The 56,541-nt window shown below is 64.4% G+C and carries 54 protein-coding genes and 2 tRNA genes (2 of these 56 cut by a window edge); 34 read left to right on the forward strand and 22 right to left on the reverse strand.

Features of this window, described 5'->3' with window-relative positions; translation table 11 throughout:
• Both A1D30_RS05710 and A1D30_RS05715 read left to right on the forward strand, forming a co-directional pair.
• A protein-coding gene (locus A1D30_RS05710) for a ClpXP protease specificity-enhancing factor (RefSeq protein ID WP_063459830.1) crosses the window boundary here: on the forward strand, positions 1-12 show its final stretch. Its footprint begins 516 nt before the window's first position; 12 of the gene's 528 nt are visible here — the last part of the coding sequence; its start codon lies beyond the left edge, outside the window; its stop codon occupies positions 10-12.
• 49 nt (positions 13-61) lie between these two features.
• A tRNA-Thr gene (locus A1D30_RS05715) sits at positions 62-137 on the forward strand.
• Between the two features lie 44 nt (positions 138-181).
• Here A1D30_RS05715 and A1D30_RS05720 read toward each other — a convergent pair.
• Positions 182-481: a hypothetical protein gene (locus tag A1D30_RS05720; protein ID WP_063459831.1), complete on the reverse strand. Its 300-nt coding sequence runs from the start codon at positions 479-481 to the stop codon at positions 182-184.
• A 32-nt stretch (positions 482-513) separates the two neighbouring features.
• On the opposite strand from A1D30_RS05720, the gene A1D30_RS05725 reads away from it, so the two are divergent.
• From A1D30_RS05725 to A1D30_RS05745, 5 genes are all read left to right on the forward strand, one after another.
• Positions 514-1,476: a M23 family metallopeptidase gene (locus A1D30_RS05725; protein ID WP_063459832.1), complete on the forward strand. Its 963-nt coding sequence runs from the start codon at positions 514-516 to the stop codon at positions 1,474-1,476.
• 126 nt (positions 1,477-1,602) lie between these two features.
• Positions 1,603-4,359, forward strand: a complete 2,757-nt coding sequence (gene secA, locus A1D30_RS05730; RefSeq protein WP_063459833.1) for a preprotein translocase subunit SecA — start codon at positions 1,603-1,605, stop codon at positions 4,357-4,359.
• Positions 4,360-4,511: 152 nt separating this feature from the next.
• On the forward strand, positions 4,512-5,750 hold the full coding sequence (gene argJ / locus A1D30_RS05735) for a bifunctional glutamate N-acetyltransferase/amino-acid acetyltransferase ArgJ (RefSeq protein ID WP_063459834.1): 1,239 nt from the start codon (positions 4,512-4,514) through the stop codon (positions 5,748-5,750).
• A 63-nt stretch (positions 5,751-5,813) separates the two neighbouring features.
• Positions 5,814-6,686 carry an ATP-binding protein gene (locus tag A1D30_RS05740; RefSeq protein WP_063459835.1) on the forward strand — a complete coding sequence of 291 codons (873 nt, stop codon included), beginning with the start codon at positions 5,814-5,816 and terminating at the stop codon, positions 6,684-6,686.
• The gene (locus A1D30_RS05745; protein ID WP_347336232.1) at positions 6,679-7,104 is read left to right on the forward strand and encodes an NUDIX domain-containing protein; all 426 of its coding nucleotides are present in this window, start codon (positions 6,679-6,681) and stop codon (positions 7,102-7,104) included. The genes A1D30_RS05740 and A1D30_RS05745 overlap by 8 nt, the downstream gene beginning before the upstream one ends.
• Positions 7,105-7,229: 125 nt before the next feature.
• Here the strand turns inward: A1D30_RS05745 and A1D30_RS05750 are convergent, their stop codons facing one another.
• The 8 genes from A1D30_RS05750 to A1D30_RS05785 all read right to left on the reverse strand — a co-directional run bounded on the left by A1D30_RS05750 (position 7,230) and on the right by A1D30_RS05785 (position 14,027).
• Positions 7,230-7,448 carry a DNA gyrase inhibitor YacG gene (locus A1D30_RS05750; protein WP_063459837.1) on the reverse strand — a complete coding sequence of 73 codons (219 nt, stop codon included), beginning with the start codon at positions 7,446-7,448 and terminating at the stop codon, positions 7,230-7,232.
• Positions 7,449-7,512: 64 nt separating this feature from the next.
• On the reverse strand, positions 7,513-8,268 hold the full coding sequence (gene zapD / locus A1D30_RS05755; RefSeq protein WP_063459838.1) for a cell division protein ZapD: 756 nt from the start codon (positions 8,266-8,268) through the stop codon (positions 7,513-7,515).
• Between the two features lie 30 nt (positions 8,269-8,298).
• The gene (gene coaE / locus A1D30_RS05760; RefSeq protein ID WP_063459839.1) at positions 8,299-8,919 is read right to left on the reverse strand and encodes a dephospho-CoA kinase; all 621 of its coding nucleotides are present in this window, start codon (positions 8,917-8,919) and stop codon (positions 8,299-8,301) included.
• Positions 8,920-8,932: 13 nt separating this feature from the next.
• On the reverse strand, positions 8,933-9,805 hold the full coding sequence (locus A1D30_RS05765; protein WP_063459840.1) for an A24 family peptidase: 873 nt from the start codon (positions 9,803-9,805) through the stop codon (positions 8,933-8,935).
• Complete coding sequence (locus A1D30_RS05770; RefSeq protein WP_063459841.1) at positions 9,805-11,025, reverse strand: type II secretion system F family protein; 1,221 nt, start codon at positions 11,023-11,025, stop codon at positions 9,805-9,807. Before A1D30_RS05770 ends, A1D30_RS05765 begins: the two co-directional genes overlap by 1 nt.
• Before the next feature lie 20 nt (positions 11,026-11,045).
• Positions 11,046-12,785, reverse strand: coding sequence for a type IV-A pilus assembly ATPase PilB (gene pilB, locus A1D30_RS05775; protein ID WP_063459842.1), 1,740 nt, complete (start codon positions 12,783-12,785; stop codon positions 11,046-11,048).
• A 130-nt stretch (positions 12,786-12,915) separates the two neighbouring features.
• A tRNA-Pro gene (locus A1D30_RS05780) sits at positions 12,916-12,992 on the reverse strand.
• Positions 12,993-13,031: 39 nt separating this feature from the next.
• Complete coding sequence (locus tag A1D30_RS05785; RefSeq protein WP_242421801.1) at positions 13,032-14,027, reverse strand: polyprenyl synthetase family protein; 996 nt, start codon at positions 14,025-14,027, stop codon at positions 13,032-13,034.
• 160 nt (positions 14,028-14,187) lie between these two features.
• Between A1D30_RS05785 and rplU the strand changes: the two genes are divergently transcribed.
• The 4 genes from rplU (at position 14,188) to proB (ending at position 17,261) form a co-directional block, all read left to right on the forward strand.
• Positions 14,188-14,499: a 50S ribosomal protein L21 gene (gene rplU, locus A1D30_RS05790; RefSeq protein WP_005794184.1), complete on the forward strand. Its 312-nt coding sequence runs from the start codon at positions 14,188-14,190 to the stop codon at positions 14,497-14,499.
• A gap of 16 nt (positions 14,500-14,515) precedes the next feature.
• Positions 14,516-14,773, forward strand: a complete 258-nt coding sequence (gene rpmA / locus A1D30_RS05795) for a 50S ribosomal protein L27 (protein ID WP_005794180.1) — start codon at positions 14,516-14,518, stop codon at positions 14,771-14,773.
• A gap of 177 nt (positions 14,774-14,950) precedes the next feature.
• Entirely contained in the window at positions 14,951-16,021 is a 1,071-nt protein-coding gene (gene cgtA / locus A1D30_RS05800; protein ID WP_063459843.1) for an Obg family GTPase CgtA, read from the forward strand.
• Between the two features lie 97 nt (positions 16,022-16,118).
• On the forward strand, positions 16,119-17,261 hold the full coding sequence (proB, locus tag A1D30_RS05805) for a glutamate 5-kinase (protein ID WP_063459844.1): 1,143 nt from the start codon (positions 16,119-16,121) through the stop codon (positions 17,259-17,261).
• 90 nt (positions 17,262-17,351) lie between these two features.
• Here proB and A1D30_RS05810 read toward each other — a convergent pair whose 3' ends face one another.
• Positions 17,352-18,029 carry an RNA pyrophosphohydrolase gene (locus tag A1D30_RS05810; RefSeq protein ID WP_063459845.1) on the reverse strand — a complete coding sequence of 226 codons (678 nt, stop codon included), beginning with the start codon at positions 18,027-18,029 and terminating at the stop codon, positions 17,352-17,354.
• Positions 18,030-18,121: 92 nt separating this feature from the next.
• Here A1D30_RS05810 and A1D30_RS05815 point away from each other — a divergent pair, with 92 nt between their 5' ends.
• Together A1D30_RS05815 and A1D30_RS05820 are read left to right on the forward strand one after the other, a co-directional pair.
• Positions 18,122-19,864: a proline--tRNA ligase gene (locus A1D30_RS05815; protein ID WP_063459846.1), complete on the forward strand. Its 1,743-nt coding sequence runs from the start codon at positions 18,122-18,124 to the stop codon at positions 19,862-19,864.
• Positions 19,865-19,866: 2 nt separating this feature from the next.
• Entirely contained in the window at positions 19,867-20,574 is a 708-nt protein-coding gene (locus A1D30_RS05820; RefSeq protein WP_063459847.1) for a lytic transglycosylase domain-containing protein, read from the forward strand.
• Positions 20,575-20,579: 5 nt separating this feature from the next.
• Here A1D30_RS05820 and A1D30_RS05825 read toward each other — a convergent pair whose 3' ends face one another.
• From A1D30_RS05825 to hemA, 6 genes are all read right to left on the reverse strand, one after another.
• Positions 20,580-21,908: a hemolysin family protein gene (locus tag A1D30_RS05825; protein ID WP_063459848.1), complete on the reverse strand. Its 1,329-nt coding sequence runs from the start codon at positions 21,906-21,908 to the stop codon at positions 20,580-20,582.
• Between the two features lie 164 nt (positions 21,909-22,072).
• Complete coding sequence (locus tag A1D30_RS05830; RefSeq protein WP_063459849.1) at positions 22,073-23,080, reverse strand: AAA family ATPase; 1,008 nt, start codon at positions 23,078-23,080, stop codon at positions 22,073-22,075.
• A gap of 160 nt (positions 23,081-23,240) precedes the next feature.
• On the reverse strand, positions 23,241-23,564 hold the full coding sequence (gene grxD / locus A1D30_RS05835; RefSeq protein WP_063459850.1) for a Grx4 family monothiol glutaredoxin: 324 nt from the start codon (positions 23,562-23,564) through the stop codon (positions 23,241-23,243).
• 63 nt (positions 23,565-23,627) lie between these two features.
• Complete coding sequence (prmC, locus tag A1D30_RS05840) at positions 23,628-24,479, reverse strand: peptide chain release factor N(5)-glutamine methyltransferase (RefSeq protein ID WP_063459851.1); 852 nt, start codon at positions 24,477-24,479, stop codon at positions 23,628-23,630.
• Between the two features lie 73 nt (positions 24,480-24,552).
• Positions 24,553-25,641: a peptide chain release factor 1 gene (gene prfA / locus A1D30_RS05845; RefSeq protein WP_063459852.1), complete on the reverse strand. Its 1,089-nt coding sequence runs from the start codon at positions 25,639-25,641 to the stop codon at positions 24,553-24,555.
• 115 nt (positions 25,642-25,756) lie between these two features.
• Positions 25,757-27,088, reverse strand: a complete 1,332-nt coding sequence (gene hemA, locus A1D30_RS05850) for a glutamyl-tRNA reductase (protein ID WP_063459853.1) — start codon at positions 27,086-27,088, stop codon at positions 25,757-25,759.
• Positions 27,089-27,159: 71 nt separating this feature from the next.
• Here hemA and A1D30_RS05855 point away from each other — a divergent pair, with 71 nt between their 5' ends.
• Together A1D30_RS05855 and A1D30_RS05860 are read left to right on the forward strand one after the other, a co-directional pair.
• A complete protein-coding gene (locus A1D30_RS05855; protein WP_063459854.1) occupies positions 27,160-27,435 on the forward strand; it encodes a hypothetical protein in 276 nt (91 codons plus the stop codon).
• Between the two features lie 167 nt (positions 27,436-27,602).
• Positions 27,603-28,589: a tripartite tricarboxylate transporter substrate binding protein gene (locus A1D30_RS05860; RefSeq protein ID WP_063459855.1), complete on the forward strand. Its 987-nt coding sequence runs from the start codon at positions 27,603-27,605 to the stop codon at positions 28,587-28,589.
• Between the two features lie 111 nt (positions 28,590-28,700).
• On the opposite strand, the gene ugpQ is transcribed toward A1D30_RS05860, so the two are convergent.
• The 5 genes from ugpQ to ugpB form a co-directional block, all read right to left on the reverse strand.
• Positions 28,701-29,444, reverse strand: coding sequence for a glycerophosphodiester phosphodiesterase (gene ugpQ, locus A1D30_RS05865; protein ID WP_063459856.1), 744 nt, complete (start codon positions 29,442-29,444; stop codon positions 28,701-28,703).
• A 159-nt stretch (positions 29,445-29,603) separates the two neighbouring features.
• Entirely contained in the window at positions 29,604-30,608 is a 1,005-nt protein-coding gene (locus A1D30_RS05870; RefSeq protein WP_063459857.1) for a sn-glycerol-3-phosphate import ATP-binding protein UgpC, read from the reverse strand.
• Between the two features lie 71 nt (positions 30,609-30,679).
• Complete coding sequence (gene ugpE / locus A1D30_RS05875) at positions 30,680-31,531, reverse strand: sn-glycerol-3-phosphate ABC transporter permease UgpE (protein ID WP_063459858.1); 852 nt, start codon at positions 31,529-31,531, stop codon at positions 30,680-30,682.
• Position 31,532: 1 nt separating this feature from the next.
• Positions 31,533-32,414, reverse strand: coding sequence for a sn-glycerol-3-phosphate ABC transporter permease UgpA (gene ugpA / locus A1D30_RS05880; protein WP_063459859.1), 882 nt, complete (start codon positions 32,412-32,414; stop codon positions 31,533-31,535).
• Between the two features lie 119 nt (positions 32,415-32,533).
• Positions 32,534-33,850: a sn-glycerol-3-phosphate ABC transporter substrate-binding protein UgpB gene (ugpB, locus tag A1D30_RS05885; protein WP_063459860.1), complete on the reverse strand. Its 1,317-nt coding sequence runs from the start codon at positions 33,848-33,850 to the stop codon at positions 32,534-32,536.
• Positions 33,851-34,159: 309 nt separating this feature from the next.
• On the opposite strand from ugpB, the gene serA reads away from it, so the two are divergent.
• From serA to nudB, 14 genes are all read left to right on the forward strand, one after another.
• Positions 34,160-35,389 carry a phosphoglycerate dehydrogenase gene (gene serA, locus A1D30_RS05890; RefSeq protein WP_063459861.1) on the forward strand — a complete coding sequence of 410 codons (1,230 nt, stop codon included), beginning with the start codon at positions 34,160-34,162 and terminating at the stop codon, positions 35,387-35,389.
• Between the two features lie 109 nt (positions 35,390-35,498).
• Positions 35,499-39,416 carry an FAD/FMN-binding oxidoreductase gene (locus tag A1D30_RS05895; protein WP_063459862.1) on the forward strand — a complete coding sequence of 1,306 codons (3,918 nt, stop codon included), beginning with the start codon at positions 35,499-35,501 and terminating at the stop codon, positions 39,414-39,416.
• A complete protein-coding gene (locus A1D30_RS05900; protein WP_199865930.1) occupies positions 39,416-39,856 on the forward strand; it encodes an HIT family protein in 441 nt (146 codons plus the stop codon). The genes A1D30_RS05895 and A1D30_RS05900 overlap by 1 nt, the downstream gene beginning before the upstream one ends.
• 98 nt (positions 39,857-39,954) lie before the next feature.
• Positions 39,955-40,377: a DUF971 domain-containing protein gene (locus A1D30_RS05905; RefSeq protein ID WP_063459864.1), complete on the forward strand. Its 423-nt coding sequence runs from the start codon at positions 39,955-39,957 to the stop codon at positions 40,375-40,377.
• A gap of 181 nt (positions 40,378-40,558) precedes the next feature.
• Positions 40,559-41,290, forward strand: coding sequence for a bifunctional demethylmenaquinone methyltransferase/2-methoxy-6-polyprenyl-1,4-benzoquinol methylase UbiE (ubiE, locus tag A1D30_RS05910; RefSeq protein WP_063459865.1), 732 nt, complete (start codon positions 40,559-40,561; stop codon positions 41,288-41,290).
• Positions 41,291-41,326: 36 nt separating this feature from the next.
• Complete coding sequence (locus A1D30_RS05915) at positions 41,327-42,364, forward strand: TIM44-like domain-containing protein (protein ID WP_063459866.1); 1,038 nt, start codon at positions 41,327-41,329, stop codon at positions 42,362-42,364.
• 53 nt (positions 42,365-42,417) lie between these two features.
• Positions 42,418-43,020, forward strand: a complete 603-nt coding sequence (locus A1D30_RS05920) for a hypothetical protein (protein ID WP_063459867.1) — start codon at positions 42,418-42,420, stop codon at positions 43,018-43,020.
• Positions 43,017-44,582: a ubiquinone biosynthesis regulatory protein kinase UbiB gene (gene ubiB / locus A1D30_RS05925; RefSeq protein WP_063459868.1), complete on the forward strand. Its 1,566-nt coding sequence runs from the start codon at positions 43,017-43,019 to the stop codon at positions 44,580-44,582. Before A1D30_RS05920 ends, ubiB begins: the two co-directional genes overlap by 4 nt.
• A gap of 432 nt (positions 44,583-45,014) precedes the next feature.
• Positions 45,015-46,466 (forward strand): sodium:solute symporter family protein, encoded by a 1,452-nt coding sequence (locus tag A1D30_RS05930; RefSeq protein ID WP_063459869.1) that lies wholly within the window; start codon positions 45,015-45,017, stop codon positions 46,464-46,466.
• Positions 46,467-46,557: 91 nt separating this feature from the next.
• Entirely contained in the window at positions 46,558-46,896 is a 339-nt protein-coding gene (locus A1D30_RS05935; RefSeq protein WP_063459870.1) for an FmdB family zinc ribbon protein, read from the forward strand.
• Between the two features lie 8 nt (positions 46,897-46,904).
• On the forward strand, positions 46,905-47,528 hold the full coding sequence (locus A1D30_RS05940) for a DUF502 domain-containing protein (RefSeq protein ID WP_063459871.1): 624 nt from the start codon (positions 46,905-46,907) through the stop codon (positions 47,526-47,528).
• A gap of 41 nt (positions 47,529-47,569) precedes the next feature.
• Entirely contained in the window at positions 47,570-49,372 is a 1,803-nt protein-coding gene (aspS, locus tag A1D30_RS05945) for an aspartate--tRNA ligase (protein WP_063459872.1), read from the forward strand.
• Positions 49,373-49,506: 134 nt separating this feature from the next.
• A complete protein-coding gene (locus tag A1D30_RS05950; protein ID WP_063459873.1) occupies positions 49,507-50,316 on the forward strand; it encodes a CsgG/HfaB family protein in 810 nt (269 codons plus the stop codon).
• A gap of 15 nt (positions 50,317-50,331) precedes the next feature.
• Positions 50,332-50,790, forward strand: coding sequence for a dihydroneopterin triphosphate diphosphatase (gene nudB, locus A1D30_RS05955; protein ID WP_063459874.1), 459 nt, complete (start codon positions 50,332-50,334; stop codon positions 50,788-50,790).
• Positions 50,791-50,827: 37 nt separating this feature from the next.
• Here the strand turns inward: nudB and A1D30_RS05960 are convergent, their stop codons facing one another.
• Positions 50,828-51,733: a LysR family transcriptional regulator gene (locus A1D30_RS05960; protein ID WP_063459905.1), complete on the reverse strand. Its 906-nt coding sequence runs from the start codon at positions 51,731-51,733 to the stop codon at positions 50,828-50,830.
• Between the two features lie 148 nt (positions 51,734-51,881).
• Between A1D30_RS05960 and A1D30_RS05965 the strand changes: the two genes are divergently transcribed.
• The 5 genes in view from A1D30_RS05965 to hpaH are tightly spaced (at most 27 nt apart) and all read left to right on the forward strand, a layout consistent with a single transcriptional unit that may run on beyond the window.
• Positions 51,882-53,357: an aldehyde dehydrogenase family protein gene (locus A1D30_RS05965; RefSeq protein ID WP_063459875.1), complete on the forward strand. Its 1,476-nt coding sequence runs from the start codon at positions 51,882-51,884 to the stop codon at positions 53,355-53,357.
• A 22-nt stretch (positions 53,358-53,379) separates the two neighbouring features.
• Positions 53,380-54,279: an extradiol ring-cleavage dioxygenase gene (locus tag A1D30_RS05970; RefSeq protein WP_063459876.1), complete on the forward strand. Its 900-nt coding sequence runs from the start codon at positions 53,380-53,382 to the stop codon at positions 54,277-54,279.
• Positions 54,276-55,220, forward strand: a complete 945-nt coding sequence (locus A1D30_RS05975; RefSeq protein WP_063459877.1) for a fumarylacetoacetate hydrolase family protein — start codon at positions 54,276-54,278, stop codon at positions 55,218-55,220. The genes A1D30_RS05970 and A1D30_RS05975 overlap by 4 nt, the downstream gene beginning before the upstream one ends.
• Positions 55,221-55,247: 27 nt before the next feature.
• Entirely contained in the window at positions 55,248-56,246 is a 999-nt protein-coding gene (locus A1D30_RS05980; RefSeq protein ID WP_063459878.1) for a Bug family tripartite tricarboxylate transporter substrate binding protein, read from the forward strand.
• A gap of 10 nt (positions 56,247-56,256) precedes the next feature.
• On the forward strand, positions 56,257-56,541 hold the 5' end (the start) of the coding sequence (gene hpaH, locus A1D30_RS05985) for a 2-oxo-hept-4-ene-1,7-dioate hydratase (RefSeq protein WP_063459879.1). 531 nt of this gene lie beyond the right edge of the window; the window shows 285 of its 816 coding nt (coding positions 1-285); it begins with the start codon at positions 56,257-56,259; its stop codon lies beyond the right edge, outside the window.

Below are 56,541 nucleotides of genomic sequence, written 5' to 3' on the forward strand. Positions count from 1 at the left end.
CGCGTCAAATAGCGCTGTTTCCGATTTTTGGGCTGCATTTACGGGATAAAATGCTGCCTTCGCCGGTTTAGCTCAGTTGGTAGAGCACCCGCCTTGTAAGCGGTAGGTCGTCAGTTCGATTCCGACAACCGGCACCATTTTTCTTGCTTTCTTCTGCATTCCCTGGTTCTGGCGGCCACCGTCAGGTTTGAACTTTCAGGCGAATCGCGTTAACCTCCCACCCCCGGCTGCGCAAATGCGCCTGCAACGCAGGCAGCAGTTGGCGTATTTTTGCCGCTGCAGCATTGCTCTTGACCAGCAGGCACCAGCTGTCCCCATCGATGGGGCCGGCCTGGATGGCTGGACGCAAGGTTGCGGGTATTAGCAATTCAATGGCCTTGAGCCGATCACTGGAGTCGCGTGTCAGTGCTGTCAGCCTGGCCAGCGTGGGGGATTCCGCGCTGGCTTGCTGCACGGTGACAGCGTGATGGCGGCGATTCATGGTGTGGCGTCTTCGGGCGTGGGGAATTCTTAGTGCATTTGATTATCACGGACGCCAGGTTGGCGCGCAGCCGGGCCATTCATCTGTCTGGTACCCGCCTGTTTTTGGCTGGCTTGGCGGTGTCGCTGTGCCTCATGCTGGTCGCGGCCACCCTGTACCACTGGGTCTTTCTGAAGGGCGCGCGCGAAGGCTGGCCGATTGTTGGATCCCTGGTGCGGCTGGTCGTCAAGGACGAGTTTGCAGAACGCGACCGCTTCATGCGTGCCAACCTGGATGCCATGGCGCGCCGCGTGGGTGAGATGCAGGCGCGCATGGTGCAACTGGAGTCGCTGGGGGAGCGGGTGCTGGGCCTGGCGGGCATGGCACCGGGAGATATTCAAAAGGCTGACGCACGCGGCGGAGCGCTGGTGAGTGCCCACAACCTCTCCATGGAAGAGCTGCAAACCACCCTGGACGAGCTGGAGCGACTGACCAACCAGCGGGTGGATTTGATGACGGTGCTCGAATCCCGTTTGTTTGACCAGCACATCCGCAAGAAGATGGTGCCGACCCATGCACCGGTGACGGGGCGGTCTGCGGGCTCGGGCTTTGGCTGGCGCCTGGATCCGATCACCGGCCAGTCGGCCTTGCACACCGGTCTGGATTTTCAGGCCGACACGGGCACGCCCATCCTGGCAGCGGCAGGGGGCGTCGTCGTCACGCAGGAGTACCACCCGGCCTACGGCAACATGATCGAGGTGGACCATGGCAACCAGCTGGTGACGCGTTACGCCCATGCTTCGCGTACCCTTGTGAAGCAGGGGGACATCGTGCGCCGGGGCCAGAAGATCGCAGAAATCGGTACGACGGGGCGCTCGACGGGGCCCCATCTGCATTTCGAAGTGCTGGTGCAAGGGGTTTTTCAAGACCCCCAGAAGTTCCTGAGCGCGGGGGGCACGGCCACCAATGCGCAGGTGGCGGCCGCGCAAGGGGCCGCACCCACACAGGGCAGGTAAAATCGCGGGTCCGGCGTTCATTGCCTGGGTTGCAAACCCGGCCAAAGGACCCACCTGAACTCAATTCATCTTAGGGATTTCGGTCGCTTGGCGCGCTGATTGCAGCGGGCAGGCGGTCCTGTTCGCATGGCCACCAACTTCCTCACCAAAATATTCGGCAGCCGCAATGACCGGCTCCTCAAGCAGTACCGCAAGACGGTGTCCCGCATCAATGCGATGGAGCCCGAGTACGAAAAGCTGTCGGACGAGCAGCTCAAGGCCAAGACGCAGGAGTTCAAGGAGCGCGTAGCCAAGGGCGCGTCGCTGGACGACATCCTCCCCGAAGCCTTTGCGGTGGTTCGCGAAGGGTCCAAGCGCATCATGAAGATGCGCCACTTCGATGTGCAGATGCTGGGCGGCATGGCGCTGCACTACGGAAAGATTTCCGAAATGCGCACGGGCGAAGGCAAGACGCTCACGGCCACGCTGCCGGTGTACCTCAATGCCCTGTCGGGCAAGGGTGTGCATGTGGTGACGGTGAACGACTACCTTGCCAACCGCGACGCGCAGTGGATGGGGCGCCTGTACAACTTCCTGGGCCTCACGGTGGGTATCAACCTGCCCAACATGCCCCGCGAGCAAAAGCAGGAAGCCTACCGCGCCGACATCACCTACGGCACCAACAACGAGTACGGCTTCGACTACCTGCGCGACAACATGGTCTATGAGGCGCAGGACCGCGTGCAGCAAGGCCTGAACTTCGCCATCGTGGACGAGGTGGACTCCATCCTGATCGACGAGGCGCGCACGCCCCTGATCATCAGCGGCCAGGCCGAGGACCACACGGCGACCTACGTTGCCATGAACAAGGTGGTGCCCCTGCTGGTGCGCCAGGAAGGCGAAGCCGACCCCCGCACGGGCGAGGGTGTGACCAAGCCGGGCGACTTCACCGTGGACGAAAAGAGCCACCAGGTGTTCCTGACCGAACAAGGCCACGAGACCGCCGAGCGCGTGCTCGCCAGCCATGGCTTGATCGCCGAAGGCGCCTCGGTGTACGACCCGGCCAACATCACGCTGATGCACCATCTGTACGCCGCGCTGCGTGCCAACCATCTCTACCACCGTGACCAGCACTACGTCGTGCAGAACGGCGAGATCGTGATCGTGGACGAGTTCACCGGCCGCCTGATGTCGGGCCGCCGCTGGAGCGAAGGCCTGCACCAGGCCGTGGAAGCCAAGGAAGGCCTGAAGATCCAGGCCGAGAACCAGACGCTGGCCTCCATCACCTTCCAGAACTATTTCCGCCTGTACAACAAGCTCGCGGGCATGACCGGCACGGCCGACACCGAGGCCTATGAGTTCCAGGAAATCTACGGCCTTGAAACCGTGGTCATCCCGCCCAACCGCCCGAGCAAGCGCGATGACCAGCTCGACCGCGTTTACAAGACCACGCGCGAGAAGTACGAAGCCGCCATCAAGGACATCCGCGAATGCCACGAGCGTGGCCAGCCGGTGCTGGTGGGCACCACGTCGATCGAGAACTCGGAAATCATCGACCAGCTGCTGAACAAGGAAAACCTGCCGCACCAGGTGCTGAACGCCAAGCAGCACGCCCGCGAGGCCGACATCGTGGCCCAGGCGGGCCGTGCCGGCATGATCACCATCGCCACCAACATGGCAGGCCGCGGCACCGACATCGTGCTGGGCGGCAACATCGAGAAGGATGTTGCGGCTGTCGAGGCCGACGAGTCCCTGTCCGAATCCGACCGCGCCGCCCAGGTGGCCGCGCTGCGCGAGCAGTGGAAGGTGGACCACGAGAAGGTCAAGGCCCTGGGGGGCCTGCGCATCATCGCCACCGAGCGCCACGAATCCCGCCGCATCGACAACCAGCTGCGGGGCCGCTCCGGCCGCCAGGGCGATCCCGGTTCCTCGCGCTTCTACCTGAGCCTCGATGATTCGCTGATGCGCATCTTCGCGGGCGACCGCGTCAAATCCATCATGGACCGCCTGAAGATGCCCGATGGTGAAGCCATCGAAGCGGGTATCGTGACCCGCAGCATCGAGTCGGCCCAGCGCAAGGTGGAAGCCCGCAACTTCGACATCCGCAAGCAATTGCTGGAGTACGACGATGTGTCCAACGACCAGCGCAAGGTCATCTACCAGCAGCGCAACGACATCCTCGACGCTTCCGATCTGTCGGACGTGATCGCCGCGATGCGCGAAGACTGCATGACCGATCTCGTGCGCCAGTACGTGCCCGTTGAATCGGTGGAAGAGCAGTGGGACCTGCCCGCGCTGGAAAAGGTGCTGGCCGAAGAATGGCAGGTGTCGATTGCGCTGCAGCAGGAAGTGCAGGGCGCAAGCAGCGTCACCGACGACGAAATTCTGGAAAAGGTGCTGCAGGCCGCCAACGCTGCGTTCGACAATAAGGTGGAGCAGGTAGGCCGCGACAACTTCACGCAGTTCGAGCGTGTGGTGCTGCTGCAGAACTTTGACTCCAACTGGCGCGACCACCTCTCTGCGCTGGACTACCTGCGCCAGGGCATCCACCTGCGCGGCTATGCGCAAAAGCAGCCCAAGCAGGAGTACAAGCGCGAAGCCTTTGAGCTGTTCCGCCAGTTGATCGACCAGGTCAAGAACGAGGTCACCAAGATCCTCATGACCGTGCAGATCCAGTCGCAGGCCCAGCTGGACCAGGCCGCACAGGACATGGAAAGCCGCGCCGAGAGCATCGCCAACGTGACCTACACCGCCCCCACCGAAACGGGCGAGGTGGAAACCACGGTCGTCGATGCCCAGACGGTGGGAGAGGCCCTGCCAGAGGGCCTCCGCGTGGGCCGCAACGACCCTTGCCCCTGCGGCAGCGGCAAGAAGTACAAGCAGTGCCACGGCAAGCTCGCTTGATTTCCTGATCCACACAACACGGGCTTCGGCCCGTGTTTTCATTGGCGCGCCACGGTTTTCCGGATAATCGGCCGCAATCTTCATTGACGGATGCAGAGGCTGTGTAGCCGCCATGCATCTGACCCCTCCCTCCGATAGAAAGGCCCCGTCCCATGCCTGTGAATCTTGTTGCCCCCGTTGCTGCCGATCTGTACCCGATTGCTGGCGTTCGTATCGGCGTTGCCGAAGCCGGTGTCCGCAAGGCCAACCGCAAGGACCTGACCGTGTTCCTGCTGGACGAAGGCGCCAGCGTGGCGGGTGTGTTCACCCAGAACCGCTTCTGCGCCGCCCCGGTGCAGATCAGCCGCGAACACCTGAGCCAACAACAAGCAGGCCAGCCGATCCGAGCCATGGTCATCAACACCGGCAACGCCAACGCGGGCACGGGTGCGGACGGCCTGGCGCGTGCGCGCTCTACCTGCGTTGCACTGGCCCGCCAGTTGAGCGTGGCGCCCGAGCAGATCCTGCCGTTCTCCACCGGCGTGATCATGGAACCCCTGCCCAACGACCGCATCGAGGCGGGCCTGCCCGCTGCGATTGCCGATGCGCAGCCCGGCCACTGGGCGCGCGCGGCCGAAGGCATCATGACCACGGACACGCTGCCCAAGGCGTTCTCGGCGCAGGCGCAGATTGGCGGCGCCACGGTGTCCATTACCGGCATCAGCAAAGGCGCAGGCATGATCCGCCCCAACATGGCCACCATGCTGGGCTTTCTGGCCACGGACGCCTGTGTGGCACCTGCCGTGATGCAGCAGCTGGCGCGCGAGCTGGCCGATGGCTCGTTCAACCGCGTGACCATCGACGGCGACACCTCGACCAACGACTCTTTCGTTGTGGTGGCCACCAACAAGGCCGCGCACGCGCCCATCACTTCGCTCGACAGTGCCGAGGGCCAGGCCCTCAAGGCCGCGATGCTGGCGGTGTCGCAGAAACTGGCCCAGGCCATCGTGCGCGACGGCGAAGGCGCCACCAAGTTCATCACCGTGCGGGTGGAAGGCGGCAAGACCGGCGACGAATGCCGCAAGGTGGCCTATGCAATTGCCCATTCGCCCCTGGTCAAGACAGCCTTCTTTGCCAGCGACCCGAATCTGGGCCGCATCCTGGCCGCTGTGGGCTATGCGGGCATCGACGACCTGGACCAGACCGGCATTGATCTGTACCTGGACGACGTGCATGTGGCCGTGCAGGGCGGCCGCAACCCCGCGTACCGCGAGGAAGACGGCCAGCGCGTGATGAAGCAGGCCGAAATCACCGTGCGTGTGCTGCTGGGCCGTGGCAATGCCGCAGACACGGTGTGGACCTGCGATTTCAGCCATGAATATGTGACGATCAACGCAGACTACCGCTCCTGATTCACTGCAATACTCCTGATTTGATAGCTGCTAGCGCATGATGGACGCGCGGTAGACACCAAAATGAACCAGAAATTTGAACATCTGATCGAGCGTGCCGAGCAGCTCATCGCCCGCATCGAATCCGTGCTGCCCCAGCCGCTCTCTGCGCCCGACTGGTCTGCGGCCATTGCCTGGCGCTACCGCAAGCGCAGCAGCGGCCACGGCACCCTGGAGCCGGTGCGCCATGTGGCCGCGATGGCGCTGGCAGACCTCAAGGAAATCGATCCCCAGAAGGAAAAGATCGAGCGCAACACGCAGCAGTTTGTGCGAGGCTTGCCCGCCAACAACGTGCTGCTGACCGGCGCACGCGGCACGGGCAAGTCCTCGCTCATCAAGGCCTGCCTGAACGCCTATGCGGCGCAGGGCCTGCGCCTGATCGAGGTGGACAAGGCGGACCTGACCGATCTGCCCGACATCGTGGACGTGGTGTCCGCACGGCCCGAGAAATTCATTGTCTTCTGCGACGACCTGAGCTTTGAAGACGGCGAACCTGGCTACAAGGCACTCAAGTCCATCCTCGACGGCTCGGTGGCGGCCGCGACACCCAATGTGCTGATTTACGCCACGAGCAACCGGCGCCATCTGTTGCCGGAGTACATGAAGGAAAACCTCACCTACACCCACACCGAGGATGGCGAGGTGCATCCTGGTGAAGTGGTGGAAGAGAAGATCTCCCTGTCAGAGCGTTTTGGGCTGTGGGTGAGCTTCTACCCCTTCAGCCAGGAGGAGTACCTGACCATCACGGCGCAATGGCTGTCGTCGCTGGGGGTTTCTGCCGCCGCCATCGCGGCTGCGCGGCCCGAGGCCCTGGTCTGGGCGCTGGAGCGGGGCTCGCGCAGCGGCCGCGTGGCCTACCAGTTTGCGCGCGACTATGCGGGGAAGCACAGTGGCTGAAACAACACGCAAGCACACCGAGGTGGCGGTGGGCATCCTGCTGCGCGCGGATGGTGCCATGCTGCTGTCCACCCGCCCGCCGGGCAAGCCGTACGCGGGCTATTGGGAGTTTCCGGGCGGCAAGCTGGAGGCGGGCGAGACGGTGGAAGAGGCGCTGCGCCGCGAACTGATCGAGGAACTGGGCGTGACCATCGGGGCGGCCAGTGTCTGGAAGGTCACGGAGCACGACTATCCCCATGCCCTGGTGCGCCTGCACTGGTGCAAGGTCTGGGCATGGACGGGGGAGTTCGAGATGCGCGAGGGCCAGTCCATGGCCTGGCAGCAAATGCCGCTGACGGTGGCGCCGGTGCTGCCCGGGGCTTACCCGGTGCTGCAATGGCTGGCCGAGGAGCGGGGCCTGGAGTTCACGCCCGAATAAACCATCGTGCCTGCTTGCTGTCGGTGCAGTGGAGATGGTTTGCTATTAATTTAGTAGCTTAAAAGTGTTTGCTATCAGGCGGTAGCGGCCATTTATGGCCAGTATTTTGGCTGGTCGCCCCTGTGTCAGTGCTGTTGGCGCGGATCGCCATACTGGGCGTCCGCAGGCGGGGCTTCGGCGGGCATGCGGAAGTCCTCGCTGGCCCAGGCGCCCAGATCGACCTGCTTGCAGCGCTCGCTGCAAAAAGGGCGGTAGGCATTGGCGGGGCTGTACACGCTGTCGCCGCCGCAGCTGGGGCAGACCACGGTGCGTGCAAAGGGTGTGGTGGATGTTGAGCGGGTCATGCTTGTGGGCGAATCAAGGTGGTGCTCGCCGGTCACCAGGATGGTTTACTGAAGTTATCCAGACTCAGGCGCACAGCGTGAGTTCAAACGCTGCATCCTCGTTGCAGGCGTGCAGGCGGCCATCCCCTTCGAGCCGCATGAGCCGTACCGAAACAATCAGGCGGTTGCCGCTGATCTCGGGAATCAGGTTCAGGGCCGGGTCCATGCGCAGCCGCAGCAGCTGGAAGGTGCGGCCTTGCGGCAGGTTCTGCTGGAACTGGCCACGTTCTGCCGCCACCTTCTGGGGGACACCCGAATCGCGCAGCAGCTTGAGCAGCACATAAATCGATTCGGCCAGTGGCGCGAGCGTGGACGCCCATTGCTCCAGCGCCTGCTGCCGGACGTCGGGGGCGTGGTGTTGCCACGCATAGTAAGCCGGCAGATCGAACCCGCAGGTGCCACCAGGGATGCCGATGCGGCTGCGGATGCTCATCAGCCAGTCGTTCTCGGTCAGCGCATGGCCCGATTTCCCGTTCTGCCCATTCAGTGCGGTGAAGCACCGGTCGAGCTGGGCGATCACCGCATCCAGTGCGGCCTCGGAGATGGAGGGGTTGCCGCGGTAGCTGTCGAGCTGGTGCTTGTGTTTTTCGATGTCCTTGAGCACGTCCGACTTCAAGTCGGCCCGGGCCGCCACGTCCATGATCTCGAAGATCGTGACCAGCGCAAAGTGGTGGTCGAGCGCATGCGCGCGGGGGATCAACTCCCCCAAGCGGCGGAACAACTGCTCAAGCCGCAGATAGGTTCTGAGACGCTCGTTAAAGGGGTATTCGTAAAGGATCACGCTGGCGGGTTCCTGGGGGGCTCTGGTGCATCATAGCCCGAACAAGGCGGCTGCCTGCCGCACCTGGGCCTGCAATGCGGGCAGCGTACAGCCGGGCCCGTTGGTTATCACGATATCGGCCACCGCACGGCGCGCGCGCCGGGTGGCTTGCGATGCAATGATGCCCCGCACCACGTCGGGGGCGAGGCCGCTGCGGTGCGTGACCCGCTCAATCTGGGTCTCCACAGGGCAGTCCACCACCACCACGGCATCCAGCTGGCGGGCCCACCGGCCGGACTCTGCCAACAGCGGAATGTCGTGCACGATCAGGCGGGAGCTTGCCGCGATGGCCTGCTGTGTCTGCAAAAAGCTGTGCTGGGTCACCAGCGGGTGCACGATGGCCTCCAGCTGTGCGCGTGCCTCGGGCCGGCTGAAGGCCAGCTCACGCATGCGCGAGCGGTCCAGCGCCCCGGAGGCATCCACGAAGTCTGCACCGAATGTGCTGCGGATGGCGTCCATCGCGTCCCCGCCGGGGCCGGTGACCGCGCGCGCAATCTGGTCTGCGTCGATCATGGTGGCACCCAGCGAGGCGAACATGCCACCCACGGTGCTTTTGCCACTGCCTATGCCGCCGGTCAGGCCCAGGCGCACCGGGCCCCTTTTGTTTGCCATGGTCGGGACGGGGCTACAAGCCCAGCAGATTCAACACGGTGTTCAGGATGGCGCTGGGGCCAAACACCATCGCCGTCAGCCCGGCACCCACGAGGAAGGGGCCAAACGGTATGTAGCCCCCTTCGCGCAAGCTGCTGAAAATTTTCATCGCGATACCGACGATGGCGCCAATGATCGACGACATCAGAATGACGGGCACCAGCGCCTGCCATCCAAACCAGGCGCCGAGTGCGGCGAACAGCTTGAAGTCGCCGTACCCCATGCCCTCCTTGCCTGTGGCCAGCTTGAAGCCCCAGTACACCAGCCACAACGACAGGTAACCGGCTGCAGCGCCTGTCACGGAGGCGTGCAGCGGGACGTTCGTCCACTGGAATGCCGCCGAGAGCAGGCCCGCCCAGAGCAAGGGCAGGGTGATATCGTCCGGCAACAGGGTGGTGTCCCAGTCAATGAATGCCAAGGCCACGAGTGCGGCGGAAAATCCGCACCATGCGAAACCGGTGGGGGACACGCCCCAGCGGTATATGCAGAAGAAGAACAGCGCTCCAGTGAGCAACTCGACCATCGGGTAGCGAGCGCTGATCGGTGCCTTGCAGGCCGAGCAGCGGCCTCGCAAAAAGAGATAACTCAGGACAGGGACATTTTCATACCACTGCACCGCATGCCCGCAAGAAGGGCAGCGCGACCGCGGCGTCATCAGGTTGAAGGGCGCCTGCGCGCCTGCAGGAGGCTCCTTGCCTTGTTTCTCGGCCTCCAGCTGGGCCAACTCTGCGGCCCATTGCTGCTCCATCATCTTGGGCAGCCGGTAAATGACCACGTTCAGAAAACTGCCGATCAGCAAGCCCAAGACGCCGCCTAGGGCGGCGCCCCACCACACCTCGAACTCCATTACACGACCTGACCGAGTTTGAAGATGGGGAGGTACATGGAAACCACGATTCCGCCAATCAAGGTGCCCAGGAACACAATGATGATGGGCTCCATCAGGCTGGACAGACCGGCCACCATGTCGTCCACTTCGGATTCGTAGAAATCGGCCGCCTTGCCCAGCATGTGGTCAATGGAACCGGACTCTTCCCCGATAGCGCACATCTGCAGCACCATGGAAGGGAAAACGTTGGCATTGCCCATGGCTGCAGTCAGGCTGGTGCCGGTGGACACTTCTTGCTGAATTTTTTCGGTGGCCATGGAATAAACGGAATTGCCTGCGGCGCCGCCTACCGAGTCCAACGCTTCAACCAAGGGAACGCCTGCAGCGAACATGGTGGCCAGGGTCCGGGTCCAGCGCGCAACGCAAGATTTGTCGATCAGTGCTCCGAAAACGGGCATGCGTAGCAGCAGGCGATCCATGAACATCTGCATCTTTTCATTGCGGCGCCACGCCTGCATGAAGAAGAAAAAGCTGCCGCCTATAGCGCCAAAGATCAGCCACCACCACTTCACGAAAATCTCACTGATAGCCATCACAAACAGTGTGGGGGCAGGAAGATCTGCTCCGAATGACGTGAAGACCTCTTTGAATGCTGGAATCACAAAAATCATGATCACTGTGACAACGACAAAGGCAACAATGACCACGGATATCGGGTACATCAAAGCCGATTTGATTTTTGACTTGATGGCCTCTGTCTTCTCCATGTAGGTAGCAAGTCGATCCAAAAGTGCTTCCAAGATACCCGCAGCTTCCCCTGCCTCGACCAAATTACAGTAGAGACTATCAAAATACATCGGATACTTGCGGAAGGCACCATTCAGCGATGTCCCTGTCTCAATGTCCGCACGAATATCGTTGAGTAGTTTGGTGACGCTGGCATTGGTGTTTCCTCTGCCCACAATATCAAAAGCCTGGAGCAAAGGGACACCCGCCTTCATCATGGTCGCCAATTGGCGCGTGAACAAGGCAATGTCTTTCGGTTTTATTTTTTTGCCTGAGCGCATGCGGCGCTTTTTAATCTTCGTCGGAAAAACCCCCTGGCGCCGTAAGGTGGCCTGAACCTGGTTTTCTCCAACTGCGCGGACTTCTCCTCGAACGATTTTCCCATGGCGGTCTTTGCCCTCCCATTCGAAGACAAAATCCTTGAGATCTCTTTTAGATGCTGCGGTAGCCATACTGCCCTCATCAGTGGTTACTATTCGTTGGTAACTGCCAAAACTTCTTCGAGAGAAGTCAGGCCGAGCTTGGCTTTGTGGAGTCCGGAATCGCGGAGCGAACGCACACCCTCGGCTCTCGCTTGTTCGGCGATTTCCAGAGCGCTTCCATCACGAAGAATGATGCGTTGGATGTCTTCAGATACGGGCATGACCTGGTAAATACCCAAGCGACCTTTGTACCCGTTATTGCATGCGGAACAGCCAACGGGGCGGTAGGTGACCCACGAGCCGTCTATATCGTCTTCCTTGTACCCGGCCTCCACGAGTGTTTCGTGGGGGATGTCGGCAGGGGCCTTGCAGGCTGGGCAGAGCCTGCGCGCCAGCCGTTGTGCGGTGATCAAGATCACACTGGATGCGATATTGAAGGGTGCAATACCCATGTTGCGCATCCGTGTCAGCGTCGTGGGCGCGTCGTTGGTGTGCAGGGTAGACAAGACCAAGTGACCGGTCTGGGCGGCCTTGATCGAGATGTCAGCCGTTTCCAGATCCCGGATTTCCCCCACCATGATGATATCGGGATCCTGGCGGAGAAAGGATTTGAGTGCGACTGCAAATGTCAGGCCAGCCTTCTCATTCACATTGACCTGGTTGACGCCAGGCAGATTGATTTCAGAGGGATCTTCGGCTGTCGCAATATTGACGCCCGGCTTGTTGAGCAGATTCAGGCAGGTATAAAGAGAAACGGTCTTGCCGGAGCCCGTAGGCCCGGTCACCAAAATCATGCCGTAGGGGCGACCAATGGCCTGAAGAAGGCGTTCCTTTTCTACAGGTTCATAGCCTAATGCGTCGATACCCAGCTTGGCACTGCTCGGATCGAGAATACGGATCACGATTTTTTCACCAAACAAGGTGGGCAATGTGCTGACGCGGAAGTCAATGACCCTGTCAGGACCTACCTTCAATTTCATCCGGCCATCTTGCGGAACCCGCTTTTCCGAGATGTCCAGGCGCGAAATCACTTTGATGCGCGAAGCCAGCTTGTCCTTGATGGCAATCGGGGGGGATGCTATTTCGCGCAACTCGCCGTCAATCCGGAAGCGGACGCGGTATTGGTGTTCGTAAGGTTCAAAATGCAAATCGGACGCTCGCATATTGAAGGCGTCCAGCAGCATCTTGTGAAGAAATTTGACGATGGGCGCGTCCTCAACCTCTGTGACGCCGGTATCTGCCTCCTCGGGAGCGTCTTCAATCGAGACATCGTCAAACTCGAAATCACCACCTCCACTCACCAGCGTTTCCATGGACTCGCTGGTAGATTTGGACGTCACCTCTACCAAGCGGCTCAGTTTGTCATATTCCGCAATAATCCAATCCACACCCATCTGGGTGGTGAACTTTATTTTTTCTGCGGCTTCTTGGTCTGTGGGATCCGCCGTGGCAACAATCAATCGGTTGTTGCGCTTGCTGAGCACAACAACCCGATAAGCCTGGCAGATTTTGTTGTCCAGCAGTTCTTTGGGCAGGCGCAATGGATCAATTGCATCCAGGTCCAGCAGCGGTGCTCCAAAGACGGCTGACACCGTGTGCGCCAAATCAGCCGCAGATACTGCACCGGAGCCTGTCAATTCAGCGATAAAACTGGTGCGGCTGATTTGTGATTTTTTGTAAATGTCCTCGGCTGACTTTTGCGTCAGCTTGCCAGCAGACATCAACGCCCGACCCAGTCCGGGGAGGGCGACTGCAGAGGCTTCTTTGGGGACAGTATCAACAGCGGCCATGTAACCGGTAATGTGTTAGGTGTGGAAAAGAAACCATCCTATCATCACCGATCATGCTGGGGGTGTACAGCGCTGGATATTGGTAACTGCGCCACAGGCGGCGCGAATGCATGTTTGGGCGGTGGATTTATGGTCGGGGTGAGAGGATTCGAACCTCCGGCCTCTACGTCCCGAACGTAGCGCTCTACCAGGCTAAGCTACACCCCGTTGATCGCATAGCACCCATTTGCGCGTGTAATGTGCGTTTTAGTTGCGTCGCGCCAGCAATTGCGCGGCCAATTCTAGCAAGCCCTTTGAATGGGCATTGGCTGGAAGCTGCTCTGCGGCGGCCATGGCCCGACGGGCTTCGGCGAATGCGGCTGCCCGCGTAACGTCCAGGGCGCCGGTGGCTCGGACGATTTGAATGATCTCGCTCAATTGTTCTGTTGATCCTTGCTCGATGGCTTGGCGAACAACAAGTGCCTGGCTGGGGGTGCCTCGCTCCATGGCAGCAATCAATGGCAGTGTTGACTTCCCCTCCCGGAGGTCGTCGCCCAGGTTCTTGCCCATTTCGGCGGAGTCGCCGTCGTAGTCCAGGACGTCATCAATGATCTGAAAGGCTGTGCCCAGCGCCTGTCCGTAAGTAGCGCAAGCTTCCTCGATCTCGGGTGTGCTATCGGCCAGCACGGCTCCCAGTCTGGCGCTGGCTTCGAACAGCTTGGCTGTCTTGGAGCGGATCACGCGCAGGTAGCCTGCCTCATCCAGAGAGGCGTCGTGCATGTTCATGAGCTGAAGCACCTCCCCCTCGGCGATCACGTTGGTGGCTTCGGAGAGGATTTCCATGATCCGCATGCTTCCTGCTTCCACCATCATCTGGAAGGAGCGGGTGTGTAGGAAGTCCCCCACAAGCACACTGGCGGGGTTGCCGAATGTCTCGTTGGCTGTGGGGCGTCCCCGACGCAGGGTCGATGCGTCCACCACGTCGTCGTGCAGCAGCGTGGCCGTGTGAATCAGCTCGACCACTGCTGCGAGGCTGAACCGGTGGTCGCCGCGGTAGCCCAGGGCGCCGCACACCATCAGCAGCAGTGCAGGCCGCAGGCGCTTGCCGCCGGCGGCAATGATGTACTGCGATATCTGGGCGACCAGCGGCACGCTGGACGTCAGGCGCCGCTCAATGACCTTATCGACCTCGTGCATGTCCTGGGCAACGAGCGTGAGGGGGGAGGCTGCGGGGGCGGTATGGTCAGTCAAGATGGCGGTCACAGAAAGTGCCCCGGATTATAGGAAGACCTGGACAGGGTCATCGCGGCCTGATGGGCGCGCGTTGCGCTCGTCTTCAAGGGGGTGGACCTGCGTAAACTGATGCGCTATACTCGCGGGCTCTGCAGAAATTCGTCTGCGGAACTCATATCAAGAGGTCAACATGTACGCGGTCATAAAAACCGGCGGCAAGCAGTATCGCGTTGCTTCCGGCGAAAAAATTAAAGTAGAACAGATTGCTGCGGACGTAGGCCAGGAGATCGTGATCGACCAGGTTCTGGCTGTCGGCAACGGCGCTGAACTGAAGGTTGGTACGCCCCTGGTGTCCGGCGCAACCGTGAAAGCCACTGTCGTGGCCCACGGCAAGCACGACAAGGTGCACATCTTCAAGATGCGCCGTCGCAAGCACTATCAAAAACGCCAAGGCCATCGCCAGCAGTTCACCGAACTGCAAATCGGTGCGATTGCTGCTTAAGCGAAGGAGCTAAGTCATGGCACAGAAAAAAGGCGGCGGCTCTACGCGAAATGGGCGCGACTCCAAGCCAAAGATGCTGGGTGTCAAGGCGTTCGGTGGTGAATTGATCAGCGCTGGCTCGATCATTGTGCGCCAACGTGGCACACGTTTCCACCCCGGCACCAACGTCGGCGTCGGCAAGGATCACACCTTGTTCGCCCTGGTGGACGGCCACGTGTCGTTTGGCACCAAGGGTGCATTGTCCAAGTCCACGGTCAATGTGACTCCCGCCTGAGGATTTTTCCTCCGGCAAGCAACGAAGCCCCGCTTTGCCGGGGCTTTGTTGTTTGGTCTGTACGGGTGGCTCTCGCATGCCATCTGCCTGCGGCGCCTGGAAGGCGCTCCGCTGTTCCGCCACAATCGGCGGTTGGCTGCCGGTTTGTCTGGCGCCCTTTTGTAAACTGGATATTCCATGAAGTTCGTCGATGAAGCCTTTATTGACATTGCCGCCGGTGACGGTGGCAATGGCTGCGTGTCGTTTCGGCACGAAAAATACAAGGAATTTGGCGGACCCAATGGCGGTGACGGGGGGCGGGGTGGGCATGTGTTTGCCGTTGCCGACCCCAACCTGAACACCCTGGTGGACTTTCGCTACTCGCGCCGGCACGAGGCCAAGCGTGGCGAACATGGCATGGGCTCGGACATGTTTGGCGCCGCAGGTACCGACATCACCCTCAAAATGCCCGTAGGCACCATCATCACCGACGCGGAAACGGGTGAGGTGCTGTATGAGCTGCTTAATCCGGGCGAGGTGATCACCATCGCCAAGGGCGGCGATGGCGGGTTTGGCAATCTGCGCTTCAAGAGCGCCATCAACCGCGCACCCCGCCAGAAGACGCCGGGCTGGCCGGGTGAAAAAAAGAACCTCAAGCTGGAGCTGAAGGTGCTGGCCGATGTGGGCCTGCTGGGCATGCCGAACGCAGGCAAGTCCACCTTCATCACGGCGGTTTCCAATGCGCGGCCCAAGATTGCCGACTACCCTTTCACCACCCTGCACCCGAATCTGGGTGTGGTGCGCGTGGGGCCGGAGCAAAGTTTTGTGGTGGCGGACATCCCAGGCCTGATCGAAGGGGCGTCGGAGGGAGCGGGGCTGGGCCACCAGTTTCTGCGCCATCTGCAGCGCACCCGCCTGTTGTTGCACATCGTGGATCTGGCGCCATTCGATGACGCGGTGGACCCGGTGGCGCAGGCCAAGGCGATTGTCAACGAGCTGAAGAAGTACGACCAGCAGCTCTACAACAAACCCCGCTGGCTGGTGCTGAACAAACTGGACATGGTGCCGGACGACGAGCGCGAGGCGCGTGTCAAAGATTTTGTGAAGCGTTTCAAGTGGAAGGGGCCGGTGTTCGAGATTTCTGCGCTGACCCGCGAGGGCTGCGAGTCCCTGATCCATGCGATCTTCCGCCATGTGCAGTCGGAGCAGCGCACGGAAAACGAGCCCGTGGAAGTCGATCCCCGGTTTGCCGGAGACGCGCCTGCTTGATGAACGGGGCTTGTGGGCCTTTGCTTCTGGTTGCTATATTTTTAATAGCTACTAGCGCTTGATGGGTGCGCGGTAGCAGCCAAAAATGATTCAAACAATGGTTTCCAGCGTATTGCGAGATGCCCGCCGCATTGTGGTCAAAGTGGGCTCCAGCCTTGTGACCAATGAGGGCCGTGGCCTGGATGAAACGGCCATCGGTGAATGGAGCCGCCAGCTGGCGGCCCTGGTGCGCGGCGATGGCGGGGTGGCGCGCGAGGTCGTGATGGTGTCCAGTGGTGCGATTGCCGAGGGCATGAAGCGCCTGGGCTGGACCACGCGACCGCAGGAGATCCACGAGCTGCAGGCCGCCGCCGCCGTGGGGCAGATGGGCCTCGCGCAAATGTACGAGACCAAGCTGCGCGAAGAGGGCATGGGCAGCGCCCAGGTGCTGCTTACCCATGCCGACCTGGCCGACCGCGAGCGCTACCTGAACGCGCGCTCCACCTTGCTCACGCTGCTGCGCTTGGGCGTGGTGCCGGTGATCAATGAGAACGACACGGTCGTCAACGATGAAATCAAGTTTGGTGACAACGACACCCTGGGAGCGCTGGTGGCCAATCTGGTCGAGGCCGATGCACTGATCATCCTCACGGACCAAAAAGGGCTGTACACCGCCGACCCGCGCCGGGACCCTGCAGCGCAATTTGTGCACGAAGCCAAGGCGGGGGATCTGGCCCTGGAGGCCATGGCGGGGGGCGCTGGTTCCAGCATCGGCAGGGGCGGCATGATCACCAAGATCCTGGCGGCAAAGCGTGCTGCGGGCTCGGGCGCGTCCACCGTAATTGCCTGGGGACGGGAGCCCGATGTGCTGCTGCGCCTGGTTGGGGGTGAGTCCCTGGGGACCTTGCTGGTTGCACAAACCCAGAAAAAACAAGCGCGCAAACAATGGATGGCGGACCACCTCCAGCTGCGCGGCTCCGTGGTGGTGGATGCCGGGGCTGCCGCCAAGGTGCGCGACGAAGGCAAGAGTCTGCTGCCGATTGGCATGACGGCGGTCGAGGGCGATTTCTCGCGCGGCGATGTGATTGCCGTGCGGGATGCCTCGGGTGTCGAGATCGCGCGGGGCCTGGCCAACTATGCGGCCGCCGAAGCGCGCCTTCTGTGCCGCAAGCCTTCGGCCGAATTTGAAAAACTGCTGGGCTATGTGGCAGAGCCAGAGATGGTGCACCGCGACAACCTGGTGCTGGCTGTGGGCGCGTGATTGCCGGATTGCTTTAGCGTTGTGCGCGCGGCGTTCCAGCCATAAAAAATGCCTGCTTATTGCAGGCATTTTTGTTGGTGGGTGCGAAGATCAGCGGGGCGTGGTGGTGGTCAGGGGCGGAATGCCGTCCAGTTCACCCGGCATGCTGTTTTGCGGGTCGGGGTCAAAACTGGCGCCAGGGGGAAGTTCCATGCCTGGGTTGATCAGCATGGACCCGGTGCGGTACATGCTTGTCCCCGTGTGTTCGCCTTCCCGTGTCCGCATGCCGCTGCGCAAGTAGCGGTTGCGCTGTTCATGCCGAGGCAGGTAGCGCGCCAGTTCGGTCAGGGCCATTTCATAGACCCCCCGCTTGAACTCGACGACCACGTCCAGAGGCACCCAGTAGTCATTCCAGCGCCAGGCATCGAACTCGGGGTGGTTGGTCGCACGGAGATTCAAGTCCCAGTCGTGGCCCACCAGTTGGAGCAGATACCAGATCTGTTTCTGGCCCTTGTAATGTCCGCGCGCGTCGCGGCGGATGTACCGGTCAGGCACCTCATAGCGCAACCAGTCCCGGGTGCGGGCCACCACGCGCACGTGGTCAGGCAATAATCCCACCTCTTCGTGCAGCTCCCGGAACATGGCCTGCTCGGGGGTCTCGCCCCGGTCAATGCCACCTTGCGGAAACTGCCAACTGTGGGTGCGTATGCGCTTGCCCCAGAACACCTGGTTTCTCTGGTTGAGCAGGATGATGCCGACGTTCGGCCGAAAGCCGTCCCGGTCAAGCATAATCAAACCCCAAATTTTTAAACTGTGTCCATTATGCACGGCGCCTAGCGCGCAGCAAGTGGACTGCTCTGATCCGCCTGAAATCGATTCCGATGAAAGCCTCCCAATTCTTTATCTCCACCCTCAAGGAAGCCCCGGCCGACGCAGAAGTGGTCAGCCACAAACTCATGATGCGGGCAGGGCTGATCAAGAAGCTGGGCGCGGGCATCTACAACTACATGCCCATGGGGCTCAAGGTGATCCGCAAGGTCGAGGCCATCGTGCGGGAAGAAATGAACCGCGCGGGCGCTGTGGAGCTGACCATGCCCGTGGTGCAGCCCGCCGAGCTGTGGCAAGAGACGGGCCGCTTTGACAAGATGGGCCCCGAGCTGCTGCGCATTCAGGACCGCCATGGCCGTGACTTCGTGGTGCAGCCGACCAGCGAAGAAGTGATCACTGACATCGCGCGCCAGGAACTCAAGAGCTACAAGCAGCTGCCGAAGAACTTCTACCAGATCCAGACCAAGTTCCGCGACGAGCGCCGCCCTCGCTTCGGCCTTATGCGCGGCCGCGAGTTCATCATGAAGGACGCCTACAGCTTCGACCGCGACCAGGTGGCCGCCAAGGCCAGCTACCAGGTGATGGCTGCTGCCTACCGCCGCATTTTTGACCGCTTCGGCCTGACCTACCGCGCTGTGGCTGCCGATAGTGGCGCCATCGGTGGCGACCTGTCCGAAGAGTTCCAGGTGATCGCCGCCACGGGTGAAGACGCCATCGTCTACTGCCCGCAGAGCGACTACGCTGCCAACATGGAAAAGGCCGAGGCCCTGGCGCCTGCCGGTCCACGCCCTGCGCCCGCCAAGGCCATGGAAAAGACGCCGACCCCGGGCAAAAGCACCTGCGCCGACGTGGCCGAGTTGCTGGGTGTGCCTTTGAGCACCACCGTGAAGTCGCTGGTCCTGGCCACGGACGAAACCAACGAGGCTGGCGAGATCATCAAGAGCCAGGTCTGGCTGCTGCTGCTGCGTGGCGACCACGACATGAACGAGATCAAGGTCGGCAAAGTGCCCGGCCTGGCAGGCTTCCGATTTGCCACGCTCTTCGAGATCGAGGACCACTTTGGCTGCAAGCCCGGTTACCTGGGCCCCATTGGCCTCCAAAAGCCGCTCAAGATCGTGGTGGACCGTGAGGTGGCCGTGATGGCCGACTGGATCTGCGGCGCCAACGAGGTGGATTTCCACATCACCGGCGTGAATTGGGGCCGTGACCTGCCCGAGCCCGATGCCGTGGCCGACCTGCGCAACGTGGTGGCGGGCGACCGCTCCCCCGATGGCAAGGGCGAGCTGGCCATCGAGCGTGGCATCGAAGTCGGCCATGTGTTCTACCTCGGCACCAAGTACAGCCGCGCCATGAACGCCACCTTCCTGGACGAAACCGGCAAGCCCCAGCCGCTGGAGATGGGCTGCTACGGCATTGGCGTCACGCGCCTGCCAGCCGCCGCCATCGAGCAAAACCATGACGAGCGCGGCATCATCTGGCCCGACGCGATTGCGCCCTTCACCGTGGTGGTCTGCCCTGTGGGCATGGACCGCAGCGAGGCCGTCAAGGCTGCGGCCGAGCAGCTCTATGCCGACCTGCTGGCCGCCGGTGTGGATGTGATCCTGGACGACCGCGGCGAGCGCCCCGGCGCCATGTTTGCCGACTGGGAGCTGATCGGTGTGCCGCACCGCGTGACCATTGGCGACAAGAGCCTCAAGGAAGGTGTGGTCGAGTACCAGCACCGCCGCGACACGGCCGCGACCAAGGTGGCGCTGGCCGACATCCTGGCCCATGTGAAGGGCCGCATGGTGGTATGAGCATGAGCGAGGAGCGGGACGGCAACGCATCATCCTCCACGGCCCACCCCGGTCCCGTGGCGGGACTCTCGCGGCGCGCGTGCCTGGTGTCTGCAGCCTCGCTCGCTGCACCGGCCGCCTGGCTGGCCGCACCGCAGGCGGCGCATGCGGGGGGGCAGCTCGAAGAACCCCTGATGGATTCTGTGCGCACGGCGCTGAGTTCGGCCATTGCCAACCAGGCGCCGCCCGAACCCGAGTTTTTTACCACCGAAGCCCGCCTGCACTACTTGCGCTGGCTGGGCACCCAGAGCGACCGGCTGCGCCGCCGCAAGCCCGAGTGGGAGGTGCGCCGCGACTTTCTGCAGACGGTCTGGTACGAGTCCAAACGTGCGGGGCTCGACGAATCGCTGGTCCTGGGGCTCATCCAGGTGGAGAGCGGGTTTCGCAAGTTTGCTGTCTCCAGCGTGGGCGCGCGGGGCTACATGCAGGTCATGCCGTTCTGGACGCGGGTGATTGGCGATGGCGATGCGGGCAAGCTGTTCCACATGCAGACCAACCTGCGCTTTGGCTGTGTGATCCTGCGCCACTACATCGACCGGGAGCGGGGTGATCTTTTCATGGCGCTGGGCCGCTACAACGGCAGCCGGGGCCGCTCTCCCTACCCGGATGCGGTGTTTGGCGCCCAGCGCAGCTGGGCGTTCATCGACAGGCCCACGGCACCTGCCGCCTGACGGGGTTAAGCCTGAACCGCAGGCGGGCTGCTACTGCTGCTGCCCGTGGGGTTCAAACGTGAGACCATGACCTGGTCGATGCGGTAGCTGTCCACGTCCAGCACCTCGAATTTGTAGCCGCCCCAGCTCACGCTGTCGGTGCGGCGCGGTACGCGGCGCAACATCACCATCAGGAAACCCGCCAGGGTTTCGTACTCGCCGGTGTGGGGCAGCTCGTCGAGCGACAGCGCGTGCAGCACATCCTCAATGGAGGTGACGCCGTCAATGAGCCACGAATCCTCGTCGCGCCGCACGATCTGTTCTTCGTCTGCGGGGCCCACCAGGTCGCCCATCACCGTGCTCATCACATCGTTCAGGGTCACCACCCCCACCACCAGGCTGTACTCGTTCACGATGACGGCAAAGTCCTCGTGCACCTGGCGGAACTGTTCCAGTACCTCGGACAGCGTGAGCCGGTCGGGCACGATGAGCACCTTGCGCACCAGGCTGTCGTCAGCCAGCGAAATGGGCTGGTTGTTCAGCACGCGCTGGAACAGGTCCTTGGCGTCCACATAACCCACCACATGGTCGATGTCGCCCTCGCACACGGGGTAGGTCGAGAAGGGCTCGGCCGCAATGCGCAGCCGGATGACGGAATCGGGCTCGTCGCGCAGGAAGAACGCCACCCGGTCGCGCGGCGACATGGCGCTGGACACGGTGCGTGTGTCCAGCTCGAACACATTGGTGATGACCTGCTGCTCCCGCGCGGCCAGCACCCCGGCACGGGCCCCGGCCTCCATCATGGCCAGGATGTCGTCGGAGGTGATGCGGTCGTCGCGCAGCGACGACAGCCCCAGCACGCGGAACAGTGCATCGGCCCCACGGCTGTAGAACCACACCAGCGGACGCAGCAGCGTGGTGCACCAGGCCATGGGCTGCGCCAGGCGCACCACCAGCCGCTCGGGCTCGGCCATGCCCAGGCGCTTGGGGAACAGGTCGGCAAACAGGATGAACAGCGAGGTGATGACCAGGAAGGACACCAGAAAACCGGCCTTCTCTGCCGTCGATTCGGACAGCCACAGGCTGAGCAGCGCGGTGAAATGGGGGCTCAGCGCCCCCTCGCCCACGATACCGCCCAGGATGGCCACGGCGTTCTGGCCCACCTGCACCACCGTGAAATAGTCCCCCGGCTGCTCCTGCATGCGCAGCACGCGGTCTGCGCGCGCATCGCCCTCGTCGGCCATCTGCCGCAGCCGCAGGCGGCGAGCGGCCGCGAGCGAGATCTCGGCCATGGAGAAGAAGGCGCTGGCTGCAATCAGCAGCCCGATGACGAAGAGGCTTTGGGACAGGGTCATGGGAGGAAGGCGGAACCGGGGGCACTGCGGTGCAACGGGCCACCAAGTGTATCTGCGCACCTGGTGCATTGGGCTGCTGGCGCGCGCCCCCGACCTGCGCAGTAACGCGAGGCGGCGAGGCGGCGCGGCGGCTGTGCAGTGCAGTGCAGGTGGTGCGCTACGGCTTACTGCACAAAACCGATCCGGCTGCGCCCCGAGGCCGCCTTGGGCAGGTCGGTGATCTCCACCGTGCTGCGCCGGTCCAGCCGCGCATTGCCAAAGCCCGTCATCAGCGCGCGCCGCATTTCGCGCGGCGGCATCTGGGCCAGGTGGTCCAGCACATCGTCCAGCGGCTCCGGGTCCAGCAGGCGGCCCCAGTCGTGCCCCGCGCGGATGCCAACGTACAGGTTGCGGGCGATGGTGCGGGCCTGCTCCAGCGTGGGCGCCTCCACCTCGAACACGTTCATGCGGTTCAGGATGGGGTCGGGAATGCCACGCGTGTCGTTGGCCGTGGTGATCCAGATCACCTGGCTCGCGTCGATGGCCACCTCGGCAAACTCATCGGTAAAGCTCTGGGCGGTGTCGTATTCGAGCAGGCTGTACAGCGCGCCCAGCGGGTCGTACTGCGCATCGGTGCTGGCCTTGTCAATCTCGTCCACCACGATCACGGGGTTGGCGTATTCGCCCTCCACCAGCGCTTCGAACACCTTGCCGGGCCGCGCACCCTTCCACTGGGCCGACGAGCCCGACAGCAGCCAGCCAGCGGTCATGGAACTCATGGGCAGCAGGTTCATACCCGTGCCCAGCAACTCGGCCAGGTGGCGTGCAAAGTGCGTCTTGCCGATGCCGGGGGGGCCCAGCAGCAGCATGGGCGTGACTTCCAGGCCATCGCTGCTGTCCTGCGCCAGCGCCACGTGGCGCTTCACATCGTTCAGCACCTCGGTGAAGTTGGGCAATTGCGCGTACAGGCTGGCCATGTCGGGGATGCCCGAGGGCTTGACCTGAAAACGCTCCGGGCCACGCTCCAGCATGCGTTCGTACACAGTGCGCAGGGTTTCGTATTCGCGCTGGTTGCCTGACTCCTGCAGCCGCGAGAGCTTGCGCTCGACATCGGCAGGGTGGAACACGTTGCGCATCTGGGCCACCGGCAGGCGCAGGGCGGGTGGCTGGGGAACAAGGCTATGGCTGGTCATTGCATGCTCCTGTGATGGTTACGTCACGCAACCATTCAAGCACACAACATGCCCGCCGCTCCACCGGAAAAGCCCCTGATTGGTGCTGCTGTTGCGGGCAAACAAAAAGGCCGCCCGAAGGCGGCCTGATGGCGGGTGAAGCAATCAATGGCCGCGTCGATCAGCCTTCGGTGCCTAGCACCTGCTTGAGTTCGCCCGACTCGTACATCTCCATCATGATGTCCGAGCCGCCGATGAACTCGCCCTTCACGTACAGCTGGGGGATGGTGGGCCAGTTGCTGTATTCCTTGATGCCCTGGCGGATTTCGTCGTCTTCCAGCACGTTGACGGTGACCACGCTCTTGGGGTCCACGCCGCAGGCCTTCAGGATCTGGATGGCGCGGCCGGAGAAGCCGCACATGGGGAAGCTGGCGCTGCCCTTCATGAACAGCAGTATCTCACTGGATTTGACGAGGCCGTCGATGCGTTGTTGGGTGTCGCTCATGGGTAAAACTCCTTGAAAGGGGCAGGCGGGCAGAGGGAGGCGGGGAGCCCGCGATGGGGTGGATTATTTCACTGTCTGCGCCAAGGGCCACTGCCCCCCTGTGCAACGCGCAATGCCAGCGAGGTCATTGCGGCTTTGTACCTGGGCAAAGCCCTGGGCGGCCAGCAGTGCCTGCACGGCGTCTGCCTGGTCGTAGCCATGCTCCAGCAGCAGCCAGCCACCGGGCCGCAGGTGGGCGGGCGCCTGGGTGACGATGGTGCGGATGTCGTCCAGCCCATCGGTGCCGCTGGCCAGGGCCTGCAGGGGTTCATGGGTCAGCGCGGCGAGGTGCGGGTCGGCGCTGGCAATGTAGGGGGGGTTGGAGACGATGGCATCGAACAGGCCCTCCACACCCGCCAGCCAGTTGGCCTGCTGGAACTGCACGGGCAAGCCCAGCCGCTGGGCGTTGGTCTGGGCCACTGCCAGTGCATCGGCGCTGGCATCCACCGCCAGCACCTGGGCGTCGGCACGCTGGCTTTGCAGGGCGAGCGCAATCGCGCCGCTGCCGGTGCCCAGGTCCACCATGCGCGGGGCGGACAGGGGGGCAATCGCCTCCAGCGCCCAGTCCACCAGGGTTTCGGTGTCAGGGCGCGGGTCCAGCACGCGCGCGTCCACCTGCAGCGGCAGGCCGTAGAACTCTTTGCGGCCGGTGAGGTAGGCCACAGGCTCGCCCGCCAGGCGGCGCTGGCACAGCGCGATGAACTGGCCGTGCGCGGCCCCGTCCAGCGCATCCGTGTCGTGCGCCAGCAGCCAGGCGCGGCCCGCGTCGGGGCGGGCCAGGGTGTGCAGCAGCAGCAGTTGCGCGTCGATGCGCGCCAGGCCCAGCGTGTAGGCTTGGGCCAAAGCCTGGGCGAGGGTGGGTGTGGCGGAGGTCACTATGGTTTTGATAGCTGCTTGGGCTTGATGGTCGCGCGCAGAAGGCCTTTTTGACTCAAGTTCTGGGCGGCGTTCAGCCCGTGGCGCCCATCTCCAGCTCTTCCAGCTGCTCGGCCTCGCGCGCATGCTGCAGGGCTTGCAGCACGTCGCCGAGGTCGCCTTCCATCACGTAGAGCAGCTTGTACAGCGTGAGGTTGATGCGGTGGTCCGTGAGCCGCCCCTGCGGGAAGTTGTAGGTGCGGATGCGGTCGCTGCGGTCGCCGCTGCCAATCAGGCCCTTGCGCAGTGCGGCCTCCTTGGCGGCGCGTTCGCTGCGTTCCTTTTCTTGGATGCGCGCCTGCAGCACCTGCAGCGCCTTGGCCTTGTTGGCGTGCTGGCTGCGGCCGTCCTGGCACTCGGCCACGATGCCGGTGGGCAAGTGCACCACGCGCACGGCCGAGTCGGTCTTGTTGATGTGCTGGCCGCCCGCGCCCGATGCGCGGAAGGTGTCGATGCGCAGGTCGGCCGGGTTGATCTTGATGGCCTCGTGCTCGTCGGGTTCGGGCATCACGGCCACGGTGCAGGCGCTGGTGTGGATGCGGCCCTGCGTCTCGGTGGCGGGCACGCGCTGCACGCGGTGGCCGCCGGATTCGAACTTGAGCGCGCCATACACATGATCGCCCTCGATGCGCAGCACGATTTCCTTGTAGCCGCCCAGCTCGGCGGCGTTCTCGCTCACCACCTCCACCTTCCAGCCCACATTGGCGGCGTAGCGGGTGTACATGCGCGTGAGGTCGCCCGCGAACAGGGCGGATTCATCACCGCCCGTGCCCGCGCGGATTTCGACAAACGCGTTGCGTGCGTCGTCGGGGTCCTTCGGTAAAAGCAGGCGCTGCAGTTCGTCTTCCAGTTGCAGCAGCTCGGCCTCGGCACTGGTGATTTCTTCCTGCGCCATCTCGGCCATGTCGGGCTCGGCGAGCATCTCGCGCGCACCGGCCAGGTCGGCCTCGCGCTGCTGGTAGCGGGCGTAGCGGCCCGCGACCTGCGTGACCTCGGCATGCTCGACAGAGATGCGCCGGTACTGCGCCATGTCGCTCATGATGTCTTCGCGCGAGAGCAGAAAGTCCAACTCGCCCAGGCGCTGTGCGTAGCGCTCCAGCTGGCTTCGGAGAAAAGGTTTCATGGAATTCTGAAGAAAATAGGTGCTACCAATTTGGTAGCTATTGGCGCTTGTGTATCAGGCGCCAGGGGCCGATTTGGCTTGAAATCGGGGCGGGCAGGGGAGCGGGCGAGCGCCGCTACAGCCCGTTGTTGTGGGGGGTCTTGCTCTGCGCGCGCAGGAACAGGCGCGAGACGGTCTGGGCCGTCTGGGCACGCACCTCGGCGTCACCCGCGCGCAGCTCGGCCAGGGTGCCGTGCAGCATCTTCTGCGTGAGGCCGCGCGAGAGCGCTTCGAGCACGGCGTCCACGTCCTCGCCCTTGGCCAGCAGCTTCTTGGCGCGGGCGATCTCCAGCGCGCGCCACTCGTCCGTCTGGGCGTTGAGCTGCTGGATCAGCGGCACCACGCCCCCCTCGGCAGCGGCCGGGCTGCGCAGCTCCATCCAGTGCATGAAGCTTTGCACGCCCGCGTCGATGATGGCCTCGGCCTGCGCCACGGCGGCCTGGCGGTTGGCCTGCGCTGTCTGCACCACGGTGGCCAGATCGTCTACGGTGTACAGATACACGTCGCCCAGGGCTTTCACCTCGGGCTCGATGTCGCGTGGCACGGCCAGATCGACCATGAACATGGGGCGGTGGCGGCGCTTCTTGAGCGCGCGCTCCACAGCGCCCAGGCCGATGATGGGCAGGCTGCTGGCGGTGCAGCTGATCACGGCGTCGAACTCGTGCAGGCGCTCGGGCAGGTCGGCCAGGCGCATCACCTCGCCACCAAAACGGGTGGCGAGCTTTTCGCCGCGCTCCAGCGTGCGGTTGGCAATCGCGATCTGCTTGGGGTTCTTGGCGGCAAAGTGCGTGGCGCACAGCTCGATCATTTCGCCCGCGCCCACGAACAGCACGCGGATCTTGGAGAGGTCTTCAAACAGCTGCCCGGCCAGGCGCACGGCGGCGGCGGCCATGCTGATGCTGTGCGCGCCGATCTCGGTGCTGCTGCGCACCTCCTTGGCCACGGCAAAGCTGCGCTGGAACAGCTGGTTGAGCGTGGTGCCCAGCGCGCCAGCCGTTTCGGCGGCACGCACCGCGTCCTTCATCTGGCCCAGGATCTGGGCCTCGCCCAGCACCATCGAATCGAGCCCGCTGGCCACGCGGAAGGCGTGGCGGGCGACCAGGCTGTCTTCGAGGGTGTAGGAGTGCGAGCGCAGTAGCGCGGGGCTCACGCCGCCGCTGTGGGCCAGCCAGCCCAGCGTGTGGTCCATGGCGGGCTGGTCGCCGGCGCAGTAAATTTCGGTGCGGTTGCAGGTGGAGATGATGGCGGTCTCGACCCCGGGGTGGCGGCTGGCACCGCCGCCAGAGTGGCCCAGCGACTGGCGCAAACCGTGCAAGGTGGGGGCGATCTGGTCGAGCGCAAACGCGAACCGGCCGCGCAGATCGAGCGGCGCGGTGGTGTGGTTGATGCCGAGGGCCCAGACTGCCATAGCCGCCAATTATAAAATTGTTGGCCCGGACAGGTGGCCTTGCCTGTTCATGCCTTGATTTGGGTCAATTCATGGGTCCCCTCGACATCCTCAACCACCTGCTGAATTTTGTGGCGCCCGCCGCCTTTGTGGCCCTGCTGCTGGTGCTGGGCGGGCGACTGCTGGGCGCCAAGGGGGGCACCCTGGCGGGCTGGCGCCAGTGGGCGGTGGTGTTTGTGGTGGGGCTGGTGGTGCTGGCCGCAGGCCTGGCGCTGTGGGGGCGCGACGGCAAGATGCTGACCTATGCCGCGCTGGTGGTGGCCACCGCCACCTGCCAGTGGGCGCTGGTGCGGGGCCGGAAGGGCTGACGGCCCTGGGTGTCCTGCCGGGCCTTGGGGCTGCAGCCCGGGCGGGAGATGCCCCGTGTTTTCAGGGAGTTTGTGCGGGCTAAATGCCGATGAGAATCGGGGCGTAGCCCGTGGGCCCGCGCAACGCGCGCCCGGCACTTCTTTCCCCCAACCCTGGAGACACCCCAATGAAATCGAAGACCGCGCTGAAAACCTGCTGGGCCCTGGCGGCTGGCCTGCTGCTGTCGGTGGCAGCATCGGCGCAGACCGCTGCCAGTTTTCCGTCCAAGCCCGTGCGCATCGTGGTTGGCTTTCCGGCGGGCGGCCCGCTGGACCAGCATGCGCGCCTGTTGTCTGACCGGCTGCAGGCCGTGCTGGGACAGCCGGTGGTGATGGACTACAAGGCAGGCGCAGGTGGCACCGTGGGCGCGCAGGACGTGATGAAGGCCCCGCCCGACGGCCACACCCTGATGCTGGCGAACACGGGCGTGATGGTGATCAACCCGGCGCTCTACAGCCGCCTGCCGTATGCCACGCTCAAGGACTTCACGCCGATTGCCCGCACCGCCATGCAGCCGCTGGCGCTGCTGGTGAACCCCAGCGTGCCTGCCAAGAACCTGCAGGAGTTCATGGCGTACGCCAAGTCGCGGCCCGGCCAGGTCAACTTTGGCTCAGCAGGCAACGGCGGCATCAGCCACCTGGTGCCCGAGATGTTCAAGACCGCCACGGGCCTGTTCATGGTGCACATCCCTTACCGGGGCAGCGCGCCCGCGTTCACCGACCTGATGGGCGGGCAGGTGCAGTTCATGGCCGAGAGCATTCCGCAGGCCGCCGCGTACCACAAGCAGGGCAAGGTGCGCGCCCTGGCCGTGACCAGCAAGGAGCGCAACCCCGCGCTGCCCGATGTGCCCACCGTGATCGAGAGCGGCATCAAGGGCTTCGAGGTGGTCGGCTTTTACGGCTTTATGGCCCCGGCGGGCACGCCCAAGGACGTGGTGGCCAAGCTCAGCGATGCCTTCGGCCAGGTGATGCAGTCGCCCGATGTGAAAAGCCGCATGGTGAGCCAGGGCGCCGACCCGGCGTTTCTGGGCGCGGACGATTTTGCGAAGTTCCTGGCCGCCGAGATGCCGCGCTGGGCGGATGCGGTGAAGAAGTCAGGTGCGAAGCTGGACTGACCCCCTGAGGCGCTGCGCGCCTTCCACTTGAAGGGGGACGCCACCCCTGGCCCGGCGAAGCCGGTTCCACGGTGGCGCTGGCTTGGGGCGTGGGTGGTTTGAAGGCGCGCCCTATGGCGTGGCGGGCGAAAAGAAGTCCACGCGGTCGGTGATGATGCCGTCCGTGCCCAGCGCGATGAGCCGCTGTGCGGCCCAGTCGTCGTTCACGGTGTAGCTCAGGGTGCGCATGCCCAGGCCTTTGACCTGGGCCACCAGGGCTGTGTCCCACAGCGCGTGGTTGCAGACGATGGCCACGCAGCCCAGCCGCTGGGCCACGTCGGCCCAGCCGTCCCACAGGGTGTCGAGCAGCAGCGCGCGCGGAATGTGCGGCGCGGCGGCCTTCGCTCCCTCCAGCGCCTCGGGCTGGAAGGATGAAAGCAGCGGCGGCACGGCCTGGTCTTGCCACAGGCGCGCTGCGGTGTCGCCCACCACCTGGCCGGTGGTGGCTTCGGTCCCCGGCGTGGGTTTGATCTCGATGTTCAGCAGGAACCCGTTGGCGATGCAGTAGCGCGCCAGGTTCTCCAGCGTGGGCAGGGGCTCGCCTGCGTGGCTGCGCGAATGCCAACTGCCCGCGTCCAGCTGCGCCAGCTGGCTCCAGGGCAGGTCGCCACCGGTGCCACGGCCGTTGGTGGTGCGGTTGAGCGTGGCATCGTGCATGAGAAAAGGCACGCCATCGCTGCTGAGCTTGGCGTCGCATTCGAACATGCGGTAGCCGTACTGGGCGCCCAGCCGGAACGCAGCCAGGGTGTTTTCAGGGGCCAGCTTGCCAGCGCCTCGGTGGGCGATCCAGCGGGGGTAGGGCCAAGGGGGGGACATCGTCGAATTGCCTTGTAGTGTGCGCGGCGCACTGCTGTGGATACTGGCGCGGCCCCTGGCGCGGGACGCCGAGAAAGGGCCGCCCCGCATCGAGGGCGTCGTCCCCCTTCCCGGCGCAGCCGAGAGAAGGGGGAAGCGGCGCAGCCGCTCAGGGGGTTGTCACTTGCGCTTCCCGGTGGCAGCGTCAAACGCGTGCAGGCGGTCGGCGCGCGGCTGCACGTGGATCACGGAATCGGGCTCGGGGGAGTGTGTGCCTTCTTCCACGCGCACGATGACCTGTTCGCCGTTGATGCGGCCATAGATCAGGCGCTCGGCGCCCAGCAGTTCCACGGTTTCCACCGTCACGGCCCAGCCTTCGCTGCGCACATCCAGGTGCTCGGGGCGGATGCCCAGGATGGTGCCGGGCTGTGCGCCGGGGGCGTTCTTGAGCAGGTTCATCGGCGGCGAGCCGATGAAGCTGGCCACGAAGGTGGTGGCAGGCGTGTGGTAGACCTCTTCGGGCGTGCCGAACTGTTCCATGTTGCCTGCGTTCATCACGATCATGCGCTGCGCCAGCGTCATGGCCTCGACCTGGTCGTGGGTCACGAACAGGCTGGTGATGCCCAGCTCGCGGTGCAGCTTCTGGATTTCGAGGCGGGTCTGGGCGCGCAGCTTGGCGTCCAGGTTGGACAGGGGCTCGTCAAACAGGAACACCTGGGGCTGGCGCACGATGGCGCGGCCCATGGCCACGCGCTGGCGCTGGCCGCCGGACAGCTCGCGCGGCTTGCGCTCCAGCAGGTGGCCCAGTTCGAGGATCTTGGCGGCCTTGTCCACGCGCGCCTTGATCTCGTCCTTGGGCACCTTGGCGATCTTCAGGCCATAGGCCATGTTCTCGAAGTTCGTCATGTGGGGGTAGAGCGCGTAGTTCTGGAACACCATCGCGATGTCGCGCTGGGCGGGTTCCAGGTCGTTCACCACGCGGTCGCCAATGCGCAGCTCGCCGCCGGAGATTTCTTCCAGGCCTGCGACCATGCGCAGCAGCGTGGATTTGCCGCAGCCCGAGGGGCCCACGATCACGACGAATTCACCGTCCTTGACCTCGGCGTTCACGCCATGGATGACCTGGTTGGCCTTGGGGCCGTGCCCGTAGCGCTTGGTGATGTTGCGAAGAGAGAGAGATGCCATTTTGCTATTAAATTAGTAGCTGCTAGCGCAGTGTGGTAGGGCGGTAGGGGCTTGTTTGGCTTGTATTTTTGTCACTTTTCCGTGTCCACCAGGCCCTTGACGAACCAGCGCTGCATGACCACGACCACAAAGGCCGGGGGCAGCATGGCCAAGAGGGCCGTGGCCATCACGATGTTCCACTCGTTGCCTGCGTCGCCACCGGCAATCATGCGTTTGATGCCGATCACCACGGGGTACATGTCTTCGGATGTGGTCACCAGCAGCGGCCACAGGTACTGGTTCCAGCCGTAGATGAACTGGATCACGAACAGCGCGGCAATCGAGGTGCGCGACAGCGGCACCAGGATGTCCTTGAAGAAGCGCATCGGGCCCGCGCCGTCCACACGCGCGGCTTCGACCAGCTCGTCGGGCACGGTGAGGAAGAACTGGCGGAACAGGAAGGTGGCCGTGGCCGAGGCGATCAGCGGCACCGTGAGGCCCGCGTAGCTGTTGAGCATGCCCAGGTTGGAGACGACCTCGTAGGTGGGGCCGATGCGCACTTCCACGGGCAGCATCAGGGTGATGAAGATCAGCCAGAAGCAGATGCCCTTGAAGGGGAAGCGGAAGTACACGATGGCAAACGCCGACAGCAGCGAGATCGCGATCTTGCCCAGGGTGATGACGATGGCGGTGACAAAACTCACCCACATCATGCGCGCCACGGGGGCGGTGGAGCCCGCGCCCGAGCCGCCGCCAAACAGCGTGTCGTGGTAGGTCTGCCAGAAGTTGCCGCCGGGCACCATGGGCATGGGCACCTGCACGATGTCCTGCGCCGTGTGGGTGGAGGCCACAAAGGCCAGGTACAGCGGGAAGCCGACGATGATCACGCCCAGCACCATGATGAGGTGCGAGAACGCGGTGAGATAAGGACTGCGTTCAACCATTTCAGTACTGCACTTTCTTCTCGACGTAACGGAACTGGATCACGGTCAACACCACAACAATGGCCATCAGCACGACCGACTGCGCGGCCGATCCGCCCATGTCCATGGCCTTGAAGCCGTCGTGGTAGACCTTGTAGACCAGGATGGCGGTGTCGCGCCCCGGGCCGCCCTGCGTGGTGGCGTCCACGATGGCGAAGGTGTCGAAGAAGGCATACACCACGTTGATCACCAAGAGGAAGAAGGTGGTGGGCGAGAGCAGCGGGAACTGGATGCTCCAGAACCGGCGCCAGGGGCCTGCACCGTCGATGGCGGCCGCTTCGATCAGCGACTTGGGGATGGACTGCAGGCCCGCCAGGAAGAACAGGAAGTTGTAGGAAATCTGCTTCCACACCGCCGCAATCACGATCAGCCCCATCGCGTGGTCGGAGTTGAGCATGTGGTTCCAGTCAAAGCCCGACTGGCGCAGCATGTAGGCCACCACGCCCAGCGAGGGCGAGAACATGAACATCCAGAGCACGCCGGCCACGGCCGGTGCCACGGCATAGGGCAGCAGCAGCGCGGTCTTGTAGACCATGGCGCCCTTGATGATGCGGTCGGCAAAAATCGCCAGGATCAGCGACAGGCCGATGCCCACCGCCGCCACCAGGATCGAGAAGAAGGCCGTTGTCTTGAACGAGGCGAGGTAGCCCGGGTCTTCGAACAGGTGCTTGAAGTTGTCCAGCCCCACCCATTCGGTGGACATGCCGAAGCTGTCCTGCATCTGGAAGGACTGCACCAGGGCCTGGCCCGCAGGCCAGAAAAAGAAGACGCTGATGATGGCCAGCTGGGGCGCCAGAAGCACCCAGGGCAGCCACGCAGAGCGAAAAAGTACGCGTTTTTCCATGTCGGAACTCTCAAAAAGAAAACCCCGCCGCCCCGTGAACCATGCTGGTTGACGGGGCGGCGGGCTTTCGATGCCACCGGGCGGGGCGGCCAGGCGACATCATCAGGCGCTAGCAGCGCTTACTTGTTGGCGCGTGCGAAACGGGCCAGTTGCTCGTTGCCGCGTGTCACGGCGGTGTCCAGGGCTTCCTTGGGCGACTTCTTGCCCGACCAGATCTGCTCGGTTTCCTCGTCGATGATGGAACGGATCTGCACGAAGTTGCCCAGGCGGATGCCGCGCGACTTTTCGGTCGCCTTCTTGATCATTTGCGTCACGGCCACGTCGGTGCCAGGGTTCTTGGTGTAGAAGCCCGATGCCTCGGTCAGCTGGTAGGCGCCCATGGTCACAGGCAGGTAGCCCGTGCGCTGGTGGCTAGCAGCCTGCACCTTGGTGTCGTTCAGGAAGTTCAGGAAGTCGGCCACGCCCTTGTACTCTTCGGACTTCTTGCCCGACATCACCCACAGGCTGGCGCCGCCGATGGCGGTGTTCTGGGGTGCGCCCTGCACGTCAGAGTAGTAGGGCAGGGTAGAGATGCCATAGGCGAACTTGGCTTCCTTGGCCACGCGGGCGTACAGGCCCGACGAGCCGGTGATCATGGCGCATTCGCCCGATGGGAAGGAGGCATCCGGCACGTTGCCACGGCCCTTGTAGACGAAGCTGCCTTCCTTGGAGGCCTTGGCCAGGTTCTCGAAGTGGCGCACGTGCAGGGGGGTGTTGATCTGCAGCTGGGCGTCGTTGCCGTCAAAGCCGTTGTTCTTGGTGGCGAACAGGGTGTTGTGCCACAGCGAGAAGCTTTCCAGCTGCGTCCAGCTGATCCAGCTGGTGGTGAACGGGCAGCTGTGGCCGCTGGCCTTCAGCTTGGACGCTGCAGCGAACACTTCGGGCCAGGTCTTGGGCGGCTTGTCGGCGTCCAGGCCTGCCTTCTTGAAGGCGTCCTTGTTGTAATAGAAGATGGTGGTGGAGCTGTTGAGCGGGTAGCTCAGCATCTGGCCATTGGGGGCGGTGTAGTAACCGGCCACGGCCGACACGTACTGGGTGGGTTCGAACTTGAAGCCGCCGTCGTTCAGCACCTTGGCCGCAGGCACGATGGCGCCCTTGCTGGCCATCATGGTGGCGGTGCCCACTTCGAACACTTGCAGGATGTGGGGCGCGTTGCCCGCACGGAAGGCGGCGATGGCGCCTGTCATGGATTCGTCATACGTGCCTTTGTAGGTGGGCACCACCTTGTACTTGGTCTGGCTGGCGTTGTACTGCTTGGCCAGGTCGTTGACCCACTCGCCAAGCGCTGCGCTCATCGAATGCCACCACTGAATCTCGACTGGCTGTGTCTGGGCTTGCACAGGTGCGCAGACCGACAGGGCAATGGCAGCGCAGACCGCCAGATGCTTCGTTTGCATGAATATTTCCTCCGAGGATGACGAAAAGCACAAAGGCTGGATGCTATGCAGCCGATGTGACATTGATATGTCGTTGTCGCATACCGTTAGCGCCTGCAACAACCGGGGAAACCCCTTGGGGGCCCCGCAAGGGGAGCGATTGTGACTCTTTTGTGACAAGGTGTGGCGCATTTGCCGAGGCTTGCAAGGTTTTGTGCAATGCACCATGCTGGTGACCCTTCGCGGGTTCCTGTTGTGCCGGTTCGTTCGCGCCGCAGCGCGCCGGCTTCCTCCCTCCTTCCGTCTCCTCCTTTCTTCTTTCTTATTGCCATGGCCACCAATTCGCTGGACAAGAACAAGATCAAATTTCTGCTGCTCGAAGGCATCCACTCCTCTGCGGTGGACGTGATCCGTGCGGCGGGCTATACCCAGATCGAGACGGTGTCCGGCGCGCTGCCGGACGAGGAGCTCCAACGCAAGATCGCCGATGTGCACTTTGTGGGCATCCGTTCGCGCACTCAACTCACCGAAGAGGTGTTTGCCCAGGCCCACAAGCTGGTGGCCGTGGGCTGCTTTTGCATCGGCACCAACCAGGTGGACCTAAACGCGGCGCGCGAGCGTGGCATTGCCGTCTTCAATGCGCCTTACTCCAACACCCGCTCGGTGGCCGAACTGGTTCTGGCCGAAGCCATCCTGCTGCTGCGCGGCGTGCCCGAGAAAAACGCTGTGGCGCACCGGGGTGGCTGGCTCAAGAGCGCTGACAACGCCTACGAGATCCGGGGCAAGACGCTGGGCATCGTGGGCTATGGCTCCATCGGCACGCAGCTGTCGGTGCTGGCCGAGGCGCTGGGTATGCAGGTGGCGTTCTTCGATGTAGTCAACAAGCTGCCGCTGGGCAATGCGCGCCAGGTGCAGCACCTGCACGACCTGCTGGGCCAGAGCGACATCGTGAGCCTGCATGTGCCCGAGCTGCCATCCACCGAAGGCATGATCGGCGCAGCCGAGATCGCCGCCATGAAGCCGGGCGGCATCCTCATCAACGCCGCGCGTGGCACGGTGGTGGATATCGAGGCGCTGGCCGGGGCGCTCAAGGCCAAAAAGCTGCTGGGCGCCGCCATCGACGTGTTCCCCGTGGAGCCGCGCACCAACAAGGACGAGTTTGTGTCGCCCCTGCGCGGGCTGGACAACGTGATCCTGACCCCACACATCGGCGGCTCCACCATGGAGGCGCAGGCCAACATTGGCCTCGAAGTGGCTGAAAAGCTGGTGAAATACAGCGACAACGGCACCAGCACCTCGTCGGTCAATTTCCCGGAGGTGGCTTTGCCCGCCCACCCTGGCAAGCACCGCCTGCTGCACATCCACCGCAACGTGCCGGGTGTGTTGTCCGAGATCAACCGCATCTTTTCGGACAACCAGATCAACGTTTCGGCGCAGTACCTGCAGACCAACGAGAAGATCGGCTATGTGGTGATCGACATCGACGCCGCTTCGTCCGATCTGGCGCTGGACAAGCTCGCGCAGGTGAGCGGAACCTTGCGCAGCCGCGTGCTGTTCTGACGCTGACGCCGGGCATCGCCCGGCCGTTTGGTGTGGTGCGGCCTCCCCCTTGCCCGGCAAGGCGGAGGCCGGTGGCTTAAAATCGCGCCCCCACCCCAGGTAGACCCCCATGAATGTACCGATCGCGTTGGCGGCCTTGCAGACGCAAGCCGCCGAGCCTGTCCGACTGCGTGAAATTCCTTATAACTACACCTCGTTCTCCGACCGGGAGATCGTGATCCGCCTGCTGGGCTCCGCCTCCTGGGACGTGCTGGACCAACTGCGCAAGGAACGCCGCACGGGCCGCTCCGCCCGCATGCTCTATGAAGTGCTGGGCGATATCTGGGTGGTGCAGCGCAACCCCTACCTGCAGGATGACCTGCTGGACAACCCGGCCCGCCGCAAGCTGCTGGTCGAGGCCCTGCACCACCGCCTGGCCGAGATCGAAAAACGCCGCACCCCCGCCGACGACGCCGGGCGTGACCGCTTGGTGGGCGAGCTGGTCGTGGCCGCGCGCCGCGCCGTGACCGAGTTCGATGCCAAATTCGAGCAGGCCACGCAGCTGCGCCGCCAGATCCAGAAAACCCTGGGCCGCCTGACGGCCAAGGACAACATCAAGTTCGACGGCCTCTCGCGCGTGTCCCACGTGACCGATGCGACCGACTGGCGCGTCGAGTACCCGTTTGTGGTGCTCACCCCCGACACCGAGGCCGAAATGGCCGGCCTGGTCAAGGGCTGCATCGAGCTGGGCCTGACCATCATCCCGCGCGGGGGCGGCACCGGCTACACCGGCGGCGCGATTCCACTGACCTGGAAGAGCGTGGTCATCAACACCGAAAAGCTCGAAGCCATGACCGAGGTGGAGATGCGCCGCCTGCCGGGCATGGGCAGCGAGGTCGGCACGGTGTGGACCGAGGCGGGCGTGGTGACCCAGCGCGTGGCCGATGCGGCCGAGCGCGCGGGCTTTGTGTTTGCCGTGGACCCGACCAGCGCCGAGGCCAGCTGCATCGGCGGCAACATCGCCATGAACGCGGGCGGCAAGAAGGCCGTGCTGTGGGGCACGGCGCTCGACAACCTGGCCAGCTGGCGCATGGTGACGCCCGATGCCCAGTGGCTCGAAGTGACCCGCCTGGACCACAACATGGGCAAGATCCATGACGTGGAGACCGCCACCTTCGAGCTGCAGTACTTCGAGGCCGACGGCAAGACGCCCGTGCGCACCGAGACCCTGGCGATCCCGGGCAAGACCTTCCGCAAGGAAGGCCTGGGCAAGGACGTGACGGACAAGTTCCTCTCGGGCCTGCCCGGCATCCAGAAGGAGGGCTGCGACGGCCTGATCACCAGCGCGCGCTGGGTGGTGCACCGCATGCCCGAGCACACGCGCACGGTGTGCATGGAGTTCTTCGGCAACGCCAAGGATGCGGTCCCGAGCATCGTCGAGATCAAGGACTACATGTTCGCCGAGCAGAAGCGCTCGGGCGTGCTGCTGGCCGGCCTGGAGCATCTGGACGACCGCTACCTGAAGGCCGTGGGCTACGCCACCAAGAGCAAGAAGGGCAACGGCGGTTTGCCCAAGATGGTGCTGATTGGCGACATCGCGGGCGACAACGCCGACGAAGTGGCGCGTGTGACCAGTGAGGTGGTGCGCATTGCCAACTCACGCAGCGGCGAGGGCTTCATCGCCATCAGCGCCGAGGCGCGCAAGAAATTCTGGCTGGACCGCAAGCGCACGGCGGCCATCAGCCGCCACACCAACGCCTTCAAGATCAATGAAGACGTGGTGATCCCGCTGCCGCGCATGGCCGAATACACCGACGGCATCGAGCGCATCAACATCGAGCTGAGCCTGCGCAACAAGATCAAGCTGTGCGACGCGCTCACCGAGTTCTTCGAGCGCGGCAACCTGCCGCTGGGCAAGCAGGACGACGCCAACGAAATCCCGTCGGCTGAGCTGCTGGAAGACCGTGTCGGTCAGGCCATCGCGCAGGTCGCCGAGGTGCGCGCACTGTGGGCGGGCTGGCTGCAAGACGTGGCCACGCTGTTCCCGCAGCTGCAGGACCATACCCTGCGCGCGAGCTGGAAAACCCAGCTGCGCGCCCCGCTGCAGACCATTTTTTCGGGCGCAGCCTTTAAGCCCATCCTGGACGAGGCCACCGCCATCCACAAGCGCGTACTCAAGGGCCGCGTGTGGGTCGCCCTGCACATGCACGCGGGCGACGGCAATGTGCACACCAACATCCCCGTCAACAGCGACGACTACGAGATGCTGCAGACCGCGCACGAGGCGGTGGAACGCATCATGGTGCTGGCGCGCAGCCTGGACGGCGTGATCTCGGGCGAACACGGCATCGGCATCACCAAGCTGGAGTTCCTCACCGACGACGAGCTGCGCCCGTTTGCCCAGTACAAGCAGAAGGTGGACCCGGAAGGCCGCTTCAACAAGGGTAAGTTGCTCCGAAATCAGGAGCAATCAAGCCATGATGGGCGCGCGGTAGAGGCCAATTTTGCTTCAAATTCTGGCGTGATGCATGCCGACCTGACCAACGCCTACACGCCGAGCTTCGGCCTGATGGGCCACGAGTCGCTGATCATGCAGCAGAGCGACATCGGCGCGATTGCCGACTCGGTCAAGGACTGCCTGCGCTGCGGCAAGTGCAAGCCTGTGTGTTCCACGCACGTGCCGCGCGCCAACCTGCTGTACAGCCCGCGCAACAAGATCCTGGCGACCTCGCTGCTGGTCGAAGCCTTTTTGTACGAAGAGCAGACGCGCCGTGGCGTGTCCATCAAGCACTGGCAGGAGTTTGAAGACGTGGCCGACCACTGCACGGTGTGCCACAAGTGCGAGAGCCCCTGCCCGGTGAAGATCGACTTCGGCGACGTCACCATGAACATGCGCAATCTGCTGCGCAAGATGGGCAAGAAGAGCTTCCGCCCCGGCAACGCGCTGGCCATGACCATGCTCAACGCCACCAACCCCGACACCATCAAGCTCATGCGCAGCGCGATGGTGGACGTGGGCTTCAAGGCCCAGCGTGTGGCGGTGGACCTGCTGCGCAAGGTGTCCCGCAAGCAGACCGGCAAGCCGCCTGCCACGGTGGGCATGGCGCCGGTCAAGGAGCAGGTGATCCACTTCATCAACAAGAAGCTGCCCGGCGGCCTGCCCAAGAAGACGGCGCGCGCGCTGCTCGACATCGAGAACAAGGACTACGTGCCCATCATCCGCAACCCGGCCACCACCACGGCCGAGACGGAGGCGGTGTTCTACTTCCCGGGCTGTGGATCGGAGCGTCTGTTCAGCCAGGTCGGTCTGGCCACCCAGGCCATGCTCTGGCATGCAGGCGTGCAGACGGTGCTGCCGCCGGGGTATCTGTGCTGCGGCTATCCCCAGCGCGGCTCGGGCCAGTTCGACAAGGCCGAGAAGATGATCACGGACAACCGCGTGCTCTTCCACCGCGTGGCCAACACGCTGAACTACCTGGACATCAAGACCGTGGTGGTGAGCTGCGGCACCTGCTACGACCAGCTGCAGGGCTACGAATTCGGCAAGATCTTCCCGGGCAGCCGCATCATCGACATCCACGAATACCTGCTGGAGAAGGGCATCACCCTGCAGGGCAAGGGCGCCTACCTGTACCACGAGCCCTGCCACAACCCCATGAAGCTGCAGGACTCGGTCAAGACCGTGAAGGCGCTGGTGGGTGAGCAGGTGCTCAAGAGCGAGCGCTGCTGCGGCGAATCGGGCACGCTAGGCGTGACCCGGCCGGATGTGTCCACCCAGGTGCGCTTCCGCAAGGAAGAAGAGATCAGGAAGGGCGAAGCCAAGCTGCGCGAGAGCGGCGCCGTGGCCGCCCAGGACAACGTAAAGATCCTCACCAGCTGCCCCAGCTGCCTGCAGGGCCTGAACCGCTACCAGGACGACCTGCAGAACGGCTTGCTCGAAGCCGACTACATCGTGGTCGAGATGGCGCGCGAGATTCTGGGCGAGAACTGGATGCCCGAATATGTTGAGCGCGCCAATGGTGGTGGCATCGAGCGGGTCTTGGTCTGATGGCGGAAGTGGCGTGCCCCCTGTGCGCTGAAGACGGCGGTGCGCTCATCTGGCGCGGTCAGCACTTGCGTGTGATCCGCGCCCAGGAGGCGGGTTTTCCGGCCTTCTACCGTGTGGTGTGGAACGCGCATGTGGCCGAGTTTTCGGACCTGTCGGCCGCCGAACGCACGCACTGCATGGAGGTGGTGGCGTTGGTGGAGCAGGCCCTGCGCGAGCACCTGGCGCCCACCAAGGTCAACCTTGCCGCGCTGGGCAACATGGTGCCCCACCTGCACTGGCATGTGATTGCGCGGTTCGGTTGGGACAGCCATTTCCCGTCGCCCGTGTGGGCGCCTGCCCAGCGGCCCAGCCCGGCCGCGCAGGAAGACGCCGTGCGTGCGTTGCTGCCCGCGCTGGAGGCGGCTCTGCAGGCCCGGCTGGCGGCGCTACCGTTGCCTTGATCGCGCCCCTTGGCCGCACAGCACCCGGCCCATGGTGGGGGCTGCGGCGGGGCCCCGGCACAATCCACAACACAGTTTTCTCTTATCAGGGGAGTCCCATGGCAGGTTTGAAAGCAGGCGCGCCCACGCCGCAGGCACTCACGGTGCACGAGACCTCGCGGGTGCTGGAGGTCGGGTTTTCCGACGGCGCCACCTTCCGCATTCCGTTCGAATTGATGCGCGTGTATTCGCCCTCGGCCGAGGTGCAGGGCCACGGCCCGGGCCAGGAGGTGCTGCAGACCGGCAAGCGCGATGTGGCGCTGGTCAATCTGGAGCCCGTGGGCAACTACGCGGTCAAGCCCACGTTTTCCGACGGGCACGACAGCGGCATCTTCAGCTGGGACTACCTCTACGAACTGGGGCAGAAACAGGAGGCCCTGTGGGCCGAGTACACCGAGCGCCTGGCGGCCGCCGGTGTGGACCGCGACGCGCCCATGGCGCCCAAAGGTGGTGCAGGCGGCCATGCCTGCGGCAGCCACTGAGCGCTGCCATCGAAGCCCTTGTTGACCAGTGTGCTATTGAAAGAGGAGCTGCTAAGCCAATGTGGATACGCGGTAGCGGCTGTTTTTCTTTGAATGGCGTTGTCCAAATTGCGACACAAGCCCCATTTCAGTGCGGGGTTGTCGCTGTACCTCTGGCGCTTGCGCGCCTAGCATGAAACTTATGAGCACGACCCACTTTGGTTTTCAGTCGGTGGACGAGCAGGACAAGGCCCGCCACGTGCGCGGCGTGTTCGACTCGGTGGCCTCCAAGTACGACGTGATGAACGACCTCATGTCGGCGGGCCTGCACCGTGCCTGGAAGGCCTACACCGTGATGGTGGCCAACCTGCGCGAAGGCAGCCAGGTGCTGGACATCGCGGGCGGCACGGGCGACTTGTCGCTGGCCTTTGCCAAGAAGGTGGGCGCCACCGGCCGGGTGGTGCACACCGACATCAACGAAGCCATGCTGCGCGTGGGCCGCGACCGCCTGATCGACGCAGGCGTGGTGCTGCCTACCCTGGTGTGTGATGCCGAGAAGCTGCCGTTCCCTGACGCACATTTCGACGTGGTGAGCGTGGCGTTTGGCCTGCGCAACATGACACACAAGGACCAGGCGATTGCCGAGATGTGCCGCGTGCTCAAGCCGGGCGGCAAGCTGCTGGTGCTGGAATTCTCGAAAGTGGCCAAGCCGCTTTCGAAGGCCTACGACTGGTATTCGTTCAAGGTGCTGCCCCAGCTGGGCAAGCTGGTGGCAGGCGACGATTCCAGCTACCGCTATCTGGCCGAATCGATCCGCATGCACCCGGGGCAGGAAGAACTCAAAAGCCTCATGCAAAAAAATGGCTTTGGGCATGTGGACTATCACAATATGACGGGGGGAATTGTCGCCCTGCATGTTGGAATCAAGTGCTGAGCATGTTGCTCGGTGATTAACGGAGACGGAGAAGTCATGATGAAACTGTGGTCTGTGGTGTTGGTCGCGATGCTGGCGTTGGCACACGCAGATGCTGATGCCCGGCGGCTGGGTGGTGGCAAATCGACGGGCAAGCAGTCGAGCAACGTGACGCAGCGCGAGTCGGCCACGCCGCCCGCGACGCCGGGCGCGCCTGCCCAGAATGTCAACAGTGCCGCCGCAGCCAAACCGGCGGCTGCGCCCGCAGCCACGCCTGCGGCACCGGCCAAGAAGCCCTGGGGCGCCATGCTGGGCGGTCTGGCGGCGGGCCTGGGTCTGGCCTGGCTGGCCAGCTCGCTGGGCCTGGGCGCAGGTTTTGGCAACATCCTCATGATCGTGCTGCTGGCCGTGGCAGCGTTTGTGGTCTTCAAGCTGGTGATGCGCGCGCGCAGCGGTGCGGGCAATGGCGGCGGTGCAGCCGCTGGCGGGTCGCCATTTGCCTTCCAGGGTGCAGGCGCCGGTGCCGGTGCGGCAACGCCTGCGGCGGCGCAGGTGCCCCCGCAGTACAGCCCCAACAACGTGGGCAACGATGCGTCGGCGCGCCCCTGGGAGCGCAGCAGCATGGCGTTTGATGCCTCGCGCGCCGCGCAAGGTGGTGGTGCGGGCGTGGTGATCGGTTCGGGCCTGTCGGGCGCGCAGAACTGGGGCGTTCCGGCTGATTTCGACACCGATGGTTTCCTGTCGGCCGCCAAGCGCAATTTCGTCACGCTGCAGGCCGCCTGGGACCGTTCGGACATCTCCACGCTGCGTTCCATGATGACGGACAGCATGCTGGAGGAGATCCGTACGCAGCTGACCGAGCGTGAAGACCACCGGGGCGCGCAACCCAACCACACGGACGTGGTGATGATCGAGGCGCAGCTGCTGGGCATCGAAGACCTGGGCGATGGCTACATGGCCAGCGTCGAGTTCTCCGGCATGATCCGCGAGGAGCCCTCGGCCGGCCCGAGCCCGTTCCGCGAGGTGTGGAACATGACCAAGCCCAAGGCGGGCGGCAGCGGCTGGCTGGTGGCTGGCGTGCAGGCTCTGCAGTAATGCTGCAAGCCCCGGTGCAAGGGGCTTTCCAGTTCAGGGAATAATCGGGGACTATGGCAACACCACAGTCCCCTTTCTCTTTTCTGGACGGCCTTTTCGAGCGCGTGGCCGCCGGTCCGCAACCCCCGCAATGGCTTGTGCATGAGGTGCAGCAGCGTCTGGTGCTGTTCCTCAACCATGTGCTGATGCAGGAGCAGGAAGCCATGGACCGCCTGGTGCGGCAAAAAGGCCGTGTCGCCCGCGTGCAGTGGCGGGTGTATTCGCTGGCGCTGGTCATCACGCCTGCGGGCCTGTTCAACCTGGCGCCCGAGACGGCAGTGCCCGATCTGCAGCTGCACGTCACCGAAACCTCCCCCTTCACCCTGGCCCAGGGCGCATTGCGGGGCGACAAGCCCGCCATTCGCATCGAAGGCGATGTGCAGCTGGCCGCCGAGATCAACTGGCTGGTGGACCATGTGCGCTGGGATGTCGAGGAAGACCTGGCCCACGTGATCGGTGACGCACCGGCCCACACCGTGGCCCAGGTGGCCAGCCGTGGCGCGCAAGCCCTGCGCCAGTTTGTGGGCGCACGCATGGCCGCCGGGGGCGCTGCAGCATCGGCCCCATCCGCTCCGCTGGCCCCGGCCGCCTCCCCATCGCCACAGGCTGGCGCATGAAGCGGTTTTTGCGGGGGGTGGCCATCCTCTGGGTGGTGTTCCGGTACGGCCTGGATGGCCTGGTGCTCGACAGCTTCAACAAGCCCTGGCTGCGGATGATTTCGCGCATCCTGTCGGTCGGGCGCAATCTGGACGCCCCGCGTGGCCAGCGCCTGCGCGAGGCGCTGGAGCGCCTGGGGCCCATCTTCGTGAAGTTTGGCCAGGTGCTGTCCACCCGGCGCGACCTGCTGCCCGCGGACATTGCCGACGAGCTGGCCCGCCTGCAGGACCGCGTCCCGCCGTTTGACCCCGATGTGGCCATGGCCACCATCGAGCGCGCCTTCCGCAGGCCGGTGGACGAGGTGTTCACTTCGTTCGACCGCACGCCGGTGGCCAGTGCGTCGATTGCCCAGGTGCACTTTGCCACGCTGCGCGACCGCCAGGGGGTGGAGCGCGAGGTGGCGGTGAAGGTGCTGCGCCCTGGCATGCTGCCCGTGATCGAGAAGGACCTGAGCCTGATGCGCATGATGGCGGGCTGGGTGGAAAACCTGTCGGCCGACGGCAAGCGCCTCAAGCCCCGCGAGGTGGTGGCCGAGTTCGACAACTACCTGCACGACGAGCTGGACCTGGTGCGCGAGGCCGCCAATGCCGCGCAGCTGCGCCGCAACATGCAGGGGCTGGACCTGGTGCTGATCCCTGAGATCTTCTGGGACTTCTGCCACGCCGAGGTGATGGTGATGCAGCGCATGAACGGCGTGCCCATCAGCCAGATCGACCGCCTGCGCGAAGCGGGCGTGGACATCCCCAAGCTGGCGCGCGACGGTGTCACCATCTTTTTCACCCAGGTGTTCCGCGACGGCTTCTTCCATGCCGACATGCACCCCGGCAACATCCAGGTGAGCCTGGACCCCGCCACCTTTGGGCGCTACATCTCGCTGGACTTTGGCATCGTGGGCACGCTCACGGAAGTGGACAAGGAGTACCTGGCGCAGAACTTTGTGGCCTTCTTCCGCCGCGACTACAAGCGCGTGGCCGAGCTGCACATCGAAAGCGGCTGGGTGCCGCCCGAGACCCGCGTGAATGACCTCGAATCGGCCATCCGCGCGGTGTGCGAGCCGTACTTCGACCGCCCCCTCAAGGAAATCTCCCTGGGCATGGTGCTGATGCGCCTGTTCCAGACGTCACGCCGCTTTCATGTCGAGATCCAGCCCCAGCTGGTGCTGCTGCAAAAAACCCTGCTCAACATCGAGGGCCTGGGCCGCGAGCTGGACCCGGACCTGGACCTGTGGAGCACCGCCAAGCCCTTCCTCGAAAAATGGATGCTGGAGCAGATGGGCCCGCAGCGCCTGTGGCGCGAGCTGCGCGCCGAGGCGCCGCACTACGCCAAGCTGATCCCCGAGCTGCCGCGCCTGGTCTATGACGCACTGCGGCAGCGCCCGGCGGACCAGCAGCAGGTGCTGCGCGAACTGCTGGATGCGCAAAAGCGCACCAACCGGCTGCTGCAATCCCTCATTTACGGCGGTGTTGGATTTGTGCTCGGCCTGCTGGCCATGCAGCTTTTCATGCGGATACGGGTGTTCTAAGAGCCTATTTACGATCTCGCAGGGGATCGCGTTGGAGCGCAATCGGGATGAGTGGACGCTTCGGATGCGCTGCATGGGCTCATGCCCATGCAAGCAGCCGGGGCGCTCAATCGCCCGATTTCGCTCCAACCCTTCGGGCAGTGGTCTTTGCGGGTGGTCTGCGGCGTTGCGGCGCTTGCCAATAGCCGGGCTATTGGCCGCGCACCGCGCCTTGCAATCCCATCCCGCAAAGACCGCTGCGCGACCCCTGGGAGATCGTAAACAGGCTCTACGGCACAAAAGTTGCCTTCATAATCCGCAGCAACTTTTGTTACGAATTTAGAGAAGGGGCCAGAACCCCTCGGTCTTCCAGGTGCAGCCGCGCGGCCGCACGATGTGCCCGCTGCGCGTCCTGTTTATTTCGCAACCCCCTTGGAGCTTCGGAGCGGCACCATGCTGTTGTCTTTCATCGTTCTGTATCTGCTGATTTCGATTGGTGTGGGCCTGTATGCCGCGACCCGCGTGCACAACACGGCCGACTATGCGGTGGCGGGGCGCAGCCTGCCCCTGGCCGTGGTGATCGCCACCACCTTTGCGACCTGGTTTGGATCGGAAACCGTGCTGGGGGTCTCGGCCCGCTTTGTCAGTGGAAACCTGGGGGCGGTGGTCGAGGACCCCTTTGGTGCATCCATGTGCCTGGTGCTGGTGGGTTTCTTTTTTGCCTACAAGCTCTACCAGAAGAACCTGATCACGCTGGGCGACTACTACCGCCAGCGCTACGGGCGGGTGATCGAGGTGGCCTGCTCGGCCATCATCATGTTCAGCTACCTGGGCTGGGTGGCAGCGCAGATCACGGCCCTGGGCCTGGTTTTCAACCTGCTCACGCAGGGGGCCGTGTCGGTCACTCTGGGCATGGTCATCGGCACGTTGGTGGTGCTGGTCTACACGCTGTATGGCGGCATGTGGTCTGTGGCCATGACGGATTTCGTGCAGATGATCGTGATTGGCGTGGGGCTGCTGGCCATTGCCTGGTTTGCTGCCGACCTGGCCGGTGGTGCGGGCAAGGTGGTGGAGTACGCCGCGCGCGAGGGCAAGTTCCAGTTCTTCCCGAGTGGGGGGCTCAAGGAGTGGACCTTCTTCATCGCCGCCGCCATCACCATGATGCTGGGCTCCATACCGCAGCAGGACGTGTTCCAGCGCGTGATGTCCTCCAACAGCGCCGAAACTGCGCGCAAAGGCCCCGTGATTGGCGGCGTGCTGTACCTGCTGTTTGCGTTCATCCCCATGTTTGTGGTGACGGCCGCCGTGCTGGTGATGCCCGAGACAGCGCAGACGCTGCTCAATGAAGATCCGCAGAAGGTGCTGCCTACCCTGGTGATGGAGCGCATGCCCATCATGCTGCAGGTGGCCTTTTTTGGCGCATTGCTGTCGGCCATCATGTCTACGGCGTCCGCCACCCTGCTGGCGCCCTCGACGACGTTTGTCGAGAACATCCTGCACAACCTGCGCCCTGGCATGACCGACCAGCAGACCCTCAAGGCCATGCGGATCTCGGTGCTGGTGTTCACGGCCTGTGTGCTGACCTATGCCATCACCATGCAGGGCACCTCGATCTATGAGCTGGTGTCTGGTGCCTACCAAGTGCCTTTGGTGGGCGCCTTTGTGCCGCTGGTTTTTGGCCTGTACTGGAAGCGTGCGACGACCCAGGGGGCGCTGCTCGCAGTGGCGATGGGCCTGGGGGTGTGGCTGCTGTTTGTGGCCAGCCCCATGCTGTCGGAGGCGTTCCCGCAGCAACTGGCCGGTGTGCTGGCCGCGCTGGTGGGGATGGTGGGGGGCTCTCTGGCGCCACAGTGGATCGAGGACCACAAGGGCCACGTCACCCACTACGAAGGCAGCGCCCGCTGAATGCCCCGCCCCCGTGCCCAGGGCATGGGGGTTGAGGGGTGGGCATGCCGCCTATAATTGAGGGTTTTGCACTTTCCCTCCACACACTGACATGCCTATTTACGCCTACAAATGCGGCTCCTGCGGCCATGCCAAGGATGTGCTGCAAAAAATCTCTGACGCGCCCCTCACGGTGTGCCCCGCCTGCGGTGCCGAGACCTTCTCCAAGCAGGTCACGGCGGCAGGCTTCCAGCTCAAGGGCTCGGGCTGGTATGTGACCGATTTCCGGGGTGGCAACGGGGGCAACTCTGCGCCCGCCACAGAGGCCAAGTCGGGGGGCACCTCCGAGGCGGTAGCCCCTGCCAGCACAGGCAATGCTCCTAAAACAGAAGCTGCCAGCCCAAGCACATCAGGCGCCAGCAGCAGTTCTACCTCTGTTTCTTCGAGCTGAGGACCTGCATGGCTGCCCTGCGCAAATGGCTGTTGACGGGTCTTCTGGTCATCGTTCCCGGTGTCATCACGGCATGGGTGCTCAACTGGATTGTGAGCACGCTCGACCAGACCCTGCAGATCCTGCCCGTTGCATGGCATCCCGACAAGCTGCTGGGTGTTCACGTGCCCGGCTTTGGTGTGGTGCTCACCTTGCTGATCCTGCTGGTGGTGGGTGCCGTCGCCAGCAACTTTGCAGGCCGCAAGCTGGTGCAGTGGGGCGATGCCTTGGTGCACCGCATCCCGGTGGTGCGCTCCATCTATTCCAGCGTCAAGCAGGTGTCCGACACGCTGTTCTCCGAAAGCGGCAACGCTTTTCGCACGGCGGTCCTGGTGCAGTGGCCCCGCGAGGGCGTCTGGACGGTGGCCTTTGTCACCGGTGCCCCCAACGGCGAAGTGGCCGCCTACCTGCGTGACGAATTCGTGAGTGTGTATGTGCCCACGACACCCAACCCCACGGGGGGGTACTTCGTGATGGTGCGCAAGAGCGACTGCGTCGAGCTGGAGATGAGCGTGGACGCCGCCCTCAAATACATTGTTTCGATGGGCGTGGTCGCTCCTGCAGACCCCACGCTCGTTTCCCCCAGTAAGTGAATCCCTTTTAACGCGCCCCCCGGGCGCCGGAAGTTTTTGCCATGGCCATGCGTTCCCACTATTGCGGTCTTGTGACCGAAGCCCTGATGGGCCAAACCGTCACCCTGTCGGGCTGGGTGAACCGCCGCCGCGACCATGGTGGCGTGATCTTCATCGACCTGCGCGACCGCGAAGGCTACGTGCAGGTGGTGTGCGACCCCGACCGTGCCGAGATGTTCAAGACCGCCGAAGACGTGCGCAACGAGTTCTGCGTGCAGGTCGTGGGCCTGGTGCGCCCCCGTCCGGACGGCACCACCAACGACAAGCTCAAGAGCGGCCAGATCGAAGTGCTGTGCCACGAGCTGAAGGTGCTGAACCCCTCCGTCACGCCTCCGTTCCAGATGGACGACGAGAACCTGTCGGAAACCACCCGCCTCACGCACCGCGTGATGGACCTGCGCCGCCCGCACATGCAGCGCAACATGATGCTGCGCTACAAGACCGCCATCCAGGTGCGCAACTTCCTGGACAAGGAAGGCTTCATCGACATCGAAACGCCCATGCTGGGCAAGAGCACGCCAGAAGGCGCGCGCGACTACCTGGTGCCCAGCCGCGTGCACGACGGCCAGTTCTTCGCGCTGCCCCAGTCGCCCCAGCTCTACAAGCAGATGCTGATGGTGGCGGGCTACGACCGCTACTACCAGATCACCAAGTGCTTCCGCGACGAGGACCTGCGCGCCGACCGCCAGCCCGAATTCACGCAGATCGACTGCGAAACCTCGTTCCTGAACGAGGAAGAGATCCGTGCCATCTTCCAGCGCATGATCACCGAGGTGTTCCAGCAGCAGCTGGGTGTGGACCTGGGCGAATTCCCCATCATGACGTACCAGGAAGCGGCCTTCCGCTTCGGCTCCGACAAGCCCGACTTGCGCGTGAAGCTCGAATTCACCGAACTGACCGAGGTGATGAAGGACGTGGACTTCAAGGTGTTCTCGGCCCCCGCCACCACCAAAGGTGGCCGCGTGGTGGCCCTGCGCGTGCCCGGTGGCTCGCAGATCTCGCGCGGCGAGATCGATGCCTACACCGAGTTCGTCAAGATCTACGGCGCCAAGGGCCTGGCCTGGATCAAGGTCAATGAAGTGGCCCAGGGCCGCGAAGGCCTGCAGTCGCCCATCGTGAAGAACCTGCACGACGCGGCCATCGCAGAGATCCTCAAGCGCACTGGCGCCCAGGATGGTGACCTGCTGTTCTTTGGCGCCGACAAGGAAAAGATCGTCAACGACTCCATCGGCGCGCTGCGCCTGAAGGTCGGCCACAGCGAATTCGGCAAGAAGAACGGCCTGTTCGAAGCCAAATGGGCGCCCCTGTGGGTGGTGGACTTCCCCATGTTCGAGCATGACGAAGAAAACGACCGCTGGGCCGCAGTGCACCACCCCTTCACGTCGCCGAAGGATGGCCACGAAGACCTGATGGACACGGACCCTGGCAAGTGCATCGCCAAGGCCTACGACATGGTGCTCAACGGCTGGGAGCTGGGTGGTGGCTCGGTGCGTATCCACCGCGCCGATGTGCAAAAGAAGGTGTTCGATGCGCTCAAGATCACGCCGGAAGACGCACAGGCCAAGTTCGGCTACCTGCTGGACGCCCTTCAGTACGGCGCGCCCCCGCACGGTGGCCTGGCCTTCGGTCTGGACCGCCTGATCACACTGATGACCGGCGCCGAGTCGATCCGTGATGTGATCGCCTTCCCCAAGACCCAGCGCGCGCAGGACCTGCTGACCCAGGCGCCTTCGCCCGTGGACGAAAAGCAGCTGCGCGAGCTGCACATCCGCCTGCGCAACCCGGACGCCATCAAGGCGGCCTGATCCGGGGCGTTTTCCGGATATCCCGGTCTTTGCAGATGCGCTCCTGGGGCATCGCACCACTAAGCGGCACGGGCCTTGCGCCCGCGCCGCTTTTTTATTGGCCGGCCCTGGCTGGCGCACGAAGGAAGTTCTCCATGTGTTCCCATACGTTGCGGGCGGTCGCCGCCGCTCTGGTGCTGCTGGCCCTGGCGGGCTGTGGCGAAAAGAAAACCGAACTGGGGCAGGGCGGCTCCGTCGTCACCGGCTCGGCAGGGCCCCAGGGAGCGCAGAACGCAGCCAAGGAACTGGTGCGATGCGACGCCCCGGTGGCCACGCTGGCGCTGGCCGAGAACCCGAACGGCTACACCATGGGCTCGGGCTACCAGCTGCCGTCCTCGCCCGTACCCCTCGTCAAGCTGCTGGCCCAGCAAAGTGGGTGTTTCCGCGTGGTGGACCGCGCGGCGGGCCTGCGCGGCACCATCCAGGAGCAGGATCTCAAGGACTCCGGCATCCTGCGCAAAAGCAACTCCACGGTGGCCAAGGGCAAAGGGTATGAGGCGCAGTACACGCTCACGCCCAGCCTCACCTTCAGTGAGCAGGATGCCGGGCGGGGCCTGGCCGGCGTGATCGCCATGGTCCCGGTGCTGCGCGACATCGCCGGTCTGGCCGGGCTGGTGGAGCAGGTCAAGTTCAAGGAGGCACAGACGGCGCTGCTGCTGTCCGACAACGAAACAACCGAGCAGGTGGCGGCTGCCACCGGCGCTGCCCGCACCACCGACCTGGGGGTGGGCGGCCTGGTGTTTGGCAAGCTGGGCGGCGCGGCGGGTGCGGGCTGGAGCAATACCAACGAAGGCAAGGTGATCGCCGCCGCCTTCCTGGACGCGCACAACCAGTTGGTGGTGCAGGTACGTGCGCTGCAGGCCAAGGAGCTGCCGCCCCCGGTGGCCACGAAAGCCAAGCCCTGATTTCCCCAGGCGGCGATGGAACAACAGCGGCCCTTCAAGATCCCCGAGTCCGTGCTGGTGGTGATCCACACCCCGGCGCTCGACGTGCTGTTGCTGCACCGGGCCGACGGTGCCAACCACTGGCAGTCGGTCACCGGCAGCAAAGACCATTGGGATGAAGCCTGGGAGGCCACCGCTGCGCGCGAGGTGTTGGAGGAAACTGGTATCGATTCCCATGGTGCAGGCATGGTGCTGACAGATTGGTGCCTGGAGAACATCTACGACATCTGGCCGCAGTGGCGCCACCGCTATGCGCCCGGCGTGGTGTTCAACCGCGAGCGGGTGTTTGGCCTGTGCGTGCCCGCCGGTACGGCGGTGGTGCTGAGCCCGCGCGAGCATGTGGCGTTTGAGTGGCTGCCCTGGCGCGAGGCCGCCGACCGCTGTTTCTCTGCCTCCAATGCCGAGGCGTGCCTCTTGTTGCCGCGTTTTGTCTGAAGCGCGACGGCGGCTGGCAGGCCGATAAGGCCATGCCTCACTGCGGCTTCGCCAATACCTTGACCAAATGCTCGGCGAACCCCTCGGCGGCGGGTGAGGTGGCGCGCTGGGTGGGGCTGTAAAGACACACGTAGCGCATGGCCTCTGGCGCCAGAATGCGCCGCCGCACCAGGCCCAGTGGCTTGGCCAGGGCGCCCACATAGTCGGGGGCCAGCGTGGCCGTCACATCGGCGGCCGCCAGGCCCAGCGCGGTGGATATGTTGTCCACGATCTCCACCGGTGTCACGCGCTGCTCGCTGGGCAGGCCGGTGTGCATCTGGGCCACGCTGCGTTCGTGGTCGCGCCCGGCGGCCACCAGGGGGTGGGCGTGCAGCTGGGCCCAGGTCACGCTGCGCTGGCGCGCCAGCGGGTGGGTGGGGGCGCACCACAGCACCCAGGGGCTCTGAAACAAGGGCGTGCGTGCGATGTCTGCCCCGCAGGCGCGGTCCGGCCCGAGTGCCAGGTCGGCGTCGCCGCTGGCCACGGCGTCCACCAGTTTTTCCACCGGCGCATCGCGGATGTGGATGTGCACCTTGGGTCGCGTCTGCTGGTAGGCCTTGATGGCCCGGGGCAGGATCACGCTGGCCACTACCAGGGGTGCCGCTATGCGCACCACCCCGGCCGCGCGGTTGCGCACATCGCTCGCGGCCGTCTGTGCCATGCGCAGGTGCTTGAGCACCGATTCGGCCGACGCCAGGAACTCGCGCCCCGCGCTGGTGATGCCCACCCGGCGCGTGCTGCGCTCGAACAGCTTGAAGTCCAGCACATCCTCCAGCTCGCCCACCAGCTGGCTCACCGCCGAGGGCGTGAGCGCCAGCCGGTCGGCAGCGGCCGTGAAGCTGCGCATCTCGGCCACGGTGACGAAGGCTTCGAGCTGGCGCAGCGTGAAATGGGGCAGGGACATGGGTGCAGATCGCGGTGGTGCCATTCATTAGATCATCTTCACAATCCATAAGAAAGCATTGATTGTGGTCAAGCAAGGGGCTGCAGATACTCCGCGACGGTTGGGCAAGGTTGCCTGGCCCCGTTTGTTGTCTGACCGGAGAATTCCCTTGAGCACCGACACCCTGAACGTCGCCGGCATCGCCGTATCGCCCCACCACTACATCGACGGCCAGCGCGTGGCGTCCGACATGCGCTTCGACCTGCACTCGCCCATCGACCAGGCGCTGCTGGGCCGCATCAGCGAAGGCTCGCCCGCCCATGTGGATGCGGCCGTCAGCGCAGCGGCGCGCGCCTTTCCGGCCTGGAGCGCGCTTACGGCCGCCGAGCGCAAGCCCTACCTGGACCGCTTTGCCGCAGAGATCGGAAAGCGCGCCGAGGCCTTCTGCACACTCGAATCCAACGATGCGGGCGTGCTGCTCTCGCGCATGAAGCACGGCGTGGTGCCGCGCGCCATGCTCAACATCACCTGGTTCGCGGAGCATGCCCTCAGCTTGCAGGACCGTCCCATCGAGACCGAGCAGGCCACCCACCTCGTGCGCCACGACCCGGCCGGCGTGGTCGCCATCATCACGCCCTGGAACGCGCCGCTGATGCTCGCCACCTGGAAGCTGGGCCCGGCCCTGGCCGCAGGCAACTGCGTCATCGTCAAGCCGCCGGAGTGGGCGCCGCTCACCAGCAGCCTGCTGGCCGACTGCGCGCACGCGGCCGGCCTGCCGCCCGGGGTGTTCAACATCGTGCAAGGCGCGGGCGTCAGCACCGGTGCGCGCCTGGTCAGCGACCCGCGCCTGGCGCGCATCTCGTTCACCGGATCCGTGCCCACGGCCAAGTGGATCGCCCAGTCGGCCGGCGCCAACCTCGTGCCCTGCAGCCTGGAGCTGGGCGGCAAGTCGGCCTTCATCGTGCTGGAAGACGCCGACATCGACAACGCCGCCGCCACCGGCGCGCTGATGTACCGCAACGCCGGCCAGGTGTGCCTGGCGGGCACGCGTTTCCTCGTGCACCGCAAGGTGCATGATGCCTTCGTGGCGGCGCTGCGTGGCTATGTCGAGAAGCTCACCGTGGGCGACCCGCGCGACGGGGCCACCGAGGTCGGCCCCATCATCCACCCGCGCCAGGTCGAGCGTGTACACGGCTTCGTGCAGCGTGCCGTGGCCGATGGCGCTACGCTGCTCTGGGGCGGTGCGCAGCACCCCTTCGGAGCGCAGTATTACCAGCCCACCCTGCTCACCGATGTGCGCCAGGACAGCGAGATCGTGCAGAACGAGGTCTTCGGCCCCGTGCTCACGCTGCAAACCTTCGACAGCGACGAGGAGGCCATTGCCCTGGCCAACGGCACGGACTACGGCCTGGGCGGCGTGTGCTACGGCGCCACGGAGCACGCCAGCGCCGTGGCGCAGCAGGTGCGCACGGGCTTCATCTGGGTCAACAGCTTCGGCATCCGCGACCTGGCCGCGCCGTTTGGCGGCATCAAGCGCAGCGGCGTGGGCCGCGAGGGTGGGGACTGGAGCTTCGAGTTCTTCTGCGACGTCAAGGATGTCGTTGTTCCGAAAAAGCCCTTCCGCGCCAGCTTCAGCCACCGCTAACCATACTCAAAGGAAACACACCATGGGAAGCATTGTTGGCGCCGCCATCGTCTCGCACCACCCTGGCCTGATGCAGTGCGAGGAATTCCGCGTGCTGCAGGGCGCAGGGGCCGACTCGGACCTCATCCCCGGTTACGCGCGCCTGCGCGAGAAGATTGCCGAGACCCGGCCCGACGTGGCCATCATTTTCGACTCGCACTGGTTCACCACCGGCTACCACCTGGTGGACGGCGCCGTGCGCTACCGGGGCACCTACATTTCCGACGAGATGCCCTGGTACCTGCACGGCGTGCCCTATGACTACCGGGGCCATCCCGATCTGGCACTGGCCATCGAGGCCGTGTCGCGCGAACAGAAGGGCTACAACCGCGTCATCAACCACCCCGACTTGGGCAAGCACTACGCCACCATCAACCTGGTCAAGCAGCTGCGCCTGGAGCGCAGCGACACGCCCGTGGTCACCGTGAGCTCGTGCCAGAACTGCGACTGGCGCCACTTCCTGAAATCGGGCGAGGCGATTGCCGAGGCCGTGCGGCGCAGCGGCCTGCGCGTGCTGCTGCTCGCCTCGGGCGCTCTCAGTCACAAGTTCAACCCCATCGACTGGAAGCCCAAGCACCCGCGCATCTTCCACGAGAGCAATGTCTCGCGCCCCGAAAACATCGTGAGCGACAAGGGCGCCATCGCGCTCATGGAGCAGGGCCGGCACGACATGGTGCTGGACCGTTGGCAGGACGAGTACCGCAAGATGCCCTGGGAGGCCTTCGGCGCGCACTACCTGCAGATGCTGGGCGCCATGGGTGGCGCGGACTGCCGAGCGAAGGGCGTGGCCCTGTCGGCCTACGAGAACGCGCGTGGCACGGGCAATGTGCACATGTGGTTCGATGGTGAAGCGTGCGAAGCAACGGCAAAGGTGGCGGCATGAACTTCGAATTTCCGATCACCGAGCTGCCCGCCGTGATGCGCGGCCCGCGCGTCGAGCGCCGCCGTGTGCTGGCGGGCGGCAGCGCCTGCTGGGGCACCATCGTGGAAGAAGGGGCGCAGCAGGGCCAATTGCGCCTGGACGATGGCCGCGTGCTCGACCCGGCCACGGTGCAGCACCTGCCGCCCGTTGCGCCCAGCAAGATCATCGCCGTGCACATCTCGTACAGCTCGCGCAGCTTCGAGACGCGCAACCAGCAGAGGCCCACCGAGACGCCCACCTACTTCACCAAGCCGCCGACCTCGGTCAACGGCCATGGCTGCGAGATCCACAAGCCCGCCGACAGCCAGTACCTGAACTACGAGGGCGAGTACGCCGTGGTCATCGGCAAAACCTGCCGCAACGTGCTGCCCGACGAGGCCTGGGACTACATCGAGGGCTTTTGCCCCGCGCTCGACATGGGCCTGCAGAACTACCGCGATACCGACCAGGGCAGCATGCTGCGCGTGAAGGGGGCGGACACGTTGCTGCCCATCGGGCCGGGCATCGTGCGCGGCGTGAACCTGTTCGCGCAGACCCTGCGCACCTACCGCAATGGCCTGGTGGTGCAGGAGGCGCACATCGGCGACGAGACCATCTGGGGCCCGCACTACGTGGTGGCCGACATCGCGCGCCACATCACCCTGGTGCCGGGCGACGTGATCCTGATGGGCACGCCCTGCCACTCGCGCTCGGTGGACCCGGGCGACCGGGTGGAGTGCGAGATCACCGGCCTGGGCCGCCTGGCCGGCACGGTGGTCGCCATCGCCGCGCCGCGCGCCTCGGCCCTGGGTGTGGGCCACCAGCCTACCGACAGCCCCGAGGTGCGGCGCGTGGCCTGCGGCTTCGACGAACGCGTGCCCGAGCACCTCAAGGCCAACTACCGGCAGGCCGCCAAGAAGTAACCCACCACCACACACAGGAGACAAACCATGACCCTTCTTTCCACATCCCTGTCGCGCCGTGGCGCTCTGCAATGGGCCCTGGCCAGTGCAGCGGGCAGCATGCCCTTTCTGGCCCAGGCCCAGGCCATCGATGCCGTGAAGATCCTCGCCGGATTTGCCGCCGGTGGCACCGTGGACACGCTGGCGCGCCGCGTGGCGACCCAGATCGCGGGCGGCTACGCCAAATCGGCCGTGGTGGAGAACAAGACCGGCGCGGGTGGGCAGATCGCCATCACCACGCTCAAGGCCGCTCCGGCCGACGGCGCCACGCTGCTGGCCACGCCCATGTCCATGCTGGGCATCTACCCCCACACCTACAAGAAGCTGCCCTATGACCCCGTGGCCGACGTGACGCCCGTCTCGTTGGGCGTGGTGTTCGACATGGGTTTTGCCGTGGGCCCGCAGGTGCCCGTGTCGGTCAAGACCGTGCCCGAGTTCCTGGAGTGGTGCAAGTCCAACCCCACCGGCGCCAACTTCGGCTCGCCCGCGCCGGGTTCGGTGCCGCACTTTGTGGGCGAACTCATCAGCCGCGCGGGCAAGGTGGACATGCGCCATGTGGGCTTTCGTGGCTCGCAGCCCGCCATCCTGGACCTGCTGGGCGGGCAGATCGCGGCAGTCTCTGCGCCGGTGGGCGAATTTTTGCCGCACCTGCAAGGCGGCAAGCTGCGGGTGCTCGCCACCTCGGGCGCCACACGCAACAAGTTTGTGCCGGGCGTCAGCACCCTGGTCGAACAGGGTTTGCAGGACATGGTCTACGGCGAGTGGTTCGGGTTTTTTCTGCCGGGCAAGGCGCCTGCCGAGGTGGTGCAAAAGGCCAATGCCGCCATCCGCACGGCGCTGGCCGACAAGGACGTGGTTGCCGGGTTGGCCGCCATGGGGCTGGAGGCGCGCTCGTCCACACCGGCCGAGCTGGCGGCGCTGCTCAAGGCCGATGGCGACAAGTGGGGGCCGATCGTCAAGGCCATCGGTTTCACCGCGGAATCCTGAGGACGCACCGATGCTTGACGACGCACTGATCCAGCAACTGGCCAGCGAACTGCACCAGGCAGAGAAGACCCGCGTGCAGGTGGAGCATTTCTCCAAGCGCCACCCCGGCATGACGGTGCAGGACGGCTATGCCATCTCGCGCGCCTGGGTGGCGATGAAGATCGCCGAGGGCCGCACGGTGCGCGGCCACAAGATCGGCCTGACCTCGCGCGCCATGCAGGTGGCCAGCCAGATCACCGAGCCCGATTTCGGTACCCTGCTGGACGACATGTTCTTTGCCGAGGGCTGTGACATC

The organism is Acidovorax sp. GW101-3H11, assembly GCF_001633105.1.
In the GTDB taxonomy this organism is placed as follows: domain Bacteria; phylum Pseudomonadota; class Gammaproteobacteria; order Burkholderiales; family Burkholderiaceae_C; genus Acidovorax.

Coding starts and splice junctions, on each gene's coding strand:
- A1D30_RS05720 (WP_063459831.1), bottom strand. CDS start 481: ATGAATCGCCGCCATCACGCTGTCACCGTGCAGCAAGCCAGCGCGGAA.
- secA (WP_063459833.1), top strand. CDS start 1,603: ATGGCCACCAACTTCCTCACCAAAATATTCGGCAGCCGCAATGACCGG.
- argJ (WP_063459834.1), top strand. CDS start 4,512: ATGCCTGTGAATCTTGTTGCCCCCGTTGCTGCCGATCTGTACCCGATT.
- A1D30_RS05740 (WP_063459835.1), top strand. CDS start 5,814: ATGAACCAGAAATTTGAACATCTGATCGAGCGTGCCGAGCAGCTCATC.
- A1D30_RS05750 (WP_063459837.1), bottom strand. CDS start 7,448: ATGACCCGCTCAACATCCACCACACCCTTTGCACGCACCGTGGTCTGC.
- coaE (WP_063459839.1), bottom strand. CDS start 8,919: ATGGCAAACAAAAGGGGCCCGGTGCGCCTGGGCCTGACCGGCGGCATA.
- A1D30_RS05765 (WP_063459840.1), bottom strand. CDS start 9,805: ATGGAGTTCGAGGTGTGGTGGGGCGCCGCCCTAGGCGGCGTCTTGGGC.
- A1D30_RS05770 (WP_063459841.1), bottom strand. CDS start 11,025: ATGGCTACCGCAGCATCTAAAAGAGATCTCAAGGATTTTGTCTTCGAA.
- pilB (WP_063459842.1), bottom strand. CDS start 12,785: ATGGCCGCTGTTGATACTGTCCCCAAAGAAGCCTCTGCAGTCGCCCTC.
- rplU (WP_005794184.1), top strand. CDS start 14,188: ATGTACGCGGTCATAAAAACCGGCGGCAAGCAGTATCGCGTTGCTTCC.
- rpmA (WP_005794180.1), top strand. CDS start 14,516: ATGGCACAGAAAAAAGGCGGCGGCTCTACGCGAAATGGGCGCGACTCC.
- cgtA (WP_063459843.1), top strand. CDS start 14,951: ATGAAGTTCGTCGATGAAGCCTTTATTGACATTGCCGCCGGTGACGGT.
- proB (WP_063459844.1), top strand. CDS start 16,119: ATGGTTTCCAGCGTATTGCGAGATGCCCGCCGCATTGTGGTCAAAGTG.
- A1D30_RS05810 (WP_063459845.1), bottom strand. CDS start 18,029: ATGCTTGACCGGGACGGCTTTCGGCCGAACGTCGGCATCATCCTGCTC.
- A1D30_RS05815 (WP_063459846.1), top strand. CDS start 18,122: ATGAAAGCCTCCCAATTCTTTATCTCCACCCTCAAGGAAGCCCCGGCC.
- A1D30_RS05820 (WP_063459847.1), top strand. CDS start 19,867: ATGAGCGAGGAGCGGGACGGCAACGCATCATCCTCCACGGCCCACCCC.
- A1D30_RS05825 (WP_063459848.1), bottom strand. CDS start 21,908: ATGACCCTGTCCCAAAGCCTCTTCGTCATCGGGCTGCTGATTGCAGCC.
- A1D30_RS05830 (WP_063459849.1), bottom strand. CDS start 23,080: ATGACCAGCCATAGCCTTGTTCCCCAGCCACCCGCCCTGCGCCTGCCG.
- grxD (WP_063459850.1), bottom strand. CDS start 23,564: ATGAGCGACACCCAACAACGCATCGACGGCCTCGTCAAATCCAGTGAG.
- prfA (WP_063459852.1), bottom strand. CDS start 25,641: ATGAAACCTTTTCTCCGAAGCCAGCTGGAGCGCTACGCACAGCGCCTG.
- hemA (WP_063459853.1), bottom strand. CDS start 27,088: ATGGCAGTCTGGGCCCTCGGCATCAACCACACCACCGCGCCGCTCGAT.
- A1D30_RS05855 (WP_063459854.1), top strand. CDS start 27,160: ATGGGTCCCCTCGACATCCTCAACCACCTGCTGAATTTTGTGGCGCCC.
- A1D30_RS05860 (WP_063459855.1), top strand. CDS start 27,603: ATGAAATCGAAGACCGCGCTGAAAACCTGCTGGGCCCTGGCGGCTGGC.
- ugpQ (WP_063459856.1), bottom strand. CDS start 29,444: ATGTCCCCCCCTTGGCCCTACCCCCGCTGGATCGCCCACCGAGGCGCT.
- A1D30_RS05870 (WP_063459857.1), bottom strand. CDS start 30,608: ATGGCATCTCTCTCTCTTCGCAACATCACCAAGCGCTACGGGCACGGC.
- ugpE (WP_063459858.1), bottom strand. CDS start 31,531: ATGGTTGAACGCAGTCCTTATCTCACCGCGTTCTCGCACCTCATCATG.
- ugpA (WP_063459859.1), bottom strand. CDS start 32,414: ATGGAAAAACGCGTACTTTTTCGCTCTGCGTGGCTGCCCTGGGTGCTT.
- ugpB (WP_063459860.1), bottom strand. CDS start 33,850: ATGCAAACGAAGCATCTGGCGGTCTGCGCTGCCATTGCCCTGTCGGTC.
- serA (WP_063459861.1), top strand. CDS start 34,160: ATGGCCACCAATTCGCTGGACAAGAACAAGATCAAATTTCTGCTGCTC.
- A1D30_RS05895 (WP_063459862.1), top strand. CDS start 35,499: ATGAATGTACCGATCGCGTTGGCGGCCTTGCAGACGCAAGCCGCCGAG.
- A1D30_RS05900 (WP_199865930.1), top strand. CDS start 39,416: ATGGCGGAAGTGGCGTGCCCCCTGTGCGCTGAAGACGGCGGTGCGCTC.
- A1D30_RS05905 (WP_063459864.1), top strand. CDS start 39,955: ATGGCAGGTTTGAAAGCAGGCGCGCCCACGCCGCAGGCACTCACGGTG.
- ubiE (WP_063459865.1), top strand. CDS start 40,559: ATGAGCACGACCCACTTTGGTTTTCAGTCGGTGGACGAGCAGGACAAG.
- A1D30_RS05915 (WP_063459866.1), top strand. CDS start 41,327: ATGATGAAACTGTGGTCTGTGGTGTTGGTCGCGATGCTGGCGTTGGCA.
- A1D30_RS05920 (WP_063459867.1), top strand. CDS start 42,418: ATGGCAACACCACAGTCCCCTTTCTCTTTTCTGGACGGCCTTTTCGAG.
- ubiB (WP_063459868.1), top strand. CDS start 43,017: ATGAAGCGGTTTTTGCGGGGGGTGGCCATCCTCTGGGTGGTGTTCCGG.
- A1D30_RS05930 (WP_063459869.1), top strand. CDS start 45,015: ATGCTGTTGTCTTTCATCGTTCTGTATCTGCTGATTTCGATTGGTGTG.
- A1D30_RS05935 (WP_063459870.1), top strand. CDS start 46,558: ATGCCTATTTACGCCTACAAATGCGGCTCCTGCGGCCATGCCAAGGAT.
- A1D30_RS05940 (WP_063459871.1), top strand. CDS start 46,905: ATGGCTGCCCTGCGCAAATGGCTGTTGACGGGTCTTCTGGTCATCGTT.
- aspS (WP_063459872.1), top strand. CDS start 47,570: ATGGCCATGCGTTCCCACTATTGCGGTCTTGTGACCGAAGCCCTGATG.
- A1D30_RS05950 (WP_063459873.1), top strand. CDS start 49,507: ATGTGTTCCCATACGTTGCGGGCGGTCGCCGCCGCTCTGGTGCTGCTG.
- nudB (WP_063459874.1), top strand. CDS start 50,332: ATGGAACAACAGCGGCCCTTCAAGATCCCCGAGTCCGTGCTGGTGGTG.
- A1D30_RS05960 (WP_063459905.1), bottom strand. CDS start 51,733: ATGTCCCTGCCCCATTTCACGCTGCGCCAGCTCGAAGCCTTCGTCACC.
- A1D30_RS05970 (WP_063459876.1), top strand. CDS start 53,380: ATGGGAAGCATTGTTGGCGCCGCCATCGTCTCGCACCACCCTGGCCTG.
- A1D30_RS05975 (WP_063459877.1), top strand. CDS start 54,276: ATGAACTTCGAATTTCCGATCACCGAGCTGCCCGCCGTGATGCGCGGC.
- A1D30_RS05980 (WP_063459878.1), top strand. CDS start 55,248: ATGACCCTTCTTTCCACATCCCTGTCGCGCCGTGGCGCTCTGCAATGG.